General features: G+C 70.8%; 52 protein-coding genes (2 of these 52 only partly in view). 18 read left to right on the plus strand and 34 right to left on the minus strand.

Features of this window, described 5'->3' with window-relative positions:
* Both QQY66_RS20735 and QQY66_RS20740 read left to right on the plus strand, forming a co-directional pair.
* Positions 1-4: the 3' end of an acetate--CoA ligase family protein gene (locus QQY66_RS20735; protein ID WP_301981839.1), read on the plus strand. 2,222 nt of this gene lie to the left of the window's left edge; the window shows 4 of its 2,226 coding nt (coding positions 2,223-2,226); its start codon lies beyond the left edge, outside the window; it ends in the stop codon at positions 2-4.
* Positions 5-65: 61 nt separating this feature from the next.
* A complete protein-coding gene (locus QQY66_RS20740; RefSeq protein ID WP_301981840.1) occupies positions 66-908 on the plus strand; it encodes an enoyl-CoA hydratase/isomerase family protein in 843 nt (280 codons plus the stop codon).
* A gap of 6 nt (positions 909-914) precedes the next feature.
* Here QQY66_RS20740 and QQY66_RS20745 read toward each other — a convergent pair whose 3' ends face one another.
* Positions 915-1,883, minus strand: coding sequence for a hypothetical protein (locus QQY66_RS20745; RefSeq protein WP_301981841.1), 969 nt, complete (start codon positions 1,881-1,883; stop codon positions 915-917).
* A gap of 83 nt (positions 1,884-1,966) precedes the next feature.
* On the opposite strand from QQY66_RS20745, the gene QQY66_RS20750 reads away from it, so the two are divergent.
* Complete coding sequence (locus tag QQY66_RS20750; protein WP_301981842.1) at positions 1,967-2,560, plus strand: flavin reductase family protein; 594 nt, start codon at positions 1,967-1,969, stop codon at positions 2,558-2,560.
* Here the strand turns inward: QQY66_RS20750 and QQY66_RS20755 are convergent.
* On the minus strand, positions 2,557-3,864 hold the full coding sequence (locus tag QQY66_RS20755) for an MFS transporter (protein WP_301981843.1): 1,308 nt from the start codon (positions 3,862-3,864) through the stop codon (positions 2,557-2,559). The two genes, QQY66_RS20750 and QQY66_RS20755, sit on opposite strands and share 4 nt — an antisense overlap.
* 77 nt (positions 3,865-3,941) lie before the next feature.
* Here QQY66_RS20755 and QQY66_RS20760 point away from each other — a divergent pair, with 77 nt between their 5' ends.
* The gene (locus tag QQY66_RS20760; RefSeq protein ID WP_301987434.1) at positions 3,942-5,000 is read left to right on the plus strand and encodes a GlxA family transcriptional regulator; all 1,059 of its coding nucleotides are present in this window, start codon (positions 3,942-3,944) and stop codon (positions 4,998-5,000) included.
* Here the strand turns inward: QQY66_RS20760 and QQY66_RS20765 are convergent.
* The 4 genes from QQY66_RS20765 to QQY66_RS20780 all read right to left on the minus strand — a co-directional run bounded on the left by QQY66_RS20765 (position 4,908) and on the right by QQY66_RS20780 (position 9,473).
* Positions 4,908-6,161, minus strand: a complete 1,254-nt coding sequence (locus QQY66_RS20765) for an MFS transporter (RefSeq protein ID WP_301981844.1) — start codon at positions 6,159-6,161, stop codon at positions 4,908-4,910. The genes QQY66_RS20760 and QQY66_RS20765 overlap by 93 nt on opposite strands.
* A gap of 93 nt (positions 6,162-6,254) precedes the next feature.
* Complete coding sequence (locus QQY66_RS20770; RefSeq protein ID WP_301981845.1) at positions 6,255-7,304, minus strand: Zn-dependent alcohol dehydrogenase; 1,050 nt, start codon at positions 7,302-7,304, stop codon at positions 6,255-6,257.
* Positions 7,304-8,455, minus strand: a complete 1,152-nt coding sequence (locus QQY66_RS20775; RefSeq protein ID WP_301981846.1) for an acyl-CoA dehydrogenase family protein — start codon at positions 8,453-8,455, stop codon at positions 7,304-7,306. Before QQY66_RS20775 ends, QQY66_RS20770 begins: the two co-directional genes overlap by 1 nt.
* Positions 8,456-8,564: 109 nt before the next feature.
* Complete coding sequence (locus QQY66_RS20780) at positions 8,565-9,473, minus strand: SDR family oxidoreductase (RefSeq protein ID WP_301981847.1); 909 nt, start codon at positions 9,471-9,473, stop codon at positions 8,565-8,567.
* 85 nt (positions 9,474-9,558) lie between these two features.
* On the opposite strand from QQY66_RS20780, the gene QQY66_RS20785 reads away from it, so the two are divergent.
* Complete coding sequence (locus QQY66_RS20785; protein ID WP_301981848.1) at positions 9,559-10,485, plus strand: cyclase family protein; 927 nt, start codon at positions 9,559-9,561, stop codon at positions 10,483-10,485.
* Between the two features lie 398 nt (positions 10,486-10,883).
* Here the strand turns inward: QQY66_RS20785 and QQY66_RS20790 are convergent, their stop codons facing one another.
* From QQY66_RS20790 to QQY66_RS20800, 3 genes are all read right to left on the minus strand, one after another.
* Positions 10,884-11,357: an ATP-binding protein gene (locus QQY66_RS20790; RefSeq protein ID WP_301987435.1), complete on the minus strand. Its 474-nt coding sequence runs from the start codon at positions 11,355-11,357 to the stop codon at positions 10,884-10,886.
* A 481-nt stretch (positions 11,358-11,838) separates the two neighbouring features.
* Positions 11,839-12,708, minus strand: a complete 870-nt coding sequence (locus QQY66_RS20795) for an acyl-CoA dehydrogenase family protein (RefSeq protein WP_301981849.1) — start codon at positions 12,706-12,708, stop codon at positions 11,839-11,841.
* An 8-nt stretch (positions 12,709-12,716) separates the two neighbouring features.
* Positions 12,717-13,844: an acyl-CoA dehydrogenase gene (locus tag QQY66_RS20800; protein ID WP_301981850.1), complete on the minus strand. Its 1,128-nt coding sequence runs from the start codon at positions 13,842-13,844 to the stop codon at positions 12,717-12,719.
* A 124-nt stretch (positions 13,845-13,968) separates the two neighbouring features.
* On the opposite strand from QQY66_RS20800, the gene QQY66_RS20805 reads away from it, so the two are divergent.
* Entirely contained in the window at positions 13,969-15,471 is a 1,503-nt protein-coding gene (locus tag QQY66_RS20805; RefSeq protein WP_301981851.1) for a class I adenylate-forming enzyme family protein, read from the plus strand.
* A gap of 2 nt (positions 15,472-15,473) precedes the next feature.
* Here QQY66_RS20805 and QQY66_RS20810 read toward each other — a convergent pair whose 3' ends face one another.
* Together QQY66_RS20810 and QQY66_RS20815 are read right to left on the minus strand one after the other, a co-directional pair.
* Positions 15,474-15,986, minus strand: a complete 513-nt coding sequence (locus QQY66_RS20810) for an EF-hand domain-containing protein (protein WP_301981852.1) — start codon at positions 15,984-15,986, stop codon at positions 15,474-15,476.
* Between the two features lie 177 nt (positions 15,987-16,163).
* Positions 16,164-16,544, minus strand: coding sequence for an STAS domain-containing protein (locus tag QQY66_RS20815; protein ID WP_210582594.1), 381 nt, complete (start codon positions 16,542-16,544; stop codon positions 16,164-16,166).
* Between the two features lie 340 nt (positions 16,545-16,884).
* Between QQY66_RS20815 and QQY66_RS20820 the strand changes: the two genes are divergently transcribed.
* Positions 16,885-17,463, plus strand: coding sequence for a sigma-70 family RNA polymerase sigma factor (locus QQY66_RS20820; protein WP_301981853.1), 579 nt, complete (start codon positions 16,885-16,887; stop codon positions 17,461-17,463).
* A complete protein-coding gene (locus QQY66_RS20825; protein WP_301981854.1) occupies positions 17,460-18,878 on the plus strand; it encodes a maleylpyruvate isomerase N-terminal domain-containing protein in 1,419 nt (472 codons plus the stop codon). Before QQY66_RS20820 ends, QQY66_RS20825 begins: the two co-directional genes overlap by 4 nt.
* A 164-nt stretch (positions 18,879-19,042) precedes the next feature.
* Here the strand turns inward: QQY66_RS20825 and purU are convergent, their stop codons facing one another.
* Positions 19,043-19,924, minus strand: a complete 882-nt coding sequence (gene purU, locus QQY66_RS20830; protein WP_301981855.1) for a formyltetrahydrofolate deformylase — start codon at positions 19,922-19,924, stop codon at positions 19,043-19,045.
* A gap of 46 nt (positions 19,925-19,970) precedes the next feature.
* Positions 19,971-20,471, minus strand: coding sequence for a hypothetical protein (locus QQY66_RS20835; protein ID WP_301981856.1), 501 nt, complete (start codon positions 20,469-20,471; stop codon positions 19,971-19,973).
* A gap of 117 nt (positions 20,472-20,588) precedes the next feature.
* Here QQY66_RS20835 and QQY66_RS20840 point away from each other — a divergent pair, with 117 nt between their 5' ends.
* Positions 20,589-21,896 carry an ABC transporter substrate-binding protein gene (locus tag QQY66_RS20840; protein WP_301981857.1) on the plus strand — a complete coding sequence of 436 codons (1,308 nt, stop codon included), beginning with the start codon at positions 20,589-20,591 and terminating at the stop codon, positions 21,894-21,896.
* A gap of 58 nt (positions 21,897-21,954) precedes the next feature.
* Here QQY66_RS20840 and QQY66_RS20845 read toward each other — a convergent pair whose 3' ends face one another.
* Both QQY66_RS20845 and QQY66_RS20850 read right to left on the minus strand, forming a co-directional pair.
* Positions 21,955-23,967 carry a hypothetical protein gene (locus QQY66_RS20845; RefSeq protein ID WP_301981858.1) on the minus strand — a complete coding sequence of 671 codons (2,013 nt, stop codon included), beginning with the start codon at positions 23,965-23,967 and terminating at the stop codon, positions 21,955-21,957.
* 202 nt (positions 23,968-24,169) lie between these two features.
* On the minus strand, positions 24,170-25,555 hold the full coding sequence (locus tag QQY66_RS20850; protein ID WP_301981859.1) for a transcriptional regulator: 1,386 nt from the start codon (positions 25,553-25,555) through the stop codon (positions 24,170-24,172).
* A 305-nt stretch (positions 25,556-25,860) separates the two neighbouring features.
* Here QQY66_RS20850 and QQY66_RS20855 point away from each other — a divergent pair, with 305 nt between their 5' ends.
* From QQY66_RS20855 to QQY66_RS20865, 3 genes are all read left to right on the plus strand, one after another.
* Entirely contained in the window at positions 25,861-26,523 is a 663-nt protein-coding gene (locus tag QQY66_RS20855; protein ID WP_301981860.1) for a bifunctional DNA primase/polymerase, read from the plus strand.
* Positions 26,524-26,605: 82 nt separating this feature from the next.
* Complete coding sequence (locus QQY66_RS20860) at positions 26,606-27,376, plus strand: ABC transporter ATP-binding protein (RefSeq protein WP_301981861.1); 771 nt, start codon at positions 26,606-26,608, stop codon at positions 27,374-27,376.
* Positions 27,373-28,962 carry a transporter gene (locus tag QQY66_RS20865; protein WP_301981862.1) on the plus strand — a complete coding sequence of 530 codons (1,590 nt, stop codon included), beginning with the start codon at positions 27,373-27,375 and terminating at the stop codon, positions 28,960-28,962. Before QQY66_RS20860 ends, QQY66_RS20865 begins: the two co-directional genes overlap by 4 nt.
* A 122-nt stretch (positions 28,963-29,084) precedes the next feature.
* Here the strand turns inward: QQY66_RS20865 and QQY66_RS20870 are convergent, their stop codons facing one another.
* Together QQY66_RS20870 and QQY66_RS20875 are read right to left on the minus strand one after the other, a co-directional pair.
* Positions 29,085-30,005: an alpha/beta fold hydrolase gene (locus QQY66_RS20870; protein WP_301981863.1), complete on the minus strand. Its 921-nt coding sequence runs from the start codon at positions 30,003-30,005 to the stop codon at positions 29,085-29,087.
* 624 nt (positions 30,006-30,629) lie between these two features.
* Positions 30,630-31,322 (minus strand): metal-dependent transcriptional regulator, encoded by a 693-nt coding sequence (locus QQY66_RS20875; RefSeq protein ID WP_301981864.1) that lies wholly within the window; start codon positions 31,320-31,322, stop codon positions 30,630-30,632.
* Positions 31,323-31,534: 212 nt separating this feature from the next.
* On the opposite strand from QQY66_RS20875, the gene QQY66_RS20880 reads away from it, so the two are divergent.
* The 3 genes from QQY66_RS20880 (at position 31,535) to QQY66_RS20890 (ending at position 33,953) form a co-directional block, all read left to right on the plus strand.
* Entirely contained in the window at positions 31,535-31,933 is a 399-nt protein-coding gene (locus QQY66_RS20880) for a RidA family protein (protein ID WP_301981865.1), read from the plus strand.
* Positions 31,926-32,378 (plus strand): GNAT family N-acetyltransferase, encoded by a 453-nt coding sequence (locus QQY66_RS20885; protein ID WP_301981866.1) that lies wholly within the window; start codon positions 31,926-31,928, stop codon positions 32,376-32,378. Before QQY66_RS20880 ends, QQY66_RS20885 begins: the two co-directional genes overlap by 8 nt.
* Positions 32,379-32,525: 147 nt before the next feature.
* Positions 32,526-33,953: a PAS domain-containing protein gene (locus QQY66_RS20890; protein WP_301981867.1), complete on the plus strand. Its 1,428-nt coding sequence runs from the start codon at positions 32,526-32,528 to the stop codon at positions 33,951-33,953.
* A 22-nt stretch (positions 33,954-33,975) separates the two neighbouring features.
* On the opposite strand, the gene QQY66_RS20895 is transcribed toward QQY66_RS20890, so the two are convergent.
* The 3 genes from QQY66_RS20895 to QQY66_RS20905 all read right to left on the minus strand — a co-directional run bounded on the left by QQY66_RS20895 (position 33,976) and on the right by QQY66_RS20905 (position 37,049).
* A complete protein-coding gene (locus QQY66_RS20895) occupies positions 33,976-34,731 on the minus strand; it encodes an SIS domain-containing protein (RefSeq protein ID WP_301981868.1) in 756 nt (251 codons plus the stop codon).
* Between the two features lie 191 nt (positions 34,732-34,922).
* Positions 34,923-35,300, minus strand: coding sequence for a VOC family protein (locus QQY66_RS20900; RefSeq protein WP_301981869.1), 378 nt, complete (start codon positions 35,298-35,300; stop codon positions 34,923-34,925).
* A gap of 648 nt (positions 35,301-35,948) precedes the next feature.
* Positions 35,949-37,049 (minus strand): citrate synthase 2, encoded by a 1,101-nt coding sequence (locus QQY66_RS20905; protein ID WP_301981870.1) that lies wholly within the window; start codon positions 37,047-37,049, stop codon positions 35,949-35,951.
* Between the two features lie 337 nt (positions 37,050-37,386).
* On the opposite strand from QQY66_RS20905, the gene pdxH reads away from it, so the two are divergent.
* Entirely contained in the window at positions 37,387-38,064 is a 678-nt protein-coding gene (pdxH, locus tag QQY66_RS20910) for a pyridoxamine 5'-phosphate oxidase (RefSeq protein ID WP_301981871.1), read from the plus strand.
* A 12-nt stretch (positions 38,065-38,076) separates the two neighbouring features.
* Here the strand turns inward: pdxH and QQY66_RS20915 are convergent, their stop codons facing one another.
* The 11 genes from QQY66_RS20915 to QQY66_RS20965 form a co-directional block, all read right to left on the minus strand.
* Complete coding sequence (locus tag QQY66_RS20915) at positions 38,077-38,637, minus strand: hypothetical protein (protein ID WP_301981872.1); 561 nt, start codon at positions 38,635-38,637, stop codon at positions 38,077-38,079.
* A 34-nt stretch (positions 38,638-38,671) separates the two neighbouring features.
* On the minus strand, positions 38,672-39,274 hold the full coding sequence (locus QQY66_RS20920; RefSeq protein ID WP_301981873.1) for a TetR/AcrR family transcriptional regulator: 603 nt from the start codon (positions 39,272-39,274) through the stop codon (positions 38,672-38,674).
* The gene (locus tag QQY66_RS20925) at positions 39,262-39,996 is read right to left on the minus strand and encodes an enoyl-CoA hydratase family protein (protein WP_301981874.1); all 735 of its coding nucleotides are present in this window, start codon (positions 39,994-39,996) and stop codon (positions 39,262-39,264) included. Before QQY66_RS20925 ends, QQY66_RS20920 begins: the two co-directional genes overlap by 13 nt.
* Positions 39,993-41,561, minus strand: coding sequence for a 4-coumarate--CoA ligase family protein (locus QQY66_RS20930; RefSeq protein ID WP_301981875.1), 1,569 nt, complete (start codon positions 41,559-41,561; stop codon positions 39,993-39,995). Before QQY66_RS20930 ends, QQY66_RS20925 begins: the two co-directional genes overlap by 4 nt.
* A gap of 17 nt (positions 41,562-41,578) precedes the next feature.
* A complete protein-coding gene (locus QQY66_RS20935) occupies positions 41,579-42,712 on the minus strand; it encodes an acyl-CoA dehydrogenase family protein (protein ID WP_301981876.1) in 1,134 nt (377 codons plus the stop codon).
* Positions 42,713-42,770: 58 nt separating this feature from the next.
* Complete coding sequence (locus QQY66_RS20940; protein WP_301981877.1) at positions 42,771-44,618, minus strand: biotin carboxylase N-terminal domain-containing protein; 1,848 nt, start codon at positions 44,616-44,618, stop codon at positions 42,771-42,773.
* Between the two features lie 8 nt (positions 44,619-44,626).
* Positions 44,627-46,225, minus strand: coding sequence for an acyl-CoA carboxylase subunit beta (locus QQY66_RS20945; RefSeq protein WP_301981878.1), 1,599 nt, complete (start codon positions 46,223-46,225; stop codon positions 44,627-44,629).
* On the minus strand, positions 46,222-47,910 hold the full coding sequence (locus QQY66_RS20950; RefSeq protein ID WP_301981879.1) for an acyclic terpene utilization AtuA family protein: 1,689 nt from the start codon (positions 47,908-47,910) through the stop codon (positions 46,222-46,224). The genes QQY66_RS20945 and QQY66_RS20950 overlap by 4 nt, the downstream gene beginning before the upstream one ends.
* The gene (locus QQY66_RS20955) at positions 47,907-48,701 is read right to left on the minus strand and encodes a TIGR03084 family metal-binding protein (RefSeq protein WP_301981880.1); all 795 of its coding nucleotides are present in this window, start codon (positions 48,699-48,701) and stop codon (positions 47,907-47,909) included. The genes QQY66_RS20950 and QQY66_RS20955 overlap by 4 nt, the downstream gene beginning before the upstream one ends.
* Positions 48,702-48,925: 224 nt before the next feature.
* Positions 48,926-49,285 (minus strand): DUF6247 family protein, encoded by a 360-nt coding sequence (locus tag QQY66_RS20960; protein WP_301981881.1) that lies wholly within the window; start codon positions 49,283-49,285, stop codon positions 48,926-48,928.
* 113 nt (positions 49,286-49,398) lie between these two features.
* Positions 49,399-50,361, minus strand: a complete 963-nt coding sequence (locus tag QQY66_RS20965; protein ID WP_301981882.1) for a DMT family transporter — start codon at positions 50,359-50,361, stop codon at positions 49,399-49,401.
* 235 nt (positions 50,362-50,596) lie between these two features.
* Between QQY66_RS20965 and QQY66_RS20970 the strand changes: the two genes are divergently transcribed.
* Positions 50,597-51,670, plus strand: coding sequence for a hypothetical protein (locus QQY66_RS20970; RefSeq protein ID WP_301981883.1), 1,074 nt, complete (start codon positions 50,597-50,599; stop codon positions 51,668-51,670).
* Positions 51,671-51,692: 22 nt separating this feature from the next.
* Here QQY66_RS20970 and QQY66_RS20975 read toward each other — a convergent pair whose 3' ends face one another.
* Positions 51,693-54,581: an FAD-binding and (Fe-S)-binding domain-containing protein gene (locus tag QQY66_RS20975; protein ID WP_301981884.1), complete on the minus strand. Its 2,889-nt coding sequence runs from the start codon at positions 54,579-54,581 to the stop codon at positions 51,693-51,695.
* Positions 54,582-54,674: 93 nt separating this feature from the next.
* Between QQY66_RS20975 and serC the strand changes: the two genes are divergently transcribed.
* A complete protein-coding gene (gene serC, locus QQY66_RS20980; protein ID WP_301981885.1) occupies positions 54,675-55,793 on the plus strand; it encodes a phosphoserine transaminase in 1,119 nt (372 codons plus the stop codon).
* A 94-nt stretch (positions 55,794-55,887) separates the two neighbouring features.
* Here serC and QQY66_RS20985 read toward each other — a convergent pair whose 3' ends face one another.
* Together QQY66_RS20985 and QQY66_RS20990 are read right to left on the minus strand one after the other, a co-directional pair.
* A complete protein-coding gene (locus QQY66_RS20985) occupies positions 55,888-56,253 on the minus strand; it encodes a hypothetical protein (RefSeq protein WP_301981886.1) in 366 nt (121 codons plus the stop codon).
* A gap of 57 nt (positions 56,254-56,310) precedes the next feature.
* Positions 56,311-56,701 carry the final stretch of an ABC transporter permease gene (locus QQY66_RS20990; protein WP_301981887.1) on the minus strand. 431 nt of this gene lie beyond the right edge of the window, so 391 of the gene's 822 nt are visible here — the last part of the coding sequence; its start codon lies off the right edge, out of view; it ends in the stop codon at positions 56,311-56,313.

Genomic DNA, 56,701 nt, shown 5'->3' on the forward strand with positions numbered 1-56,701 from the left:
CTGACATGAACCCACCCAAGGAACTGAACCCGCCCAGTGAACTGAACCCGCCGAATGAACTGAACATGCCTGATGAACCGAACATCCCCGATTCCCCCCGTGAGTCCGGAAATTCCGCTGAGTCATTGATACGGCACACCACTGACAATCACGTCCGCCGTATCACCCTCGACCGCCCCGAAGCTCTCAACGCCATCACCCCTGACCTGCGAGAACACCTGATCCAAATTCTCTCCGACGCCTCCTCCGACCCCGCCGTGAGAGCCGTCGTCCTCACCGGAACCGGTCGCGGCTTCTGCGCCGGGGCCGACCTGCGGGGCGGAGCGTCGGGCGCACGGGAGCGGGTCGCCGGTGACGTCGCCCGCACCCTCCGGCTCGGCGCTCAGCGGCTGATCAGCGCCGTCCTCGACTGCGAGAAGCCGGTGATCGCCGCCGTGAACGGCACGGCGGCCGGACTCGGTATGCATCTCGCCCTCGCCTGCGACCTCGTACTGGCCGCCGAATCCGCCAAGTTCATCGAGGTGTTCGTACGGCGTGGACTCGTGCCGGACGGCGGCGGCGCCTATCTCCTCCCCCGCCTCATCGGCCCCCAACGCGCCAAAGAGCTGATGTTCTTCGGCGACGCCCTCACCGCCGCGGACGCCGAACGCCTGGGCCTCGTCAACCGCGTCGTCCCGGACGCCGAGCTGGACAAAACAGCCCGCGAGTGGGCCGACCGCCTCGCCACCGGCCCGACCCGGGCGATCGCCTTGACCAAGCAGCTCGTCAACGCCTCGCTCGACACCGACCGCGCCACCGCGTTCGCCGCGGAGGCGGCCGCGCAGGAGATCAACATGACGACGGCGGACGCGAGGGAGGGTGTGGCGAGCTTCGTGGAGCGCAGGAGTCCGGAATACCGAGGGCGGTGAGTGCCGTCAGTCCCGCTTCAGGATCCGCAGGTCACCCGCGTCCGGGTCGCCGAACAGGACGAACAGTTCGGGCTCGTGTGCCGTGCCGCCGATCGTCCAGTACGTCTGCTCCGCGCAGTCGTCATCGAGTCGTACGACGACCCCGTCGCGCTCCTGCGGACCCTGACCGCCCCATCGGTCGTCGCGGCCCTCCGTGTCGAGCCACCAGGTACCCATGCCGTCGCACACCTCGAAGTCCTCGGCGGAATCCGCTCCGAACTCGGGCTCGGCAGGCAGGTCCGTGAGTTGGGCCCGGCCGCCCGGAAGCAGTTTCAGCGCCGCGCCGTCGTCGCCGCGCCAGAGTCCGGCGAGCTGCGCGGCGGACAGCTTCGGGGGCTCGTACTCCTCGATCAGTCCCGTGGCCGTGACCAGCAGCCCGCCCACGAGGGCCAGCCCGCACAGCCCGAAGCAGCCGAGGCCGCCACGCCACCAGACGCCCAGCGCTCCCCACCTCCGCTCGGTGGCCCGGGCGCGGCGGCGGGCGTACGCGACACCGAGTACAGGGAGTGTGCCGAGGGCCGCGAGCACCAAGGCCGTCGCCGTGAACGGCCGACCCCACCAGGCCGCCGGCAGCATCGCCCAACAGGCACCGAGCAGCACGACGTACAGGAGGTGCCAGGCCCACCCGGGCCCGCGGAGCCGGCGAACCGACAGATGAGCCAGCAGCGCAGCCGGGGTGATCTGCGCAACCGTCTGGACCAGGCCCAGAATCGGCAGCACCAGCGGTGCGAAGAGGAGCGCGCACGCCAGGCCCAGGCCCAGGGCCGGGCCGCCGATACCGACGCCGTAGTCGTCCTCCACGGAGCCGCTGAACAGCGACAGCAGCCAGGCCGCCGGAAGCTGCGCCGCGCACACTCCGACGGCAACCGTCCGGTCGTCGTTCGTCCAGCTCAGCCGGGCTCTGCGGAAGCCCCGCCGGATCTTTCCCCACCCCATGGCCCGGAGCGTACGCCGCAGCCTCGGACGGTTCCCCGCACCCCTTCCCATCTGACACCCCGTCAGCTTCAATGGATGGCGTGATGGGACACGCAGGAATGGCGGCAGCAGCCGTCCGTTATCTCAGGTCCGGGCCCGCCCGCCCCGTAGAGGCGCTGCCGCGCCCGGAGTTGCGGTGTGTGGGCGAGGACGAGCGGGCGCCGGTCGACCAGGCCGAGTTCCGGCGGGTGCTCGGGAACTTCGCGACGGGCGTGGCCGTTGTCACCTCACCAGCCACCGATGGCGAATCCGGCCCCGCCGGCTTCGCCTGCCAGTCCTTCTCGTCCCTCTCCCTCGACCCACCCCTCGTCGCCTTCATGGTCGGCCGTACGTCGACGACCTGGCCCTGCATCGCCCGCGCGGGCGCCTTCTGCGTGAACGTGCTCGCCGCCGACCAGGGCGCGTTGTGCCGCGGCTTCGCGGTGAGCGGCGGCGACAAGTTCGCGGGTGTCGCCCACGACGCGGCTCCGGTGTCCGGGTCGCCGCGTCTCGCGGGCGCGCTCGCGTGGATCGACTGCACCATCCATGCCGTCCACACCGGCGGCGACCACCTCATTGTGGTGGGCCGGGTGGACGACCTCGGCACCGCCGACACCCCTGAGGCACCCCTGCTGTTCCACCGGGGCCGGTTCCTCTAAGCGGCCACCGGCCCGTCGGCGGTCGGCTGCCGCCGGATCACCAGCGCCATCAGCGCCGCCGCAGCGCACAGCGCGCCCGACGCGTACCAGACCATGTCGTACGAACCGGAGACATCGCGTACGACGCCGCCGATGAAGGCCACCAGGGCAGCGCCGACCTGGTGGGAGGCGAGGACCCAGCCGAAGACGATCGCGCTGTCGTCGCCGTACTGCTCGCGGCACAGGGCCACGGTGGGCGGGACGGTGGCGACCCAGTCGAGGCCGTAGAAGACGATGAAGAAGATCATCGGCGGATGGACGCTGGGCGCCAGCAGCATCGGCAGGAACAGCAGCGAGATGCCGCGCAGCGCGTAGTAGACGGCGAGCAGCCGGCGTGGTTCGTAGCGGTCGGTGAACCAGCCGGAGGCGATGGTGCCGACCACGTCGAACACGCCGATGACCGCGAGCAACGAGGCCGCCGCCGTAATGGGCATGCCGTGGTCGTGGGAGGCCGGCACGAAGTGGGTCTGGATCAGGCCGTTGGTGGAGGCGCCGCAGATCGCGAAGGTGCCGGCGAGCAGCCAGAAGGGGCCGGTGCGGGCCGCTTTGAAGAGGACGGTCACGGCACGGCGCGCGGCGCCCGGCACCGGCTCCGGCTTCGGTACGAACTCCTTCGCGCCGTACGGATTCAGGCCCACGTCGGCCGGGTGGTCGCGCAGCAGCAGCCATACGAAGGGGACGACCGCGAGGGCCGCGAGGGCGACCGTGACGGCGGCCGGGCGCCAGTGGCCCGCCTCGACCATCAGGGACAGCACGGGCAGGAAGATCAGCTGGCCGGAGGCCGAGGCGGCGGTGAGGATGCCGGTGACCAGGCCGCGCCGCTCGGTGAACCAGCGGTTGGTGACCGTTGCGGCGAAGGCCAGCGCCATCGAACCGGTGCCCAGGCCCACCAACAGGCCCCAGCACAGCAGCAGTTGCCAGGCGGCCGTCATCCACACCGTCAGACCCGAGCCGATCGCGATCACGGTGAGCGCCGCCGCGACCACGCGCCGGATGCCGAAGCGGTCCATCAGGGCGGCGGCGAAGGGTGCGGTCAGTCCGTACAGGGCGAGGTTGATGGAGACGGCGGCGGCGATCGTGCTGCGTGACCAGCCGAACTCCTGGTGCAGCGGGTCGATGAGCAGCCCCGGCAGGGAGCGGAAGGCGGCGGCGCCGAGGATCGTCACGAAGGCGACGGCAACGACGAACCAGGCGCGATGGATGCGGGTACGGCGTGGCTTCTGCGGGGTCCGGTCGACGGCGGTGGCTTCGGTTGTCTGCGTCACGACAACGAGCTTCGGGCCTGCGCGCCCACAGATCCATTGGCCCGAAGGACAGCATTCGTTAGGATCGGGCCATGAGCATGAGTCGGAGTGCCGTGAGCGTGAGTGAGCCGGAACGCCATGAGCGTGAGTCGGAGTTCCGCCCGCACCGCGTCGTCGTCCTCGCCCTCGACGGGCTGCTCCCGTTCGAGCTGGGCATCCCGCACCGGATCTTCGGGCGCCCCAAGGACGCCGAGGGGCGGCATCTGTACGAGGTCGTCACCTGCTCGGTCCGGCCGCCGGGCCCGGTCCAGACCGACGCCGACTTCTCCATCCGCGTCGCACACGGTCCGGAGGCGCTGGCCACCGCCGACACCGTGATCGTCCCGGCGTCGTACGAGCTCGGCCCGGTCTTCGAAGAGGGCGTGCTGACCGACGAGCTGGCCGCCGCGCTCGCCCGGATCCGCCCCGGCACCCGGGTGGCCTCCATCTGCACCGGCGTCTACGTCCTCGCCGCCGCGGGCCTGCTCGACGGCCGCCCGGCCACCACGCACTGGTCCGACGCCGAGCGCTTCCAGCGGCTGTTCCCGAGGATCAAGGTCGACGCGGACGTGCTGTTCATCGACGAGGGCGATGTGCTGACCTCGGCGGGCGTCGCCGCCGGGATCGACCTGTGTCTGCACATGGTCCGCCGCGACCACGGCACGGCGATCGCCAACGACGTGGCCCGCCGCACGGTCGTACCGCCCCACCGCGACGGCGGCCAGGCGCAGTACATCCACCGCCCGGTCCCCGACCCGCAGCAGGCGACCACGACCACCGCCCGTGCCTGGGCCCTGGGCCGCCTCCACGAGCCGATCCAGCTGCGCAACATGGCGGAGCAGGAGGCCATGTCCGTACGGACCTTCACGCGCCGCTTCCGCGAGGAGGTCGGCGTCAGCCCCGGCCAATGGCTCACCCAGCAGCGAGTGGAACGCGCCCGCCACCTCCTGGAGTCCACCGATCTCTCCGTCGACCAGGTCGCCAGGGACGCCGGCTTCGGCACGGCCCAGTCGATGCGGCAGCACCTACAGGCGGCGCTCGGCGTCACACCCACCAGCTATCGGCGCACCTTCCGCGCCGGGAGCAACGCCGACGTCCAGGTCCCCAGCGGCACTTGAGCCGTCCCGACGGGCCTCTCCCCACCAGCCGAGCGCCGTCAGCAGCAGGGTCAGCACCACACCGGCCAGCATGGCCGTGGACGGCGCCACCACCTGGAGCAGGCCGCCGGCGAGGGAACCCGTCGCCGCGTAGCCCGCGCCCGCGGCGGCGTACATCACGGAGTAGCCGGCCGCCAGGGCGCCCGGCGGCATGGCCTCGCGCAGGGACAGGTTGCGGGTGATGAGCGCGCCCGACTGGAGCGTGCCCGCCAGGGTGAGGGCGATCGCGATGCCGGCCGCGCCCGGTATCAGCGCGGTGAGGCTCACGAAGGCCGACATGCCGCACATCAGCACCACACTCCGCGTACGAAGCCGCCCCGGCCACGATCGCAGGCCGTACAGGAACGCCCCGACCCCCGCCCCCACCGCGAGTCCCGCCAGCATCGGGCCGGACCAGCCCACGCCGATGCCGCGCTGCTCCAGCAGGGCGGGCAGGGTGAGTTCGGCCAGGCCGAGCAGGGTGAGACTGGCCGCGCCCGTGACGTACACCGGCCAGGCGCGTATCAGCACGCGGAGCATCCCCCGGCCTGCCTCCCCGTCCTGATCCCCCTTGTCCCAACCCGCCGGCAGCAGCCAGTGGCCCGCTATCGACGACGCCATCAGGGCGGCCCCGAGGAGCAGCGGCACCCGAGGCGCCACCCCTAAGGCGAGGCCGGCCACCGCGACCGGGGAGACGGCCCACACACCGGACATCAGCATCGACTCGGCCGACAGCGCCTGCGTCACGGCGCGCTCCGGGACCAGCGAGGTCAGCAGCGCACGCTGCCCGCCCGCGGCAGCCGCCGGAGCGGCACCGGCCAGGAACGCGAACGCCCCCAGCACGACAGGATGTGCACCGGCCAGCACCCCGAGCCCCGCGAACCCCACCGCCCCGCCCGCGAGCCCCACGGCCAGATGTCGCCGGCCGCGCGCCGGATCCAGCCGCATCCCGAGGACCGGCGCCCCGATGATCTCGCCGATCACATACGCCGCCGCGAGCGCCGCACCCAGCGTGTAGCCGCCGGGCCGCTCCCGCACCAGGAACACCAGCGCCAACGGCGCCATGGCGACCGGCATGCGGGAGCCGACGGCGGTGCAGGCCCAGATCAGGACCTGCTTGGAGGCGACATCTCGGTAGGTCATGAGATGAAGGTAGGCGGCGGCACTGACAACGCGGCAGCCGATTTCCGGGCCTGTGGAAAACTCCGCCAGGACACCGGCCGAGCACCGAGTAATTCAGAACGTGAGGACCCCGCGAGCCACCTTTCCCGCCTCCGCATCCGCCGCCGCCCGCTCGAACTCCTCGACCGGATACGTCTGCGTCACCAACTCGTCCAGCAGCAGCCGCCCGTTCCGGTACAGCTCGGCGTACAGCGCGATGTCCCGCTGCGGGCGCGACGACCCGTACCGGCACCCCAGGATCGACTTGTCCAGATACATCGAGGACACGACGAAGGAGGCCTCGGCGCCGGCCGGCGGCACCCCCAGCAGAATCGCCTGCCCGCGCCGGTCGAGCAGATCGACGGCCGCACGGATCAACTCGACGCGCCCCACGCACTCGAAGGCATGGTCCGCCCCCGTCGGTAGCAGCTCCCGCACGCCTTCCGTCGAGGTCAGGAAGTCGGTCGCCCCGAACTGCCGCGCCACCGCCTCCTTCGCCGGATTGGCATCGACGGCGACGATCCGCAGCGCACCCGCGATCCGCGCCCCCTGAAGGACATTGAGCCCGATGCCCCCCGTACCGATGACGAGCACGCTGTCCCCACGGTCCACCTTCGCCCGGTTGAGCACCGCGCCCACCCCGGTCAGCACCCCGCACCCGATGAGCGCTGCGGAGGGCAGGGGAATGTCCTTCGGGATCCGCACCACCTGCACGGCCTTCACCACGGTCCGCTCGGCGAACGCGGAGTTGGACGCGAACTGGAAGACGGGCCGCCCACCGCGGACGAACGGCTGCCCGGGCCGCCCGATCGCCTGCCGGCACATCGTCGGCCGCCCCCGGTCGCACTCCGCGCAGGTACCGCAGTTGGCCAGCGTGGACAGGGCGACATGGTCACCGGCCGCCACATGCGTGACCCCCGCGCCGACGGCCTCCACCACCCCGGCCCCCTCATGCCCGAGCACCACGGGAACGGGGAACGGAATGGTGCCGTCCACCACGGACAGATCGCTGTGGCACAACCCCGCCGCCGAGATCGACACCAGCACCTCACCCGGCCCCGGATCCCGCACCTCCAGGTCGTTCGCGACCTCGACCCGCTTCCCGTCGAACACCACGCCGCGCATCACACAACCCCCTTGGGTTCCCTCGGCAGCCCGAGCACCCGCTCGGCGATGATCGTGCGCTGAACCTGGTCCGAGCCGCCGTAGATGGTGTCGGCCCGCGAGAACAGGAACAGATGCTGCGCCTCGTCGAGTTCGTACGGCGCCGAGGCCGACCAATCCGCAGGTCCCACGCTCGCCCGCGCCCCCCGCACCTGCATCTCCAGCTCCCCCAGCCGCTGATGCCACCCGGCCCACAGCAGCTTGGCCACACTGGGCGCGCCCGCATCACCCGAACTCCCCAGCGTGCGCAGGGCGTTCCACCGCATCACCCGCAGCTCCGCCCACTGCCGCACAAGCCGATCCCGTACGACCGGATCACCGACCGCCCCCGTCTCCACGGCCGTCCCCACGATCCGCTCCAACTCCCGCGCGAAGCCGATCTGCTGGGCCAGGGTGGAAACACCGCGCTCGAAACCGAGCAGACTCATCGCCACCCGCCAGCCATTGCCCTCACCCCCGACAACGTGCTCCACGCGCGCGTGCGCCCCGTCGAAGAAGACCTCATTGAAGTCGCTGGTGCCGGTCATCTGCCGTATCGGCCGCACATCGATGTGATCCGGCTGATCCATCGGAACAAGCAGAAAGCTCAGTCCCCGGTGACGACGGGAGTTCGCATCCGTCCGCGCCAACACGAAGCACCAGTCCGCCTCATGCGCGAGTGACGTCCAGATCTTCTGCCCAGTGATGCGATACGTCCCCTGCGACTCCCGTGTCGCCACGGTCCGTATCCCGGCCAGATCCGACCCCGCGCCAGGTTCGCTGTACCCCTGACACCACAGTTCCTCACCCGCGGCGACCGCCGGCAGAAAGCGCCCCTTCTGCTCAGCGGTGCCATGAGCAATCAGGGTCGGGGCGAGCAGATTCTCACCGATGTGCCCAGAGCGCGGAGGCGCCCCCGAACGCGCGTATTCCTCGGCCCAGGCGACCTGTTGGGTAAGCGTGGCAGACCGATTGCCGTACCCGGTTTCACCCCAGGAAAGCCCAATCCACCCGGCCTCTCCGAGGATGCGTTCCCAACTACGCCGGTCCTGCGCACCCCCGGCGTGCCCTTCGAGCCACGCCCGAGCCTCCACACGAAACGCTTCATCCTCCGCCGTGAACCCGAAGTCCATTGGGGCCTCCTCAAAATCGCCGGCAACTAGAGCGCCCCTCCAGGGGCGCGGGGAACTGCGCGACCAGCCACTGACAACCCGCAGCCGCCAGACCAGAAAGCCCCCCGAGCTACTGGGCGTTAGGCCGCCCCCCATCCTGCGCGGCCCGCTCCATCGCCTCCACCCGCTCCAACATCGGCATCGGATCCACCCCCACCGCCCCCGGCAAGAACTCCGCAATCCGCTCCGGCGTCCACGAACCCTCCGCATAAGCCGAACGCAGTTCCCTCGGCTGCGCCCACACTGCGATCTTCGGCCCGGCAATCGTGTACACCTGCCCGGTGACCCCCTGAGCCCGATCCGACAACAGGTAGACCACCAGCGCCGCCACATCCTCCGGCTCCCCGATCTCCGCCAGCTCCATCGGCACGTTCGCCGACATCCGCGTACGAGCGACCGGCGCCACCGCATTGGCGCTCACCCCGTACTTGTGCAACCCCAACGCGGCGCTCCGCACCAGCGAGATGATCCCGCCCTTCGCGGCGCTGTAGTTGGCCTGCGACACGGACCCCTGATGGTTGCCGCTGGTGAAGCCGATCAGTGTCCCGGCCCGCTGCTTCCGCATCACCGCCGACGCCGCCCGGAACACCGTGAACGTGCCCTTGAGATGCGTGGCCACGACCGGGTCCCACTCCTCCTCGGTCATGTTGAACAGCATCCGCTCACGCAGAATCCCGGCCACGCACACCACACCGTCGAGACGGCCGTACGATTCCAGCGCCGTGTCGACCACGCGCTGCCCGCCCGCCATCGTGGCGACGTCGTCGGCCACGGCGACCGCGTCGCCGCCCGCCGCCCCGATCTCCTTGACGACCGCTTCGGCGACCTCGCTGGTCGGGGAGGCGCCGTCGATCGCCACGCCGTAGTCGTTGACCACGACCTTCGCTCCCTCGGCAGCCGCCGCGAGCGCGACCGCCCTGCCGATGCCCCGTCCGGCGCCGGTCACGGCGACGACCTTGCCTGCCAAGAAGTTCCCCACGCCCGGCCCCTTCCCGCGGTTTCTGACGGACCGTTAGATTTTAAGTCCCGTCAGACACCTGGAGACAAGCCCCGGGGAGGCTCGCATGTCACTACCGGCCGAGTTCCATGACATCGCCAAGCGGGTCAACAACTGGGGCCGTTGGGGGGCCGACGACGAGATCGGGACCCTCAACCTCATCACCGACGAGGTCGTACGGGAGGCAGCCGCCTGCGTACGGAGCGGGCACCGGATTCCGCTCGCGCTCCCCCTGAGGCAGGACGGCGTCCAGACCGGGATGATCCCGGGGCGCGTCAATCCGCTGCACGCCATGGTGCAGATCAACCAGGAGATCTTCGGTCCCGGAACGGTCGCGTGCAGCGACGACGCGGTGACCATGGGACTGCAGGCCGGCACCCACTGGGACGCGCTCACCCACGTCTCGCACTCGGGCCGGCTCTACAACGGCCGCCCGGCCGGCACCGTCACCCCGCACGGCGGCGCCGAGTTCAGCGGCATCGACAAGGCGCGGCACATCGTCTCGCGCGGAGTGCTGCTCGATGTGGCGAAGGCACACGGCGTCGGACGTCTCGACGGGGGGCATGCCGTGACCCCTCAGGACCTGGACGCAGCCGAGGAGCTCGCGGGCACGCGCGTGCGTGCCGGTGACATCGTGCTCGTACGTACGGGGCAGGTGCAGGTGTATCTGGCCGGGGACAAGCACGCGTACGCCTATCCGTCACCCGGGCTGTCGATCCGCACCCCGGAGTGGTTCCACGCGCGCGATGTCGCCGCCGTCGCGAACGACACCCTCACATTTGAGATATTTCCGCCGGAGATCGAGGATTTGTGGCTGCCCGTGCATGCGCTCGACCTCGTGGAGATGGGGATGCTGCAGGGCCAGAACTGGAATCTCGAAGAGTTGTCCACAGCTTGTGGACAAGTGGGCCGCTACGACTTCCTGCTGTCGGCGATGCCCGAGCCGTTCGTCGGCGCCACGGGAACTCCGGTGGCCCCGGTGGCCGTTCTCTAGTCGCCGGCCACGCTCCCGCCTCCCCGGGCGCGGCCGGCTGGCGACGCGCCGCGCCCGCCCCGAGCACGGTGTCGCGCGCCGCCATCCGGCTTCGGCGCACCCACCCCGGTTCTTCATGGCCCCAAGCAGAACCGACGCCGAATAACGACCCACACTCGCCGAGGGCTCCCGTCACCGAAACCCTCGCCGTCCCCTCACGGCGAATCGCTGACCACCAGCGTGATCAAACGGTCACGTCGCGTCAACACCCGAAAGGGGATTCATCACTTACGCCCCGATTTCGGTGGCCGCGCACAGAAGCACATCCGGGCGCATGCGCCCTGTCGGCCGGAGAAGGGCGGTAAGCGTTTGTCGCCATGTCGGCGACCATGCGCCGGGGGGCACACACCCGCGAGCGGCTATACGGCTTCGTACGCCAGCCCTTCATACCCTTCGTAGGCCGAGGCCCCGCCACCGAACGCCGTCGCCGCCTCGGGCGGCTCCGTACAGCGGTCCAGTTCGCACCAGATGCGCTTACCGGCGCCCTCCGGGCTCCAGCCCCAGCGGTCGGCCAGGCCGTCGACGAGGGCGAGACCGCGCCCGCCCGTCTGCTCGCCGTCCACGCACCGGGGGACGGGGGCCCGGTCGCTGGCGTCGGCCACCTCCAGCCGGACCGGAGCAGCTGACTCCGCCGCCTCTCCGGGCAGCGACAGCCGGAGCACGGCCGGGCAACCGGTGTGCACGACGGCGTTGGTGACAAGTTCGGAGACGAGCAGGATCAGCGTCTCGGCAAGCGGCTCATCGGCCCCTATCCCGGACCCGGCGAGCCGCGAACGGGCCCACCGCCGGGCGCGCCCCACCTCTGCGGGGTCGGGCCGGATCTCCAGCTGCACTTGAAGCACCTGCACCGCTCACACCATCCGAACCGGCGGACACATGACCTCGCGCCACACGAGTGCCACGATCGTAGCCATTCTTTGCATGACCAGAACAATGGTCAGAGCCGGGTTCACAGAACGTGAATCCCTTACGAGACAGCATGGTTGACGTACAGTCACCCCAACAAGCGCTTCGGGCATATTCCAGCGCGAAGGAGTACCCGTGCGGCATACTGTGCGACGCTCGTTGTGGCGAGTCGAACAGGGGCACATCGCCGGATCCGGGGCCACCTCAAGGGCAACACCGGCATGACTCGTGCTCGGACCCGCTCGCATCCCACACAAGGTACCGGAGCGGCACAGCGACTCCAGGCCGTGACGAGTCACCCTTAGGACACAACCCGGTATCAACGCTCCGTAATTCCGGTATGCCACAATCCGCGACATCCATGCCGCCCGCGTGCGCGATACCGCAGCCCAGCGCCCCCTTTGCCGCTCAGGCCACCAAATCCGCCGCGAGCAGTTCCTCACTCTCCGTACTCGCGCCACCACGCCGAGCACGCACCCAGGCCCGCTTCAGATGGAGATGCACCTCGGACTCCCAGGTGAAGCCCATTCCGCCGTGCACCTGAAGGCAGTCACGGGCGCCGCGTACCGCAGCCTCGTCGGCGAGCAGCCGAGCCGCCGCGATGTCCGTCCGGTCGGCGGTGACGGCGGCGGCATACACCGCCGCCCGGGCCACCTCCGCCCGCACCAGCATCCCGGCGCACAGATGCTTGACCGCCTGGAAGGCTCCGATCGGCTGCCCGAACTGCTCACGGGTCCGGGCGTGTTGCACCGCCAGCTCGCACACCCGCCCGGCCGTGCCCAACTGTTCGGCGGCGGTCAGGAGTACGGCGGCGGGGTCCACTGCGGCCCCGCCCTCACCCACCCGGTGCAGCGGAGTCAGCGGATCCACCGACCGCAGCGGTACGGCCCCGGCGGCGTCCCCTCGTACGATGTCCGCCTCGCCCAGCCACTCCACGAGCCCGCTGCCGTCCACGGCGGCGACCACGGTCTCCCCGTCCGCCGCGCCCGCCGCCTCCCCCGCCGCCAGATGTGTGGCGATCAGCGGCCCCGGCAGCAGCGCCCGGCCCGCCTCCTCGAAGGCCAACACCGCTTCGGGCAGCCCGAGTCCGACCCCGCCGTCCGCCTCCGGCAGCCGCAGCGCGAAGAACCCCGCCTCACCGAGCGCCCGCCAGAGGCCACGGTCCAGCGCGGGTGCGTTCACGGCAGCCCGCAGCGCCTCGGCGTCGAAGCGCCGTGCCAGCAGTTGTCGTACGCCGTCACGCAACGCCCGCTGATCCTGGGTGAGTTGGAATTTCATACGCGCAGTCACCGTCCCTTCGGCAGTCCGAGGATGCGCTCGGCCACGATGTTCTGCTGGATCTGCGAGGTGCCGGCGGCGATGGTGTAGGAGAGGGACGACAAGCGGTCCAGCGTCCAGGGCCGGTCGACGTCGAGGGAGTCCGGCCCCAGGACGTCGGCAGCGGTGTCGTACAGCTCCTGCCGCGCCTGCGAATACCTCAGTTTGAAAACCGAACTCCCCACTCCGGGGACCCCGCTCTCCGCCTCGCTCACATTCCACTGGGTCAGCCGCCACAGCGCCCGGAGCTGCGCATTCAGCCTGCCCAGCCTGCGCCGCAGCACGGGATCGTCCCAGCGGCCGTTCTTCCGTGCCTCACCGGCGAGTTCGCGCAGGACGCGGCGGCAGGCGACCACCTCGCCGACGAAGGCCGTGCCGCGCTCGAAGGAGAGGGTCACCATCGTCACGCGCCAGCCGTCGTCCTCGTCACCGACGCGGTTGGCGACCGGGATGCGGACCTCGTCGAGGAACACCTCGGCGAACTCGGCGGATCCGGCGAGCGTGCGCAGCGGACGTACGGTGATGCCCGGGGCGTCCATGGGCATGGCGAGCCAGGTGATGCCGCGGTGCTTGGGCGCGGCGGGGTTGGTGCGGACCAACAGCTCGCACCAGTCGGCCACTTCGGCATGGGAGGTCCAGATCTTGGACCCACTCACTACGTAGTCGTCGCCGTCCCTGCGCGCGCGCGTGCGCAACGCCGCCAGGTCCGATCCGGCGTCCGGTTCGCTGAAGCCCTGGCACCAGACCTCCTCGCCCCGAAGGATCGGCGGCAGCCAGCGCGCCCGCTGCTCCTCGCTCCCCTCGGCGGCGATCGTCGGCCCCGCGTGCAGCAGCCCGACGAAGCCCGCCCCCACGTAGGGCGCGCCCGCCTTCTCGGTCTCCTCCAGGAAGATCAGCCGTACGGTCGGGGAGGCGTCCCAGTGCACGTGCGCGTACCCGGCGTCGTACAGCATGCGCTGCCAGCCGAGGTCGTACGCCCTGCGCGCGGGCCAGTCGTCCGGGGACGGCTTCGGCGGCAGCGTCGGAAGGACCTTCCCCAGCCACTCCCGCAACCGCGCCCGGAACTCGTCCTCTTCGGGCGTGTACGTGAGGTCCATCCACCACCTGCCTGACGATCCGTCAGATTCAGCAGCAGGCTAGCCCCGCACCCCTGGACCGACAAGGCGTCGAGCCCTACGCTCTCCGCACGATCTGACACACCGTCAGCCAGAGGGGGTCGTCGTGAACGACACCGCACACGCCCTGGGTTCCTCGCGCACGCTCTGGGAACTGGTCACACGCCGTGCCGAACTGACCCCCGACCACCCCGTCCTCCTCCAGGACGACCGCACGCTCACCTTCGGTGAGCTGCACGATCGTGCCGAGCGCGTGGCGGCCGGCCTCTACGGCAGGGTTGTACGCGCCGGCACGGTCGTCGCCTGGCAGCTGCCCACCCGCATCGAGACCGCCCTGCTGTCCTGCGCGCTGGCCCGCCTGGGCGCCGTACAGTCGCCGGTCATCCCGTTCTACCGGGACCGCGAAGTCGGTTTCGCCCTACGGGAGTCCAAGGCCGAGTACTTCGCCGTGCCCGGCGAGTGGCGCGGCTTCGACCACACCGCGATGGCGCGCCGGCTCGGCGCGAAGGGGATCTTCGAGGCGTACGACGACCTGCCCGACGGCGATCCCTCCGTACTGCCCGCGCCACCCGCCGACGGCACGGACGTCCGCTGGATCTACTGGACCTCGGGAACCACCTCCGACCCCAAGGGCGTTCTCCACACGGACCGCTCGCTCATCGCGGGCGGCGCCTGCCTCGCCCACGCGCTGCGCCCCACCTCCGCCGACGTCGGCTCGATCGCCTTCCCGTACGCCCATATCGGCGGCCCCGACTACATGGTGATGCTGCTGCTGTACGGCTTCCCGGCAGTGCTGTTCGAGCAGTTCGCGCTGCCGGACGCGCTGGAGGGGTATCGCAAGCACGGGGTGACGATGGCGGGCGGGTCGACGGCCTTCTACTCGATGTTCCTCGCCGAGCAGCGCAAGCGGCCCAAGGAGAAGCTCATTCCGAGCCTGCGGCTGCTCGCCGGCGGCGGGGCGCCGAAGCCGCCGGAGGTCTATCACGCCGTCGTGCGCGAGATGGGCGTGCAGCTCACCCATGGGTACGGCATGACCGAGGTGCCGATGATCACGATGGGGGCGCCGGACGACACGGTCGAGAACCTGGCGACGACCGAGGGGCGGCCACCGGAGGGCATGGAGATTCGGATCGTGGACGGGGAGGTGCGGCTGCGCGGGGAGGCGGTGTGCCGGGGGTATCTGGATCCGGCGCAGACGGCGGAGGCGTTCGACGGGGAGGGGTTCCTGAGGACCGGTGACCTCGGGCGGCTGGCCGACAGCGGGCATCTGGTGCTGACGGGGCGGCTGAAGGACGTGATCATCCGCAAGGGCGAGAACATCTCCGCCAAGGAGATCGAGGATCTGCTGCACCGGCACCCGGACGTCGGGGACGTGGCCGTGATCGGGCTGCCGGACGCCGAGCGCGGGGAGCGGGTGTGCGCGGTGGTGGAACAGCCGCCGGAGGCCGGGGAGTTGACTCTGGAAGCGGTGTCGTCGTACCTGCGCGCGGAAGGGCTGTCGGTGCACAAGCTGCCGGAGCGGCTCGAGGTGGTGGACGCCCTTCCGCGCAACGAGACCTTGCGGAAGGTGCTCAAGTACAAGCTGCGCGAGCGCTATTCAGACAGGTGACGTCATTCGGGCACGGTGAAGTAGCGGGCGAAGGACGAGACGATCTCCGCCTCGCCGATCTTGCCGTCGCCGTCGGTGTCGAGGGTGGCGGCGGCCGTCGCGGCCACGTCCTGGCTCACGCCGAGAGCGGTGAGCACGCGCGCGGTGTCACCGACGGTGGCCGCTCCGTCGCCGTCCCGGTCGGCGAGGTCGAGCGCGGCATGCAGGAAGGGGCGGGCGATCTCGGCGAACCGGTCCGGGTTGTCGCGCAGGCGCTTGACCGCGCCGCCGACGAACTCGTCCCGGGTGATCCGCTGGTCGCCGTCCCGGTCCGCTATGCCGGCCATCCCCTGCCAGAACGCCTCGGCGCCGATGTACAGGGCCTGTCCCTTGTCGGAGCGGGCCGCCGTACCGAACTCCGCGAGCAGCCTCTTGGCCGCCGCGCTGAAGTCCTCACGGTCGATGTAGCCGTTGCCGTCCTGGTCGAAGGTGGCGAACCGGGCGGCGATCCTGCGCTCGTACTCGCTGCTGACCATGTCTCTTCGTGCCGCCTTACGTCACGTGGGGTGCGTACAGGCACGGAGCGTACGACGCCCGGGGCGGCCTTGGCGCGGAAAACGTCGCTTGTGCCAAGACCGGGCTAATTTTGCGACAACGACGTGGCGGAGCAGCGGTGTGACGTGCACCGAGTGCAGGGATCCGATAGCGGCGCGTCACGCCGAGAGCGGTTCGGCCCCCTCGTCGACCGCCGCCGCCACGTCCGGGTACACCTCGAACAGACGGCGTACGCCGAGGGCGCCGAGCACCCTGTTGACGTGGGAGCCGTCCACGGCCCCCTGGGCGGGCAGTATCAGGCGCAGGCTGCCCTGGCAGGAGCGGATGAGGCGGCGGGAGCCGATGAGCACGCCGACGCCGCTGGAATCGCAGAACAGCACCTCGGAGAGGTCGAGGACGAGACTGTGCCGGCCCTCGGCCACCACGTCGTGCACCCGCTGACGCAGCACGGGCGACGTCACCAGGTCCAGCTCGCCCGACACTTGGAGCACGGCCCACTCGCCCTGCTTGTCGCCGGTCACGTAGAACGCCACCACCAGGCCCTTCGTTCGCCGGAAACGGAAGCCTTACCTACGCTTCCTTGCAGCGCGGCTGCCCAGCGGCAGTTCCCCGAAACCAGGTACTGGAAACGGAAACCAATCAGAACAGGCTTGTTCCAGTCGTATTCGATCCTGTTCGATCGAGTCTGATCGCCCCGGGAGTGGGTAGGCGCGCGATGGCACAGGGGCCGGAACCGGGCCTGGAAGGTCCACTACCACCTGCGCCTCTTCGGAGAGCGCCCATTGCCACAAAGGGGCGTGCGTTGTCAGAGGTGCCGACTACATTCGAGATGACGGTGGACGCAGGCCGTACCGGAGAAGAGCAGGGTGAGGGGGCCGTATGGCGAAGAAGGACGCGCCGCCCCGCTGGGACCGCAAGATGCAGCAGCGGCTCGCACGCGGAGAGGCGGCGGCCCTCGGTGAGCTGTACGACCGCTTCGCTTCGCTGGTGCACGGCCTCGCCCACCGCGTCCTCGGCGACGAGCGCGCAGCCGACGGCATCACCAGGGAAGTCTTCGCCCATGTCTGGCAGCATCCGGAGGCGTACGACCCCAAGCAGGGCCCGCTGCGCTCCTGGGTCGCCACGCTGACCCATCGCCTGGCCGTGCAGCGGCTGCGCGCCACCGAGACCGCCGCCCTCACCCGGGGTGGCGGCTCCACCGAGGACCTGGAGCGCAAGGTCCGCCAGGCCTCCGTCGCCGCCCGCGCCGACTACATCGTCCAGGCCATGCCCGTCCCCCTGCGCACCGCCCTGGAGCTGGCCTACTTCCAACGCCGCGACTACCGCCAGACCGCCGCCGACCTCGGCGTCACCGAGGACGAGGCCCGCCGCCGCCTCCGCCTCGGCCTGCAACTCCTGTCCACCGCCCATGACGCCGGCGCCCCCGGGGCGCCGCCGGGATACGGGGGTGCCGTGTGACCGGGCCGGAGCGGTTCGAGGCGTTCGACGAACACGAGGGATACGGCGACGCCGGGTACGACGGCTACGACGGCCCCGGCAACGAGAAGGAGCAGCACGGAGTCCCGGACGACGAGGGCCGCCCGGAGGTGACCGAGCCCGGCGGCCCGGGCAACGCGGACGGATCCGACGGCCCGGGCAACGGCGGCGGAGAGGACCCCGGCCGTGGGCAAGGCCCCGGTCACCCGCCCCGCATACCCCTGCCGCGCTCCTCCGTCGAGGACAACGGACGGCCGCTGCCGTCGCTGGAGGAACTGGGCGACCTGGCGCCGCGGCCCGCCCCGCTGACGCTGGAGCACCACGTCCTCAAGGCGCTGCTCGGCGCGTGGGCGCTGGCCGCCTGTTCGCCGGAGGAGGCGGCGGCCGTCGAGGACCACCTCGGCAGCTGCGGCACCTGCGCCGACGAGGCGCTGCGGCTGCGGGAGGCGGTCGGGCTGCTGCACCCCGCGGAGAGCCTCGACCTCGACCCGGGCCTGCGCACCCGCGTCCTGGCGGTCTCCTTCGACCGGCGGCCACCCCGCATCCCGGTGCCCGAGTGGGCCGGTCCCTACGACGCCGAGACCGCCCGTCTCGACGCCCTGCTGCAGGACATAGGGGACGCCGAGTGGCACGCGCCCGTGCGGCTGCGGTGGTTCGAGGCCGACAAGGAGACGACCCGGCGTACGACCGTCGCCGGGGTCATCGCGCACCTGCTCACCGTCGACGGCCTCGTCGCGCTCGCCCTCGGACTGGACGACCCCCTGGGCGACATCCCGTCCGCGGCACCCACCCCCGCCGAGCGCACGGAGGCGTACTGGGCGGCCTCCCACTTCCCGCCCACCCGGTCCGTGCGGGGTCCCTGGCGGGAGCAGAGCCATGACCTCGTGCGGACCGTGTCCTTCACCGGCAGCAGCTCCGGCTCGCTACCGGTGTCGTACGGCACCTTCGAGCTGCCGCTGCGGGACGCGATGCTGGACCGGGCGTTCGAGTGCTGGGTCCACGCGGAGGACATCGCCGAGGCGGTCGACTACCCGTACGAGCCGCCCGCGCCGCGTCATCTGCACGGCATGATCGACCTCGCGGCGCGGATGCTGCCGCAGGTTCTGGCCGCCCGTCGCCGTGATGGCCGCCGGCATCTGGTTCCGGTGGGCGAGCCCGGCCGCAGCCTGCGGCTGGAGATCGAGGGGCTGGGCGGCGGAGAGTGGCTGATTCCCCTGGATTCACCGGGGGTGGGCTCCGCCGAGTACGAGGTCGCCCATGTTGCGCTGGACGGCGTGGAGTTCTGCCGGTTGGCGGCAGGACATGTGCCTCCGGCGGAGGCGGCGGCTGGGCAGATCGGTGACCGGGAGGCGATCAGAGATGTGCTGTTCGCGGCGGCGAGCTTGAGCCGGATGTAGGGGCGGGTTGCGGTCTCGGAGGCGGGTGCGGGTGCGTGGGGGTTGTTCGCGCAGTTCCCCGCGCCCCTGAAGCACGTGCAGTGGACGCCCCCTTAGGGGCGCGGGGAACTGCGCGACCAGCCCACGACTACCCGCACCCGCCCGCACGAGAACCCCCCGACCCCCTAGGCGAACACAACCGTCCGTCGCCCATTGAGCAGAATCCTCCGCTCCGCATGCCACTTCACCGCCCGCGCCAGCGCCTGGCACTCCACATCACGCCCCACCGCGACCAGCTGATCCGGCGTGACGTCATGCCCCACCCGCTCGACCTCCTGCTCGATGATCGGCCCCTCGTCGAGATCCGCGGTGACGTAGTGCGCGGTCGCCCCGATCAGCTTCACGCCCCTCGCATGGGCCTGGTGATACGGCTTCGCGCCCTTGAAGCTCGGCAGGAAGGAGTGGTGGATGTTGATGATGCGGCCGCTGAGCGCCTTGCAGAGGTCGTCGGAGAGGACCTGCATATAGCGGGCCAGCACCACCAGCTCGACGTTCTCCTCGCGCACCAGCTCCAGCAGCTGCGCCTCGGCCTGCGGCTTGTTGTCCTTCGTCACCGGAATGTGGTGGAAGGGAATGTCGTACGAGCCCACCAGCTCGGCGAAGTCGGTGTGGTTGGACACCACCGCGGCGATCTCCACCGGCAGCGCCCCGATCCGGGCCCGGAACAGCAGGTCGTTCAGGCAGTGGCCGAACTTGCTGACCATCAGGACGACGCGCGTCTTCTCGTCGGCCCGGTTGATCTGCCACTCCATGTGGAAGGAGTCACCGATCGCCGCGAAGCTCGCCCGCAGCTTGTCCACGGTCACCGGCGCCTCCGCCGAGAAGTGGACGCGCATGAAGAACAGTCCCGTGTCGTGGTCGCCGAACTGCTGGCTGTCCTCGATGTTGCAGCCGGTCATGAAGAGGTAGCTCGACACGGCGTGCACGATGCCCTGCTTGTCGGGGCAGGACAGGGTGAGGACGTACTGGTCGGGCGCGACCGCGGGTCGGTTGGACTGCTCGTTCATGCAGGACAGGGTCCCATATCGGCCCAGCCTCGGCGGACCCCGTCCGCTACGCGGACCTCGTCATGATCTGCAGCACCTCGAGACTCCGGGGAGGCGCATCAGGGTCGTCCCCGTCACTCGCCGAGAGGCGCACATGCGCGTCCCGGGCCGCCCGTACCGCCTCCGGCCACGCCTGGTTCTCCAGATAGGCGGAGACCGGGGCGTCCGGCCCGACCTGGTGCATGATCCGCAGCACGCGCAGGACGGCGGTGTCGACGAGCGCCGCCTCCTGGGAGTCCCGGAAGATCGTGCCCACGTATTTCTCGGCGGACCAGTTGTCCAGCCAGGTGTCTTCGACCAGGCGGTACACGGCGTCGGTGACGTCTCCGTACCCGTCGACTCCGGCGAGCCAGACCTCTCGCTGGAACACCGGATCGGAGAGCATGTGCAGCGCGGAGCGCACATTGCTGCGCCAGCGCCACCACGGCATGTCGTTCAGTGGCATGCCGCCCATGGTGGAGGAGCGACGGCCGCGACGGGAAGAGTTCTCCGAACCTTGCACGGTCACCGATCGTACGTTCTTTCTCATACGACTCTCAGGGGCCCTCGTAATTCACCTTCACGTCACCTAACGTTGACCGAAGGTCACTCCCGGGTTAGTGATGTGGCGGAATCGTGCGTGCCCATGACCGGCAGGCGCCACCATCGCAAGACCCATCTCCCCACATTCACCCGACCCGTCAGAACCACCGTGCGCAGAGCGGCGGCCCTGGTCGCGTGTGCGTCGCTCGCCGTCGGTTGCGGGGTCGTCCCCGGTGTCTCGGGGGGCGCCGGGGACAACTACGTCACCGTCATGACCTGGGCACCGAGCGAGACGGGCGCCACGAACAAGCCCGGCATGCCCGCGCTCGCCCTCGCCTACGCGCGCTGGGTCAACGCAGGCGGCGGCATCAACGGCCACAAGCTCAGGGTCCTGATCTGCAACGACCACAACGACACCGTGGACGCGGCCAACTGCGGCCGACGCGCGGTCAAGGAGAACGTCGTCGCGGTCGTCGGCTCCTACAGCCAGTACTCCGACTCGTTCTTTCCGCCCCTGGAGGGCGCGGGCATCCCGTACATCGGCGGCTACGGCCTCACCGAGTCCGAGTTCACCAGCCCGCTGTCCTACCCGGTCAACGGCGGCCAGCCCGCTCTGCTGGCCGGCCTCGGGCAGGCGCTCGCCAAGGACTGCGGGCGCGTCTCCCTGGTCCGGCCCGACACCATCGCGGGTGACGAGCTGCCCGCGATGTTCAACTCCGGCCTGAAGGCGGGCGGACACGCGCCGGCCGGCAATCAGCTGGCCAAGGACGACGCCACCGAGTACTCGGCCCCGGCCGAGCGGGCCCTCGAGTACGCCACCGCCGACTCGACGGAAACCGGCTGTGTGGTACCTGCCCTCGGCGACCGCACCAGCACCTTCATGGACTCCTTCCGGCGCGCCCGCGCGGACTACCCCGACGTACGAGCGGGCACCGTGCTCGGCAACGTCGACCAGTCGGTGATCAACCAGAGCGGCGGTGCTTCGTCGCCGTACGAGGGGTCGTTCACCACGGGCTGGTACCCGGTCTCCACCGACAAGCGGTGGGCCCAGATGAAACAGGTCATCAACAAGCACGCGTTCGGCGACAACCGCATCGACGCCGGGGATGTCGGCGTGCAGACCACATGGATCGCCTACACCGTGTTCAAGGCGGTCGTGGAGTCACTCGGCGACGGCGAGGTGAGCGCCGACTCCGTGCGCAAGGCCCTCGACGGCGGCCTCAAGGTCTCCACGGACGGGCTCACACCGACCCTGCGCTGGCAGTTCCAGGACAAGCTCGCCTCCATCGGCCTCCCGCGCATGGTGAACGCCGATGTGACCCTCCAGGTCGTACGCGATGGCCAGCTCGTCGCGGCACGCAAGGGCTTCACCGACATGACGGACACGCTGAAGCAGGCGGATGTGAGCTGACCGGTGGAGCCGGCCGGCTCGTGTGCACCACTCCCACACGGCCGGTCGGCTCCGGCCGTCACAGCTGGGTCGGCTGGCGCTGGGTCAGGCCGTACGTCTTGGCGATCGCGTTCCACAGCTGGGCCGCCTTGGCCTTCTGCGCGGTCGCGGTGCCGCTCGCGCGATTGCCGGCGGCGGTCTGGCCGGTGGTGCGGGCCTGGCCCTTCTTGCAGAGATTGCCCTTCTTGGCCGCGACCTGGTCGGCCCACGCCGCGTAGTGGTTGTCGGCCGACGCCGACGCCTGCCATGCGCTGTTGAGGGCCGAGGTCAGCGCGGCATGGTTCGGGAGCTTGTCGACGGACAGCTTCGACAGGCTCGTGACCAGGCCGGTGCGCTGCTTGGCCGCGTCGCGCAGGTCAGCCGCCGCCTGCCCCATGTTCTTGCACGTCTTCACATCGGCGACCGCGTTGATCACGGTGGCCCGGCTGTCGCCGCTGTCGGCCAGCAGCTTGTCCAGCGCGATGGCCTGCTGCTCGGCCACGTCGGCGGACGGCGATGCGGAACCCTCGGTCGCCGGGGCAGTGGCGGACACCGGCTGGTTCTTGTCGTCGCTCTGGTCGTCGCCGCCACCGCCCGCGAGCAGCGCGCCCGCGCCGACACCGAGGACGGCGATGCCGACCCCGACGGCCGCGATGAGCGGCACCCGCGAGCCGCTACGACCACCGCGGCCACCGCGCCCGCGGTGGTCGTCGGCGCCGGGCGGGACGTAGGCGGGCTGGGGGTGCGCCGGTGCCTGCGGCGGCTCGAAGCGGGGCAGCTGCTGGGTGGCCGCGGCGGGATGCTCCGCCCGCGGCTCGCTGCGGAAGAGGCTGTCGAACTCGGCGAGCGGCTGCCGGTCCTGCCCGGCCGCCACGGGCGGGATGTACTGCGTCGCCTCGGCATCGGGATTGGCCGGCGGCAACGGTCCCGGGTTCTGCTGCGCCCGCCCCAGGTAGCGGGTCTCCTCACCGGCCGCCCCGGCAGGCACCTCGGGCGGCAGCGCACCGGGCCCCACCGGCGGGATGTACTGCGTCGCACCCTCATCGCCGGGGCCGGAAGGCGCCGCGGCGACGGGCGGTATGTACTGCGTCGCCCCGTCCGGCAAGGCATGCGCGGGCGCACCCCCACCAGCAACCGGCGGTATGTACTGGGTCGCCCCGTCCGGCAAGGCATGCGCGGGCGCACCCCCACCGGCAACCGGCGGTATGTACTGGGTCGCGCCGTCGTCGGCGGGCGGCAACGGCGCGCCGAAGCTCCCGGATCCGGCAGGCGGCAGAGGCGCGGCGGCACCGGAGCCGTACGCGCCGGGGGCCGGGCCGCCGTAGCCATCGGCTGCGGTCGGGGGCTGGGGCTGGGCAGCCGCTGGAGGGCCGTAGCCGGGCGTGGGCGGCTGGACCGACCCGGAAGGGGAGGCGGCCCCGTATCCGCCGGCCTCCGCGGGCGGCAGAGCGCCACCTGCCGCATGCCGGCCCTGACTGCCGCTCGGGGACTGGCCGTTCGGCGCGTGAGAGGTGTACGACGACTCGGCGGACGGGGCCTGCGAGGTGTACGACGGCTGCTGCGCGCCCGGCATCTGGGGTGCCTGCGCGTGTGACGTGTACGACTGCTGAGGTGCCGGCTCCTGCGGCGCATACGTCGGCTGCGCACCCGGTCCCGGCAGCGCCTCACCGCCGTATGCCGCCTCCTGCCTCGGCTGCGGCTGGGCCGGGATGGCGTTGGCCTGGTCCGGTGTGCCCCAGGCGGCCGGTGCCTGCTGCTGGTACGGCTCCGGGGAGCCCCATGGCTCGGTGGGGCCGGAGTCCCAGCCCTGGCCCTGCGGTGGGGGCGGGGGCTGGTGCTGGTCGGGGCCCCAGGGGGTGCCCCAGGCCTGGCCCTCGGGCGGCGCCGCCGCCGGAGCCGGGGCGGGGGTCGGCGGGACGGGGCGGCCGTACTGCGGACCGCCCTGTCCGTTCGTCATGCCCGGCAGCAGGGGCTCGCCACCGTCCGATGGCAGCACGATGCCTTCGCGCGCTTGCCGCGGCGAGGGCTCCTCGCCCTGTCCACTCTGCGTCACCGGGACTCCTACGAATGGGGGACCTTCGGAATCGTCGGCTCACGCTACCGGGTCCCCGGAGCCCGGTGCCATGCAGCACAGGACGTGACCTCCTTCCCTGTGACCGCCGTAACAAAACCGGGCTCTCATCCGCTATATATGCCCCTCCTTCACCACCAGCGCCTTTGTTTCCCACACGTTCACGCGGGCGTATCCGCGTCTTTCATGCCGCCGCCTGCAACTCCAGCCGCGCCCCGAACTCCCTTACCACCGGCTCGTCCCGGAACGGCTCCAGCCGCTGCTGGAAGTCCTCCAGGTACTCGGCGCCCCGGTTGGAGCGCAGGGTCTCCAGCAGTGCCACGGCCTTCAGTCCCGTGTGCACGGCCTGTTCGACCTCGCGCTGCTGGACCTGTGCGGTGGCCAGCAGGACGTAGCCGATCGCCCGGCGCCGCGCCCGCGACTCGGGCAGCCCGGACAGGCACTCCTCCGCCCGCCGTGCCGCCGCCTCGGCCTGCCCCAGGTCACGGTGGCAGTGCGCCAACTCGTCGGCCAGATAGGCCTCGTCGAAGTGCGCGATCCACGCCGGGTCGTCGCCGGAGGACGGGTCGGCCGACTCCAGCGCGCTCACCGCACGCCCCGACGCCGCGTGGGCGGCCCGCGCGTCCCCCATCAACGCGTGCCCCCGGGCCTCGGCCGCGTAGAACATGGCCTCCGCGCGCGGGGTGACGCGACCCCGCGCCCCCTCCTGCGCCGCCCGCGCCAACTGCGCGATCTCCCGCGGATTTCCGAGCTGCGCGGCGAGATGGCTCATGGACGCGGCGAGCACATACCCGCCGTACGCCCGGTCGCCCGCCGCCTGCGCGAGCCTCAGCGCCTGGATGTAGTAGCGCTGGGCCAGGCCCGGTTGCCCGGTGTCGATGGCCATATAGCCCGCAAGCTCCGTCAAACGGGCCACCGCTGCGAAGAGTTCACGCCCCACGGCCTCCCGGTACGACCCCGCCAGCAGGCCGGAGACCACGCTGTTCAGGTAGTGCACGACCACCGGGCGCACATGCCCGCTGCCGTACTGGTGGTCCAGGTCGACCAGCGCCTGGGTCATGGCCTTCACGGCCGCCACGTCGGACTCCCCCACCCGCGGGCCCGCCGAGCGCGCCACCTGCGAGTCGGGCGAGGAGATCAGCCAGTCCCGGCTCGGCTCCACGAGCGCGGACGCGGCGACGGAGGAGCCGGAGAGGAAGTCCCGCCGGCCGACGTCACTGCGCCACAGCTCACAGACCTGCTCGATGGCGCCCAGTACCGTCGGCGAGAACTGGAGGCCGACGCCCGAGGCGAGGTTCTTGCCGTTGGCCATGCCGATCTCGTCGATCGTGACCGTACGGCCCAGCTTGCGCCCCAGCGCCTCGGCGATGATCGCCGGAGCGCGTCCGCGTGGCTGCTGTCCGCGCAGCCAGCGGGCGACGGACGTCTTGTCGTAGCGCAGGTCGAGGCCGTGTTCGGCACCGCACATGTTCACTCGGCGGGCCAGCCCGGCGTTGGAACAACCCGCTTCTTGAATGAGCGCCTGCAGCCGTTCGTTCGGCTGCCGCGCGACGAGAGGCCTTGCGGCCATGGCGTACCCCCTGTGGCTGCGGTGCCTGCCCACGCACCGAGTTGATGTGTCTTCCCTGACCCGGCGCCTTCCGGTGAGCGAAAGGATCCGGCCGTGAAGATCAATGCCCCGCCGACATGACGAAAATGCGAGGCTTGCGAGGATTGCCGGGGTAAAGGCCGAAGCCGACCCCACTCGTGGCTACCCAGCTGAGGCCACAGATCCTCCTGCGCGCCCCCACACATGCACCCATGCGCCCCAGTTGCGGAATCAGTGCTCCTCCCCAGCGCGCGCTACAGCCGTAACCGGAGGTGGGCGCGGGAGTTGTGATGAGCGTGGAAGAGACGATCGCGAGCACCGAAGCCGCCCAGATTCCGAAGCAGCGTGGGGAATCGCTGCTGGACACCGCCGTTCGCTACGCCGAGGAGCGCCACTGGGACGTCTTCCCGGGGGCCTGGCTGGAAGCCGTCGACGGGGTGCAGCGCTGCTCGTGCGGCGATGTCGCGTGCGCCGCGCCCGGCGCGCATCCGACGCGGCCGGACTGGGCGACGCAGGCGACGGGCAGTGCGACCGTTGCGCGCCGGATGTGGCAGAAGCAGCCGACGGCGTCGATCCTGCTGCCGACGGGGCGTACGTTCGACGCGATTTCCGTTCCGGAGACGGCGGGGTTTCTGGCGCTGGCCCGGATGGAGCGGATGGAGCTCACGCTGGGGCCGGTGACGCTGACTCCGGATCGGCGGATGGAGTTCTTCGTGCTGCCGGGGGCCGCGGCGAAGGTTCCCGACCTGGTGCGCAAGCTGGGGTGGGCGGTCGCTTCGCTGGATCTCGTGGCGCTCGGGGAGGGTGCGTGGGTGGCTGCGCCTCCTACGCGGTTCGGGTCTCGGGGGGCTGTGCAGTGGGCTTGTCGGCCTACGCCGGCGAATCGGTGGTTGCCGGATGCGGAGGAATTGATCTCGCCGCTTGCCTATGCGTGTGGGCGGGATCGGTAGGTCGGCGGCTGCGGGTCGTCTGTGGCTGGTCGCGCAGTTCCCCGCGCCCCTTCTCGGCGTTGCCCCACCGTAGGGTTCAGGCATGACGTCTGCTGTTGTGGTGCGTGGGCTCTGGAAGCGGTTCGGGCAGCAGGTTGCCGTTGCCGGGGTTGATCTTGAGTTGCCTGCCGGGAAGTTCATCGGGCTCGTCGGCCCGAACGGTGCCGGGAAGACCACCACCCTCTCCATGGTCACCGGGCTGCTCCGGCCCGATCAGGGGTCCGTCGAGGTCGTCGGGCATGACGTGTGGCGGGATCCGGTCGAGGTGAAGGCGCGGATCGGGGTGCTGCCTGAGGGACTGCGGCTGTTCGAGCGGCTGTCGGGACGGGAACTGCTCGGCTACACCGGTCGGTTGCGAGGGCTGCCCGGTGCCGAGGTGGACAAGCGGGCGACGCAGTTGCTGGATGTGCTGGATCTTGCCGGGGCCCAGCACAAGCTGGTCGTCGACTACTCGACCGGGATGCGGAAGAAGATCGGGCTCGCGACGGCGCTGCTGCACAATCCCGAAGTGCTGTTCCTGGACGAGCCGTTCGAGGGCGTCGACCCGGTGTCCGCGCAGACCATCCGGGGTGTGCTGGAGCGGTACACCGGCTCCGGGGCGACCGTCGTCTTCTCCTCGCATGTGATGGAGCTCGTGGAGTCGCTGTGCGACTGGGTGGCCGTGATGGCCGCCGGGCGTATCCGGGCGCACGGGCCGCTGGCCGAGGTGCGGGGCGACGCCGCCTCGCTCCAGCAGGCGTTTCTGGAGCTCGTGGGGGCGAACGGGCGGAACGCCGGGTCCGATCTCGACTGGCTGGGCGGCGGGGCACGATGACCGCCGACATCACCCCGGTCGTCGTACGGCTGAAGCTGTCGCTGCTGCGCAACGGGCTACGGCAGTCCGGTGGGCGCAAAGCCGCCTACATCGCGTCCGCCGTCGTCGCGCTGCTCTTCGCCGCACTGCAACTGCTGGGGCTGATCCTGCTGCGCGGCAACGAGCATGCGACGTCGGTGGTCGTGCTCCTCGTCGCGGTGCTGGCGCTGGGCTGGGCGGTGATGCCGCTGTTCTTCCCCAGCGGCGACGAGACCCTCGACCCCACCCGCCTGGTGATGCTGCCGCTGCGTCCCGGGCCGCTCGTGCGGGCGCTGCTGGTGGCCTCGCTGGTGGGCATCGGGCCGCTGTTCACGGTGTGCATGCTCGCCGGTTCCGTCGTCGCGGTGGCGCACGGGGGTGTGGCGTACGTCGTCGGAGTCGTCGGTGTGGTGCTGGCGCTGCTGGTGTGCGTGGCCCTCGCGCGGGCCGTCGCCGCCGCCAACATCCGGTTGCTGACCAGCCGCAGGGGCCGTGATCTCGCGGTGCTCAGTGGTCTGGTGATCGCCGTCGGGGCGCAGCTCGTCAACTTCGGGGCGCAGCGGCTGGGTTCGGCCGGGCTGGGGCAGCTCGACCCCTTCGCCGACGTGCTGAAGTGGGTGCCGCCCGCGTCGGCGATCGGGGCGGCGGACTCGGCGAGCGACGGCTCGTACGGGATCGCTGTTCTGCAACTCGCCCTGAGCGCCCTGGCGTTGTGGCTGCTGCTGCGGCAGTGGTCGGGGCATCTGAACCGGCTGATGACCGCGCCCGACGGGTCCACCCTCCAGAGCGCCGAGGGCGTCGCCCGCGAGCGGACCTCGACCGGACTGTCGCGTTTCCTGCCGGTCGGCCGGACCGGCACGGTCATGGAGCGCAGCCTGCGCTATGTGTGGCGCGACCCCAAGACCAAGGCCGCCTGGGTGACTTCGCTCGCCATCGGTCTGATCGTGCCGCTGTTCAACGCCTTGCAGGGCACCGGCTCGATCTACTTCGCCTGCTTCGCCGCGGGGATGCTCGGCATCCAGATGTACAACCAGTTCGGGCAGGACACCTCCGCGTTCTGGATGGTCGCGATGACGATCTCGTCCACGAAGGATGCGTACGTCGAACTGCGCGCGCGTGCCCTCGCGTTGCTGGTGATCACGCTGCCGTACGCCGCGCTGGTCACCGTGCTGACGACGGCGCTGCTCGGCGACTGGGCCAAGCTGCCCGAGGTGCTGGGGCTGTCCTTCGCGCTGCTCGGCGCGATGCTGGCGACCGGGGCGTGGACGTCGGCACGCTTCCCGTACTCCATCCCGCAGGAGGGCTACAAGAACGTCGCCCCCGGACAGGCCGGACTCGCCTGGATCGCCATCTTCGGCGGCATGGTCGCAGCGGCGCTGCTGTGCGCCCCGGTCATCGGCGTCACGATCTGGCTGAACGTGAGCGCGGACGGCGGCGACTGGACGTGGGTGCTGCTGCCGGTGGGTGTCGCGTACGGGGCCGCTGTCACTTGGCTGGGCCTGAGGCTGGCGGCCCCTCGGACGGCGGAACGACTGCCGGAGATCCTTACGGCGGTTAGCAAGGGCTGACGGAGACTTTTTACTCAGGGCCCTGCGACGCCGTTAAGGGGCGCGGGGAACTGTGCGACAAGCCACGGACTACCCGCACCCGCCAACGAACAGCCCCCGGCAGACGAGAACGCGCCCCAAACTCACAGCTCATTCAAAAACGGCTCAATCGCCGCGCGCCACGCTTCCGGCTGGTCATAGTGGACAAGATGCCCGGCGTCGGCCACCTCCGCGTACTCGCCGAGAGGCAACACGCGCACCATCTCCTGGGCCTCGGCCCGCCCCAACTCCCCATCAAGCCCGCGGACGACCAGGGCCGGGCACTGCACCTGGGCCAGCTCCTCCCAGTGCGCGTCGTACACCCACGTCTCCCGGGACTTGAGCATCTGGTCGGGTTCGAAGACGGGCCGCCAGCCGTCGGACGACTCGTGCATCACCTCGGCGTAGAACTCGCCGCGGGACGGAATGGGCCGCTCCACCCAAGGGTCGTCCTCACCGAACCACTTGCGGACATCGGCGAGGGTGGCGAACGGAACGGGCCAGGACTTGAACCACTGGGCCCACTCCCGCTGCGAGGCCGCGCCGAGTGCGGAGGCCCGCATATCGCAGATGATCACTCCGCGGACCAGATCGGGGCGCCTGGCGGCGAGTTGCCAGGCGGTCAGGGCGCCCATCGCATGGCCGATGAGGACGGCCGGGCCGAGGCCGAGCTGTTCGAGGGCGGCCTCGGCGTCCTCGACATAGGCCTCGCGGGTGAAGGAGGCCTGCGGGGGCTTGTCGCTCTGGCCGTGGCCGCGCTGGTCGAGCGCGACGGCGCGATGGCGTCCGGAGAGCCAGCGGGCGGTGGAGGCCCAGTGCGAGGCGCGGCCCATCAGGCCGTGGAGTAACAGCACGCCGGAGAAGCGGTCCTGTTCGCCGGTGCCGGGCGGCTGGTCCGGGGCCTGGTCCGGGGCCTGGTCCGTGTGCCCTGTTGCGTGCGCCGGGTCGGGCTTGGGAGGGTCGCCGAACTCCCAGGCCGCCAGGCGTACGCCGCCCGCCCCGGTCACGTCGATGCGCCGCGCCATGGATCCTGGCACCCCCCTAGCTCCGCTCGGACCGCTCGCTCCCGCTCGAGCCGACCGGTCCTGTGAACCGTGTCCTGCCTGCCGTGGTACCACTCTCTGCCGGGGCCGGTCGGGGCCCTCGCTCATCTGCCGACATGCCGCGCCTACTGGTGAAGCGCAGGTTCCGCATGCCGTGTCACCCTCAGACTATCGAATACACATTCGAAGATGCCGGGTCTGCCGGTAACACCCCTCGTACGAGTGACCTCGGTCAGGGATTGACCGCCCGCGGCGAGGGGAGATCTTCTGCGGGAGGCGGACCGCTCGGGGAAAACGGTCCGAGGGGAATGACCCTGGGAGCTCGGGGCTCCGGGTCAACACAGGGGAGGACAGGCCCCGGCGCCACACGGCGCCGGGGCCCTCTCCACTTCTACGGCACATCCTCCCCGCCCCCTCCCCGGCCGGACGACATCGCTGTCGCACCACTGCCAAGAATCCCTCAGGTCATATGCCTCACGCGACAGCCTCGCACGTGAACCGTCCGAGCGCTGCAATTCGACGCAGTGAATCCTGGAAACGGCAAGATCACCACGGTGCCGCTGACCGCTTCTCCGCCCTCGGACGCCAACAGCTCCCGGCGCTCGGTCAGCGCTTGGCGACGAACACGTGGGAGGCCACGTCCGACTCCAGCTCGGCCGCCTCGCCGCCACTGCCCACCAGCACCCCGCCGGCCGACTCCGTCACGCTCACCACCGAGCCGGGCTGCACGCCCGCGCGGCGCAGCGTGTACATCAACTGTGCGTCCGTCTGGATCGGCTCGCCGATACGGCGCACCACGACCGTCTTGCCCTCCGTCCCCGGGTCCAGGTCGGCCAGCGACACCATGCCCTCGTCCAGGAACGGATCGGCGCCGTCCTTCTCGCCCAGCTCCTCCAGGCCCGGGATCGGATTGCCGTACGGCGACTCGGTGGGGTGGCGCAGCAGCTCGAGCACGCGCCGCTCCACGGCCTCACTCATCACGTGCTCCCAGCGACACGCCTCGGCGTGCACCTGCTCCCACTCCAGCCCGATCACGTCGACGAGCAGGCACTCCGCCAGGCGGTGCTTGCGCATCACGCGCGTCGCCAGCCGGCGGCCCTCGTCCGTGAACTCCAGGTGCCGGTCGCTGGCGACGGACACCAGTCCGTCCCGCTCCATCCGTGCCACGGTCTGGCTGACCGTCGGCCCGCTCTGGTCCAGCCGCTCGGCGATCCGGGCGCGCATGGGGACCACACCTTCCTCCTCCAGCTCGAGGATGGTGCGGAGATACATCTCCGTGGTGTCGATCAGTCCGGACATACGTGCCCCTCGTGAGATCTGCCGGAAGCACGACAGCTTCCCGGCGCGTGCGCTGGCCCTGGCTTCAATTCTGCCGGATACCACTGACAAGCGTGCCGTGCCGGTGAAACCGGGGGTTGCGGCGGCGCGGAACGGGAGTGTGATGCGCGTGGCGGGGGGGCGGCGATCTTGGTACTCGACGTGGTGGGACCCGGTCGCCTAGCGTTCCGTACATGACAGCGCGGCGAGCGATACTCAGCGGTTCGGTGTTCGAGGAGCAGATCGGGTATGCCCGGGCCGTGGTCGACGGGGACTGGGTGCATGTGTCCGGGACGACCGGCTACGACTACGCCACCATGACGATCTCCGACGACGTGGTCGAACAGGCCGAGCAGTGTCTGCGCAACGTGGGCGCGGCACTGGCCGAGGCGGGGTGCTCGTTCGCCGATGTCGTCCGGGTGCGGTACCTGCTGCCGGAGCGGGACGACTTCGAACCCTGCTGGCCGGTACTGCGCCGCCACTTCGGCGAGGTCCTGCCGGCGGCGACCATGATGGTGTGCGGGCTGGCCGACCCCCGGATGAAGTTCGAGATCGAGGTCTACGCGCGACGCACGGGCGGCGACGGTGCCTGACCTCCGCCTGGAGCCGGTGACCGGCGACGCCATGCTCGAACAGTGGCGGCACGTGCACAACGCGATCGTGCCGCCCGCCGCCATGGATCTCGACGAAGTGCGGGAGCGCAGTGGCCGCTACCGGCTGGAGAACGCGTATCTCGGCGACGAACTCGTGGGGTGCTCCACCGTGCGGCCGCCCGAGGGCGAGAACGCCATCGCGACGGTGATCGCGCGCGTGCTGCCCCGGTATCGGCGGCGGGGACTCGGGAACGCTCTGTATGAGAAAGGGCTCGCCCACGCGCGCGTGCTGGGCGCCGATGTGATCGAGACCTGCGTGCCGGCCGCCAACGAGGACGGGGTGCGGTTTGCCGAGACACGCGGATTCGTGGAGGTCGAGAGGTATGTGCTGCCGGGTGCGAACGACCTGTGGATCGACCTCCGCCTCGCCACCTCCGGACGGTAAGAAGGGGTTCACGCCGAGTTTCCGGCATGCAACGATTCTCTCAATCTTGCGGGAACTCGATGTGTGCTGCGTCACGTTCGAGTTGAATGATTGTTAGTGAGCGAACCGACGTGCCGTACGTACGGACGCAGCCTGCAGGGGGTCCAGGTGAGTGCTTCCCGGCGTAGTGGGACCACCGACGAGCTGGGGCCGGACGAGCCCGAACGGGACGGTCCGGAGGGCTCGGGCGGTTCCGATCTGCTGGCTGCGCTGCTGGACGGCATGGACGCGGCCCTGTGCGCCTTCGACGCCGACGGTGTCGTCACGCACTGGAATCGTGAGGCCGAGCGGATTCTCGGGTGGACCGCGAGTGAGGCCGTGGGCCGGCACGGGTTCGCCGGGTGGGCCGTACGGCCGGCCGACGCCGAAGAGGTCGAGTCCCGGCTGATGGCCGCCATGCACGCGCCGGGACGCCAGGTCCATGAGTTCGCGCTGCTCACCAAGGACGGCGGCCGGGTCCTCGTACGGACCCAGTCCGCGGCCGTCCGCGGCCCCGACGGAAAGCCCGCCGGTCTGTACTGCGCCTTCAGCGAGGTGCACACGCAGATCGACCTCGAACGGTCCATCGCACTGAGCGAGGCCCTCTTCGACGACGCGAGCTGGGGCGTCGTCCTCGTCGACGCCGACCTGCGGCCCGCCGTCGTGAACGCGCACGCGGCCCGCGCGCTGGGCATCGGGCGTACGTCCGTGCTCGGCAGACCGCTCGGTGAACTGCTCTCCCAAGGCGTCGAGGAACTCGAGAGCGCCCTCACCCATGTGCTCGCCGAGGGCGCGCCCCCCGCGCCCGCCGAGATCTGGGTCGGCGTACGCACACCGGAGGGCGAGAAGCGGCGCTGCTGGCGCTGCGGCTTCGTACGGCTGGCCTCCCCGCTCGCCGAGGAACCGGTACCGCTCGGCGTCGGCTGGCTGTTCAACGACGTCACGGAGGCCAAGCAGGCCGAGCAGGAGGCGTCGTTGCTGCGGTTCCGCAGCAATCAGCTCCACCGTGCCGCACGGGCCGCCGCCGAGTGCGAGGACCCGGCCGAGGCCGCCACCGTCCACCTCGACTTCGCGCTCGCGGGGTTCGCCGACCACGCCCTGATCGACCGCGCGGCGGGCGGCGCGATCACCGACGCGGAGACCGCCGGGCCCGTACGACTGGTACGCATCGCCGCCACACCCGCGGGCGCGCCCGGACCGAGCCTGGTCACCGGTCAGGCCGGCCTGCCCATCCGCTACGGCGAGGGGCACCCCGCCTTGCAGTGCGTCCAGCGAGGCGGCTCCGTGCGGGCCAGCGTCGGCACCGTACCGGCCGAACAGGCACGCGCCTGGGCACTGGCCCGGCAGTGGCCACCGGACGCCGTGCACGCGCTGTGCGCGGTGCTGCGCAGCCGGGGGCGGACGCTGGGCGTCGTGACGTTTCTGCGCGGGGCCGGACGCAGCGCGTTCGAACGGCCCGACGCGGCGTACGCGGAGGATGTCGCCGTACGCATCGCGGGGGCGCTGGATCTGGCGGGGGCGGTGCGCGGGGACTGGCCGCCGGAGGGTTCGGGGTAAAGGCTGGGCCGGGCGCTTCCGGCTAACGGCGATAGAAGATCCGGTCCCCGTACTCCTCCATCACCCGCCCGTTCCAGTCATGGCCCCCGTCGACGTTGCCGGAGCGCAGCAGTGGAGGTTCGATGCCGCGGGCGGCCAGCGCGGTGGCCGTTTCGGCCATGACCGCCTGGAGCAGGGCCGACGTGACGACCGTGGAGGCCGGGGCGAAGGGCGCCGGGACGGTGTCGAGGGTGAGTTCCGCGTCACCGACGGCGATCTTCGAGTCGAGGACGATGTCGCAGTGGTCCTTCAGATACGTCCCCGAGGAGTGCCGGGACTTCGTCTCCGACGCGTACGCCACCGAGGTCACGCCGATCACCTTCACGCCCAGGGCACGGGCGTTCATGGCCATCTCCACGGGCAGCGCGTTGCGGCCGGACAGCGAGACGATCACCAGGGCGTCGCCCTCGCGAACCGGAGACGTGTCGAGCACGGCACTCGCGAGACCGTCGACCCGTTCCAGCGCGGAGCCGAGGGTGGCCGGGACGACATCGACTCCTACGACGCCGGGGACGGCCAGCAGATTCATCAGCGCCAGGCCACCCGCGCGGTAGACGACGTCCTGCGCGGCCAGCGAGGAGTGCCCGGCGCCGAAGGCGAACAGACGGCCACCGGCGACGACCGTGTCCGCGAGGAGCGACCCGGCCGCCGTGATCGTCTCGCCCTCCTCGTCCCGCACGCGTCGCAGCAGCCCGATCGCGGCATCGAAGAACTGACCGGACGGCTGGCTGTCGCTCATGCGGGGTCCCTTCGGGGCGGGCGTGGCGGCGTACGGCGGCGTGCTGCGGCGATGTGTTGCGGATCACGGTGCGGTCTGGACCAGTGCGGTGTCAATACGGCCGTTGCCGCGTGACGTCGGGTAGCGCGCCAGCGGCACAACTGCCCCCAACGGGCGTGACCCCATACGAGGAGCGGTCTGAGAAGCGGTCTTCAGTGACGGACCAGGCAGAACGGATGCCCAGCCGGATCGGCATAGATACGCCAGCTCCGCCCCTCCGCACCGTCGTCCAAGACCGTCGCCCCGCGGGCCAGCACCTGCTGCTGGGCTTGGTCCAGGTCTGCGACACCGAAGTCCAGATGGAACTGCTGGGGCCGGGCAGGGTCGGGCCACACCGGCGGCAGGTAGTCCGCCGCCCGTTGGAACGCAAGGACGAGCCCGGACGGCGTGTGCAGTGTCGCCCAGCCGTCGTCGAGCGCCCACCGCTTGTCCTGCTGATTGACGCTCCCGCCCAGCAGGGAGTTGTAGAACGCGGCGAGTTCCGCAGGGTCGGAGCAGTCCAGGACCACGCACTGGAGGTCGGCGATCATGGGCAGATCGTAGGCGGCCGACAGGGTGGGCCCGGCCCTCGCTGCGCGAGGTGGCGGAGACAGGGCCTAGCGGCAGATCTTGGTCGGTAGCGTTGTTGGCACCCGGACGCGCGAGGTCACTGGCTCCCCGGCTGGAAAGCCTGTCGAGTGACCAGCCCCAGTCATCATGATCCGAAAGATCAGCGAGGTGCCCTTGATGACTGCGTTTCCTGGATTTCCACGCCTGCGGCGAGGTGCCACGGGACGGCACAGCGTCACGACGCCGATGGGCCGGATCGACGTGTTCCACCGGAATCTGCGACTCCTGCAGAGCGGCGACGGATACGGCTATGCCTTCCGGCCAGAACCGTGTTCGTCAACATCCCGAAAAAACCTGTTGAGCGACGACTGACCGCTCCTTAGGGTGTGAGGCACACGAGAAGGGAGGTGGTTCGGCAGATGTATGAATACCGGACGCGTGAGGTGACTGCGGGCTAGCGGCCCGCCACCACACCCAGTGCGGTGCCGGACCAGCGTGCGTGAGAAGCACGCAGCCGGCCCAATCCCAGCAGTCACCCGACCCGCGAGCTCGCCGGTACGTCCGGCCGGCTCCCCCGCCGAGAGGCGGAGGGACCAGAGCTCGCGGGTCGTCTGCGTTCCCGGCGGGGATCAGCGCGCGATGTCCCCGTACCCCTCGATCTCCCGTGGGTTGCGAGTGCCCGGCCCGACATACCGGGCAGAGGGCCGGACCAGGCGGCCCGTCCGCTTCTGCTCCAGGATGTGGGCGGACCAGCCGGCCGTGCGGGCGCAGGTGAACATGGAGGTGAACATGTGGGCCGGGACCTCGGCGAAGTCCAGGACGATGGCGGCCCAGAATTCGACGTTGGTGGCGAGGATGCGGTCGGGGCGGCGGCTGTGCAGCTCCGCCAGGGCCGCCTTCTCCAGGGCTTCGGCGACCTCGAAGCGGGGGGCGCCCAGTTCGCGGGCGGTGCGGCGCAGCACTCGTGCGCGGGGGTCCTCGGCGCGGTAGACGCGGTGGCCGAAGCCCATGAGGCGTTCGCCCTGGTCGAGGGCTTGTTTGACGTAGGCCTCGGCGTCGCCGGTGCGCTCGATCTCCTCGATCATGCCGAGGACGCGGGAGGGGGCGCCGCCGTGCAGGGGGCCGGACATGGCTCCTACGGCGCCGGAGAGGGCGGCGGGGACGTCGGCGCCGGTGGAGGCGATGACGCGGGCGGTGAAGGTGGACGCGTTCATGCCGTGTTCGGCCGCGCTGGTCCAGTACGCGTCGACGGCGGCCACGTGCTTGGGGTCGGGCTCGCCGCGCCAGCGGATCATGAAGCGTTCGGTGATGGAGTTAGCCTTGTCGATCTCGCGCTGCGGGACCATGGGCCGGCCCTGGCCGCGGGCGGACTGGGCGACGTAGGACAGGGCCATGACGGCGGCGCGGGCGAGGTCTTCGCGGGCCTGGGCGGAGTCGATGTCGAGCAGTGGTTTCAGGCCCCAGACGGGGGCGAGCATGGCGAGTGCCGACTGGACGTCGACGCGGATGTCGCCGGAGTGCACGGGGATCGGGAACGGTTCGGCGGGCGGCAGACCGGGGTTGAAGGCGCCGTCGACGAGCAGGCCCCAGACGTTGCCGAACGAGACGTGGCCGACCAGGTCCTCGATGTCGACGCCCCGGTACCGGAGTGCGCCGCCCTCCTTATCCGGTTCGGCGATCTCCGTCTCGAAAGCGACGACTCCCTCGAGTCCGGGTACGAAGTCGGACATCAGGCGGCTCCTCGTGATGTGTGCGACGGGTGATGTGTGTGGTGTGGCTTGCGGGGATGGTGTTGCGAGAGTTCTTTGGTGGGTGGGGCTGCTGCCGTGTTTCGTTGGTTCGTGATGTGTTCCGCCCGGTGGATCCGCGGTCGGTGCGCTGCGGAGACTCGCGGTCCTGGGCGTCATCCCTGTGATGCCCCGTGCGGCCGACGGTCACCCCAACCGGCACGGCATCTGAACGATATCTCCGAGTGTCACCCTTGGGGAGAGTTCGCGGCACTCAGTGCCACCCAGTGATGAAGGACACCGTGGCGAACGGCGCGTGCGGATACGGCAAGATGACCGCGTGAACGATCGTGACGCCGTGTCCGCCGTCCCCTTTGATCCCGCGTTGATGCGCAAGCAGTACCGGGCCGAGGGCCTGGCCGAGTCCGATCTGGCCGGCACGCCGGTGGCGCAGTTCGCGCGCTGGTTCAGGCAGGCCGCGACGCAGGCCCATCTGTTCGAGCCGAATGCGATGGTCGTGTCGACGGCGGACGGTGAGGGGCGGCCCAGTTCTCGTACGGTGCTGCTGAAGCAGTTCGACGAGCAGGGTTTTGTCTTCTACACCAATTACGACTCCCGCAAGGGCCGTGATCTGTCCGAGAACCCGTATGTGTCGCTGCTGTTCCCATGGCATCCGATGGCCCGGCAGGTGATCGTGTCCGGGGTGGCGCGGCGTACCGGCCGTGATGAGACGGCCGCCTATTTCCGTACCCGGCCGCATGGTTCGCAGCTCGGGGCGTGGGCGAGCGCCCAGTCTTCGGTGATCGCCACACGTGCCGATCTCGACGCCTCGTACGCCGAGTTGGCGGCCCGCTATCCGGAGGGCGAGCAGGTGCCGGTGCCGCCGCACTGGGGTGGTTTCCGGGTGGCTCCGCAGTCGGTGGAGTTCTGGCAGGGGCGCGAGAACCGGCTGCATGACCGGTTGCGGTATGTGGCGGAGCCGGACGGGAGCTGGCGGGTGGAGCGGCTCAGTCCCTGAGGACGGTCGCGGTCAGACCTTGCCCTGGAGGTACGCCGTGCTGTGCCCGTCGAGGAACTGGGCTATGCGTGCGCGGAAGTCCTCGGAGAGTGCGGGCCAGTTCCAGAACTGGAAGCCGAGATGGACGAAGGCCAAGGAGTTGTCGGTCCACCTCCATGCGGAGAGGGGGACGGAGTCGGCGCAGGCGGGGCAGTCGACGTCGGCGGTGCCCGTCTCGTGCCAGGCGCCGGCGGCGGTGCTGAAGCGGGACGAGACATCACCTTCCACAGCGGTGGTTTTCCCGCAGCGCGGGCACGTCACCGCGTCCGGGCCGCGTTGGCCAAGGCTGTAGAAGATGTGGTGTCCGGTGTGCAGGGCGAGGCCCTCCGGGGCGCCCCAGCGGCCGTCGGCGACGGCCTTCGGCCAGTTCGGGCCGGGCGGGTGGGCCGGATGGTCTCCCAGGGCCCAGCCCGGTTCCGCCGGGGCGAGCACGATGCCCTCGGCCACGAGCCAGTCGACCACGGGCTCCGCCAGGCGTGCCGCGTCCTGCGGGCTCGCGTCCAGGTCGACGATCGTCTGGAATGTGTCTCCCATGCCCGAACCGTAAGCCGTGCCACTGACAACGGGGTCAGCCCAGCGTCTCGTCCAGCAGCGCCGCCCACTGTGCCACCACCCGTTCGCGGCGGGGTTCGTCGTCGGTGAGGAGGTTGGCGAGGCCGAGGCCGCGGGCCATGTCGAGGAGGCCTTGGACGGTTTCGCGGACGCCGGGGTGGGATTCGTCGGCGCCGAGGAGGTCGACGGCGATGTGGTGGGTCTCGCGGCCGACGCGGGCTTCGAGTTCGGTGACGCGGGGGCGTAGCTGCGCTTCGTTGGAGGCGGCGACCCACAGGTGGAGGGCGGCGCGGAACAGCGGGCCGGTGTAGAGGTCGACCAGGGCTGCGACGACCGCGCGCCGGTCGCCCGCCGCGCCCTGCGGGAACAACGCCCGCAGCGCCGTGGAGCGCTCCTCGGCGACGTATTCGACGGCCGCGGTGAAGAGGTCCTCGCGGGTCGGGAAGTGGTGCTGGGCGGCGCCGCGGGAGACGCCGGCGCGTTCGGCGACGACGGAGACGGTGGAGCCTGCCCAGCCGTGTTCGGCGAGGCAGGCCACGGCGGCTTCGAGGAGCCGTTGCCGGGTGGCCCGGCTGCGGTCCTGTTTGGGTGCACGGTCGACCGTGCTCACAGCACCCATGGCGGTTCCCGTCGTTCTAGGAAGGCCGTCATGCCCTCGCGGGCGTCGGCGGAGGCGAACAGCCGGGCCGAGAGCGCGGTGAGGTCGGCCGCGTCCCGGTCGAAGGCATCCAGCACCCTAGCTGTGAGCAGCTGTTTCGTCTCGGCCAGGGCCTGCGGGGAGGCGCGGCGCAGTCCGTCGAGGACGGGTTCCAGTACGGCGTCGGCGTCGTCGCCGGAAGCGGTCAGCAGGCCGATGCGGGCCGCCTCGGCGGCGTCGAAGCGTTCGCCGGTGAGGTAGTAGCGGGCGAGGGCGCGGGGGTCAGTGCGGGGCAGCAACGGCAGGGAGATCACCGCCGGGGCGACCCCGATCCGTACCTCGGTGAAGGCGAAGGTCGCCTCGTTCGAGGCGGCGGCGATGTCGCAGGCGCCGAGCAGTCCGAGACCGCCCGCGCGGACGTGGCCGGTGACACGGGCGACGACGGGTCGGGGCAGTTCGACGATCTGCCGGAGCAGGCCGACGAGTGCGTCCGGGGGCGGTGGGTCGCGCAGGTCGGCGCCCGCGCTGAAGGTGTTGCCGGTGTGAGTGAGGACGACCGCGCGGATGTCGCCGTCCTTGCCGCAGTCGGTGAGCGTGTCCGCGAGTTCGCCGACGAGGGCCGCCGACAGGGCGTTGCGGTTGTGCGGGGAGTCGAGGCTGAGCGTTTCGATGCCACGCGCGCGTGTACGGCTGATCAACGTCACGTGCGCTCCCTGAGTTCCCGGCGCAGGATCTTGCCGGAGGCGGCGCGCGGTACGCCGTCGATGAAGGTGACGTGACGGACGCGTTTGTAGGGGGCGACGCGTTCGGCGACGTACATCATGACCTCTCCTTCGGAGAGGTCGGTGGCGGTGGGCCGGCGGACCACGTAGGCGTGGGGGACTTCGTTGCCCTCGTCGTTGTAGGCGCCGATGACGGCGGCGTCGGCGATGCCGGGGTGGGTGAGGAGGAGGGCTTCGAGTTCGGCGGGGGCGACCTGGAAGCCCTTGTACTTGATGAGTTCCTTGACGCGGTCGACGACGAACAGCCAGCCGTCGGCGTCGGCATGGCCGACGTCTCCGGTGTGCAGCCAGCCGTCGGTGTCGATCATCGCGGCGGTGTCGTCGGGGCGGCCCAGGTAGCCCTTCATGATCTGGGGTCCGCGGATGAGGATCTCGCCGGGTTCGCCGACGCCGACGTCCTTGTCGGGGTCGTCGAGGGAGACGATGCGCATCTCGGTGCCGGCGATGAGTTTGCCGACGGTGCCGGGGGGCGCGTCGTGCATGGCGTTCAGGGGGACGACGTGGGTGCCGGGCGACAGTTCCGTCATGCCGTACGCCTGGCCGACCGGCGGCAGGTTCAGGCGCCGGGAGCAGGCCGCGGCGAGGTGGGCGTCGAGCGGTGCGGCGGCGCTGATGAGGTACTTCAGGGACGACAGGTCGTACTCGGCGACAAGTGGGTGCTTGGCGAGGGCGAGGACGATCGGCGGGGCGACGTACAGGCCGGTGATGCGGTGGTTCTGGATGGCGGCGAGGAAGGTTTCCAGGTCGAAGCGGGGCAGGACGACGACGGTGGCGCCCAGTCGCAGGGGTGCGTTCATCAGCGCGGTGAGCCCGTAGATGTGGAAGAAGGGCAGGACGGCGAGGATGCGGTCACCGGGGCCTGCGCCCATGACGGGTTCGAGCTGGGCGAGGTTGGTGGCGATCTGGCGGTGCGTGAGCATCACGCCTTTGGGGATGCCGGTGGTGCCCGAGGAGTACGGGAGGGCCGCGACGTCCGCCACGGGGTCGATGTGGATCTGTGGTTCGGGGGCGGTGGAGGCGAGCATGTCGATGAGGGAGCGGTGTCCTGGCGCGCTGTCGCAGACGAAGATCTCCTCGACGCCGCCCGCGAGTTCGGCGGCCCTGCGGGCGGTCTCCAGCAGTGGGGAGACGGTGATGATCCAGCCGGCGGCCGAGTCGCGCAGCTGCTTGGCGAACTCCTCGGCGGTGGACAGCGGGTGCACGGTCGTGACGGACGCCCCCGCGCGCGTGGCGGCGTAGAACGCGGTCGGGAAGGCGACGGTGTTCGGGCTGTGCAGGGCGAGCACGTCGCCCTTGCGGACGCCCGCCTCGGCCAGCGCGGCGGCGACGCGCCGGTGGAACTGGTCCACCTGCGCATACGTGAGCGTCATGCCGTTGGTGCCGTCGATCAGCGCGGGCGTGTCGCCGAACTCGGCGGCCCGGCCCAGTACGGCTTCGTGGATGGGGAGTTCGACGGGCGGGACGTCTGCGTACTCGCTGCGGAACATCGTTCCTCCAAGACGGCCTAGTACGACTTGGGCAGGCCCAGGGTCTGGTGGGAGACGTAGTTGAGAATCATCTCCCGGCTCACTGGGGCAATACGAGACACGCGGGCGGCCGTTATCAGCGAGGCGAGGCCGAATTCCCGGGTGAGGCCGTTTCCGCCGAGGGTGTGCACGGCCTGGTCGACGGCTTTCACGCATGCCTCTCCGGCCGCGTATTTGGCCATGTTGGCGGCTTCTCCCGCGCCGGTGTCGTCTCCGGCGTCGTACAGGTGGGCAGCCTTCTGCATCATCAGGCGGGCGAGTTCGAGTTCGATGTGCGACTGGGCGAGGGGGTGCGCGATCGCCTGGTGGGCGCCGATGGGAGCCTTCCAGACGGTGCGTTCGCGTGCGTAGGTGACGGCTTGGGCGAGGGCGTAGCGTCCCATGCCGATCGCGAAGGCGGCGGTCATGATGCGTTCGGGGTTGAGGCCGGCGAAGAGCTGGAGGAGGCCTGCGTCCTCGTCGCCGACCAGGGCGTCGGCGGGGAGTCGTACGTCGTCGAGGGTGAGCTCGAACTGCTTCTCGGCGGCGTTGAGTTCCATGTCGATCTGTCGCCGTTGGAAGCCGTCGGCGTCTCTCGGGACGATGAAGAGGCAGGGTTTGAGGTTGCCGGTGCGGGCGTCTTCGGTGCGGCCGACGATGAGGGTCGCTTCGGCGATGTCCACGCCGGAGATGAAGACTTTGCGGCCGGTGAGCAGCCAGTCAGTGCCGTCTTTTCGTGCCGTCGTCGTGATGCGGTGGCTGTTGGAGCCGGCGTCGGGTTCGGTGATGCCGAAGGCCATGGTGCGTTTGCCTTCGGCGAGGGCGGGGAGCCATTCGCGCTTCTGTTGTTCGGTGCCGAAGCGGGCGATGACTGTGCCGCAGATGGCCGGGGAGACGATCATCATGAGCAGGGGGCAGCCTGCGGCGCCGAGTTCTTCGAGCACGATGGAGAGTTCGGCGATGCCGCCTCCCCCGCCTCCGTATTCCTCGGGGAGATTCACGCCGAGGTAGCCGAGTTTGCCTGCCTCGGACCAGAGGTCTTCTCGGTTGTAGGTAAGGCCGTGGCGGGTTCCCAGGGCGGCGACTGCGGATCGTAGGGCCTTGTGTTCTTCGGATTCGAGAGTGGGAGGCATGAGGACTCCTTCCGGGTGCGGGTTGGTTGTGGCTGGTCGCGCAGTTCCCCGCGCCCCTTTAGGCCTGCTGCACAACCGCCAGCAATGTGTTGACCTCTACCTGTTGGCCAAGCTCGGCCTGCAAAGCTGTGAGCGTCCCTGTGACCGGCGCTGTGATCTTGTGTTCCATCTTCATCGCCTCCAGCCACACAAGGGGCTCTCCGGCCCGTACAGCCACTCCTACGGCCAGCCCGTCCGCCACGCGGACCACCGTTCCCGGCATGGGGGCCAGGAGCGAGCCCGGTGCGTGCTGGGTCGCCGGGTCGGGGAAGCGGGGCAGAGCCTTGAGGGCGGTGGTGTCGACGAAGATCTCGTCGCCGTATCGCGCCACCTCTAACTTGCGCTGTACGCCGTCCATTTCGAGTACGACCAGACACGCGTCGGCGTGGACGACCCGCACTCCGTCCGCCTCCAGGCCCGCCCGCGTGTGCCGGTAGTGGACCTCGTGTTCCTCGCCCGCCATCTCGTAGCGCTTGGTGTGGGGCTGGGAGGGGACGTTGCGGAAGCCGCCGAAGCGGGAGCGGATGGGGGAGTGAGCGTCGGCCAGGGCTGCGGCGAGGGGGGCGTGGGGGTCGGGGGTGGGGGCGGTGACTTCGGGGAGGTGGCGGTCGTAGAAGCCGGTGTCCATGCGGGCGGTGGTGAACTCCTTGTGCCGCAGGGAGCGGACGAGGAGGTCGCGGTTGGTGGGTGGGCCGTGGACGGCGGCGCGTTCGAGGGCGCCGGCGAGTTTGCGGATGGCCTCCGCGCGCGTGGGAGCGTGGGCGACGGCCTTGGCGAGCATGGGGTCGTAGTGGACGCCGATCGTGTCGCCGTCGGTGTAGCCGGTGTCCAGGCGGATGCCGTCGGGGACGGCGAGGCGGTGCAGGGTGCCGGTCTGCGGGGCCCAGTCGCGGGCCGGGTCCTCGGCGTAGAGCCGGGCCTCGATCGCGTGCCCACGCGCGCGTGGGGGCTCGCGATCGAGGGGCTGCCCTTCCGCGATGCTCAGTTGGAGGGCGACCAGATCGACGCCGAAGACCGCTTCCGTGACGGGGTGTTCGACCTGGAGGCGGGTGTTCATCTCCAGGAAGTGCGGTGTGTCGGCGGCGACGAGGAATTCGACGGTGCCGGCGCCTGCGTAGTCGACGGCACGGGCGGCGCGTACGGCCATCTCGTACAAGGAGTTGGTCAGTTCGGGTTTCAAACCCGGTGCCGGGGCCTCCTCGACGACCTTCTGGTGGCGTCGCTGGAGGGAGCAGTCGCGGGTGCCGAGCGCCCACACGGTGCCGTGTGTGTCGGCGAGGATCTGCACCTCGACGTGCCGGCCGTCCTCCACGTAGGGCTCGATGAAGACTTCGCCGTCGCCGAAGGCGCTGTGGGCCTCGGCGCGGGCGCCTTCCAACTGCGCGGGCAGGTCCTCGAGGCGGCGGACCACACGCATCCCGCGGCCCCCGCCGCCCGCCGCCGCCTTCACCAGCACCGGCAGGTCCGCCTCGGTGACCTCGGGCAGGGGCTCGATGCCCATCAGCTCCTTGGCGCGCGTCTTGGACGCCATGGCCTCGATCGCTTCCGGGGGCGGGCCGATCCAGGTGAGGCCCGCGTCGATGACCGCGCGGGCGAAGCCGGCGTTCTCGGAGAGGAAGCCGTAGCCCGGGTGCACGGCGTCCGCGCCGGCCGCGAGTGCCGCCTTCACGATCAGGTCGCCGCGCAGGTACGTGTCGGAGGGCGCCGCCCCCGGCAGCCGTACCGCCGCGTCGGCCACGCGCGCGTGGAGGGCGTTTTCGTCGGCGTCCGAGTGCACGGCGACGGTCCGGATTCCCAACTCACGGCAGGTGCGGAAGACCCGGCAGGCGATCTCGCCCCGGTTGGCGACGAGCACAGTCGCTATCACGTGATCCCTCACATCCGGAAGACGCCGAAGCCACCGCGCGCGCCCTCGTAGGGGGCGGTGTGGACGGCCGACAGGCACAGGCCGAGGACGGTGCGGGTGTCGCGCGGGTCGATGACGCCGTCGTCGTACAGCCGCCCGGACAGGAACTTCGGCAGGGACTCGGACTCGATCTGCTGCTCCACCATCGCCCGCAGCGCCGCGTCGCCCTCTTCGTCGTACGGCTGTCCCTTCGCGGCGGCCGACTGGCGGGCGACGATCGACAGCACGCCGGCGAGCTGCTGCGGGCCCATGACGGCGGACTTGGCGCTGGGCCAGGCGAAGAGGAAGCGGGGGTCGTAGGCGCGGCCGCACATGCCGTAGTGCCCGGCGCCGTACGACGCGCCCATGAGCACGGACAGGTGGGGCACCGTCGAGTTGCTGACGGCGTTGATCATCATCGCGCCGTGCTTGATGATGCCGCCCTGCTCGTACTCCTTGCCGACCATGTAGCCGGTGGTGTTGTGCAGGAAGAGCAGCGGGATGTCGCGCTGGTTGGCCAGCTGGATGAACTGGGCGGCTTTCTGGGACTCCTCGCTGAAGAGGACCCCTTGGGCGTTCGCCAGCACCCCTATGGGGTAGCCGTGGAGCGTCGCCCAGCCGGTGACCAGGCTGGTCCCGTACAGCGGCTTGAACTCGTCGAAGTCGGAGGCGTCGACGATCCGGGCGATCACCTCGCGCGGATCGAAGGGGGTGCGCAGGTCGCCGGGGACGACGCCGAGCAGCTCCTCGGCGTCGTACTTGGGGGGCTCGGCGGGCCCCGGATCCTCGTACGCCTTGCGGTGGTTGAGCCGTGCGACGACCCGCCGCGCCTGTCGCAGCGCGTCCCGCTCGTCCACGGCGAAGTAGTCCGCGAGACCCGACACGCGCGCGTGCATCTCGGCACCGCCCAGCGACTCGTCGTCGCTGTCCTCGCCGGTGGCCATCTTCACCAGGGGCGGCCCGCCGAGGAACACCTTCGCGCGCTCCTTGACCATGATCACGTGGTCGGACATGCCGGGGATGTACGCGCCGCCCGCGGTCGAGTTCCCGAAGACGACAGCGAGCGTCGGGATTCCGGCGGCGGAGAGCCGGGTGAGGTCGCGGAAGATGGCGCCGCCCGGGATGAAGATCTCCTTCTGGGACGGGAGATCGGCGCCGCCGGACTCGACCAGGTTGATGCACGGCAGCCGGTTGGCGAGCGCGATGTCGTTCGCCCGCAGGGCCTTCTTCAGGCTCCAGGGGTTGCTGGCGCCCCCGCGCACGGTGGGGTCGTTGGCGGTGATCAGGCACTCCACGCCCTCGACGACCCCGATGCCGGTGACGAGGGAGGCGCCGACCGTGCAGTCACTGCCCCAGGCGGCCAGCGGCGACAGCTCCAGGAAGGGCGTGTTGGGGTCGAGGAGCAGCTCGATGCGTTCGCGGGCGAGGAGTTTGCCGCGTTTGCGATGCCGCTCGACATATTTCGGGCCGCCCCCGGCGAGCGCCTTCGCGTGCTCGGCGTCCAGGTCGGCGAGCTTGGCGAGCATGGCCTCACGGTTCGCCCGGTAGTCCGCGCCGTCGAGGTCGAGGGCCGTGCTGAGAACCGTCACAGGAGGGCCTCCGGGATGTCCAGGTGGCGGGAGCGCAGCCATTCGCCGAGAGCTTTGGCCTGCGGGTCGAAACGGTGCTGGGCGGCGACGCCTTCGCCGAGGATTCCCTCGACGACGAAGTTGAGGGCGCGGAGGTTGGGCAGCAGGTGCCGGGCGACGGTCAGCTGCCGGCTTTCAGGGATCAGCTGCTGAAACCTGTCCACCGTCAGCTCGTGCGCCAGCCACCGCCAGGCATCGTCCGTACGCACCCACACCCCGACGTTCGCGTTTCCGCCCTTGTCCCCGCTGCGTGCGCCTGCGACGAGGCCGAGGGGGGCGCGACGCCTGGGACCGTCCAGTAGCGGCTCGGGCAGGGGTGGCTCCGCGACAGGCCCGTCGTCGTCGAGTACGGCGGTGTCGTGGGCCGGAGGCACAGGGATCCGGCGCCCGTCATGGAGGACGGCCGTATGTGGGACGGCGCCATGGGAGACGTACACATCCTCGAAGACCCCATAAGGCGCTCCCTTTCCAGGTGGCGCGAGCACATGGAAGCCGGGGTAACTGGCGAGCGCCAGCTCCACGGCGGCACTGGTGAGCGCCCGTCCGACGGTTTCCTCGTCGGGGTCGCGTACGACGAGCCGGAGCAGGGCGCTCGCGGTCTCCTCGGTCGGGGCGTCGGGCCGGTCGGTGCGGACGAGGTCCCAACGGACGTCGGTGGGCCGGGACTTGGCGAGCGCGTCCGTCATCTGCTCCCGTACGAGGTCGGCCTTGGCGTCGATGTCGAGTCCGGTGAGGACGAAGGCGACCTCGTTGCGGAAGCCGCCGAGCCGGTTGAGGCCGACCTTGAGGGTCGAGGGCGGGGCCTCGCCGCGTACGCCGTCGATACGGACGCGGTCGGTGCCGTCCTGGGTCAGCCGTACGGTGTCCAGGCGGGCGGTGACGTCGGGTCCGGCGTACCGGGCGCCGCCGGTCTCGTACAGCAGCTGGGCGGTGACCGTCCCGACGTCGACGATGCCGCCGGTGCCGGGGTGTTTGGTGATGACGCAGCTGCCGTCGGCGTGGAGTTCGGCCAGAGGAAAGCCGGGACGGCGCAGGTCGGGGCCGCCGTCGCGGAAGAACGCGTAGTTGCCGCCGGTGGCCTGCGCCCCGCACTCCAGTACATGCCCGGCGACGACGGCGCCCGCGAGCCGGTCGTACTCCCCCGGCTGCCAGCCGAAGTGGGCTGCGGCGGGCCCCATGACCAGGGCCGCGTCCGTCACCCGCCCGGTCACCACGATGTCGGCGCCCTCCCGCAGACAGGCGGCGATGCCGAAGCCGCCGAGGTAGGCATGGGCGGCGAGGCTGCCGGGGTGCTGGGCGGTGAGGTCGTCGCCCTCGACGTGCGCGACGCGGAGGGGGATGCCGAGCCGGTCCGCCAACTTCCTTACGGCATCGGCGAGTCCGGCGGGGTTGAGCCCGCCGGCGTTGGTGACGATCCTGACGCCGCGCTCGTGGGCGAGGCCGAGGCACTCCTCCAGCTGGCGCAGGAAGGTGCGGGCGTAACCGGCGGTCGGGTCCTTCAGCCGGTCCCTTCCCAGGATGAGCATGGTGAGTTCGGCGAGGTAGTCGCCGGTGAGGACGTCGAGTTCGCCGCCGGTGAGCATCTCGCGCATGGCGTCGAAGCGGTCGCCGTAGAAACCGGAGGCGTTGCCGATACGGAGGGTCACGCCCCGGATCCCTTCGGCGGGCGTCCGGTGCCGGGCGGGCCCGCGAAGGCCTGGGCGATGTCCAGCCAGCGATCGGCGTCGGGACCCTCGGCCCGTACGGCGAGGTCGGCGCGGTGGGCGCGCCGGGTGACCAGGAGGCAGAAGTCGAGCGCGGGCCCGGTGACACGTTGCGCCGCGTCTTCGGGGCCGTAGGCCCACAGGTCTCCTGAGGGGGCGATGACTTCCACCCGGAACGCGTCGGCGGGTGCGGTCAGCCCGTGCACCATGAAGGCATAGTCCCGAGCCCGCACCCCGATGCGGACCACATGCCGGAGCCGGTCCGTGGGTGGGCGGACCACACCCAGGGTGTCGGCGATGTCCTGGCCGTGGGCCCAGGTCTCCATGAGTCGGCCGGTTGCCATAGAGGCAGCCGACATGGGTGGGCCGTACCAGGGAAAGCGCGTCCCTGTGTCGGCGGCGCACAGCGTGCGGTCGAGTGCCTCGCGCCCGGCCCGCCAGTCGGCGAGCAGCTCGGCGGGAGGCTTGGCCGCGCCTTCCTGCGCGCCGTCGTCGACGAAGACGTCCATCGCTGCGAGCGCCTTCTCCATCTCACCCCTGAAGGCGTCCGGGTCCGTCATGGCGAGCAGCGCACTGCGGTCGGTCCAGGCGAGGTGCGCGATCTGATGGGCCACGGTCCAGCCGACGGCGGGGGTGGCGAGCGCCCACTGCTCCTCGCTCAACTCCCCCACCAGACAGTCGAGTTCCTCGCTCTCCTCACGCAGGTCGTCGATCACAGGCATCGGATCGGACACGGAGCGCTCCCCTCGGGCACGGCGGTGTGCGGGGTGGTGCGCTTCGGAGCATGGCAGCGACGCCAAAAACAAGCAAGCGTGCTTGCATTGATTTGAATACGTGGGCGCTGACCTGCTGAGGTCACAGAGGGTCGGGCGTGACCTGCCAGATGGTGACGAGTTCCGAGCGTGGCGTGATCATGTAGACGAAGAATCCGTTGGCCACGTAGGCGTGCTTCGCGCAGTCACTCCGTGTGCACCGCCTTGGCAGCATCGCGGTAGACGCCGCCGGCGGTGGCCAGGTGCTCGCGTGCTTCGTCCGGTGCGATCGCAAGGTGGGCCAGGTACTCGGCGCGGTGGTATGCCCTCGCCGTTTCCGGATGGCGCTCGATCTCGATCAGAGCAGCCCAGTGCTCGAGGTAGGCATGGACCGGCTTGAGAGAACCGTGCTCCACCGCCTCCGCCAGAACCTGGTCCTTGGCCTGGTCATAGGCAGTCAGAAGCTGGGGCGCGACGACAGCGCAGGCAGCACGCAAGGCTCCTGGGGTGCGCTCCGGGCGGGGAATCAGCGGTCCGTCGCCCACGGCGGTGTGTTGCGGACTCATGCTGCCGTTCCCTTCGTGTCCTCTGGGGACGGACCGGCCACGCGCCGGGTGCCGATGGTCCAGGGCACGAATCCGACTCTAGCCCCGCTCCGCCTCACCACGACGCAGAACGGTCAGGAACCAGCGCCCAGCCCCTTCGCCTTCCCCCGCCCCACCTGCGTCCGTACCGCCCCCATGCTCGCGGCGATGACCAGGGCGATCGCGGCGGCCTCGGTGGCGGAGAGGGCCTGGTTGAGGACGAGGAAGCCGGCAGCCGCGGCGACGGCGGGTTCGAGGCTCATCAGGATGGCGAAGGTGGAGGCGGGCAGGCGGCGCAGGGCGAGGAGTTCGAGGGTGTAGGGCAGGACGGAGGAGAGGATCGCGACCGCCGAGCCCAGGGCGATGGTCGTGGGGTCGAGGAGCTTCGAGCCCGATTCGGCGATGCCCAGCGGCAGGAACAGGACCGCCGCGACCACCATCGCGAGGGCGAGCCCGTCGGCCTGCGGGAAGCGTCGCCCCGTACGGGCGCTGAAAACGATATAGGCCGCCCACATGACGCCGGCACCCAGGGCAAAAGCCACACCTATGGGGTCCAGGCTGCTGAATCCGCCACCGCCGAGCAGGAAGACACCGGCGATGGCGAGTCCGGCCCAGATGAGGTTGACGGCCCGGCGGGAGGCGAGGACCGAGAGGGCGAGCGGGCCGAGCACCTCGAGGGTGACGGCGGGGCCGAGGGGGATGCGGGCGACGGCCTGGTAGAAGAGGCCGTTCATCGCGGCCATGGTGATACCGAAGACGACGACCGTGCCCCAGTCGGTGCGCGAGTGGCCGCGCACGCGCGGGCGGCAGATCAGCAGCAGCACGAGCGCCGCCGCCAGTAGCCGAAGGGTCACCACACCGAGCGCCCCCGCCCTCGGCATCAGACTCACCGCCAGCGCACCGCCGAACTGCACCGAGACACCCCCGGCCAGCACCAGGCCCACCGGCCCGAGGGAGCCCCAGCGGCGCGGGGCACCCGCCGGAGCGGGCCCATGATCCGTCACGGGAGCGGCAACCGAGGTCGGGTCGGACGGGACGGCAGCGCTGGGGGTGCTCACGGGGCCTTCCAGAGGATCAGCTCGGGGTTCGTTCATCATGATGCACTGCTCGGTCCAGGGTAGTGGACTCCGTCAGGCGTGTGAACTCGTTATGCCACTGTCTTTCATCCCGAGACGGGCGTCCCCCATGCCCTCCGTGTCCATCGGAGAGCGGAAGTGGAAACACCGGATTGACGCGCTCGGGGCCTCTGGTGAAAGTCCTGACCCGTACGGAGCGGGCTGAGACCGTGAGCCGGTGACCCAGCCCCCGAAGCAGTCCCTCCTGTCCCGCCGCGCCGTGCTCCGTGGAGGAGCCGCCGCAGTGGCCGGTGTTGCCCTCGCCGCCGGCGTCGGTCAGCCCGCGTTCGCCACACCGCCCGGTCACCGTCGGCGGCTGCGGGTGCTGATCGCCACCAACGAGCCCTGGGGCACGTACCACGTCCAACCGCTGCTCGCCGAGACCCGGCGGCGGCGCTGGTCGGTGACCCAGTTGGTGCCGGACCTGTCGCGCATCACGCCCGGGGAACCGGTGCCGGTGGCGACGCCGGACACGGCGCCCGCGGCGGACCTGCTGGTGGTGACCGGTGCCGGGGACTGGCCGCTCGAGTGTGCGGAACGGTTCGCGCGGTTGCCGTCGGCCGCGAGTTCGCTGGCGTATCTGGGGCCTCAGGAGGCGCCCGGCGCACGGCAGTTGCGGCATCGGCTGCGTACGATCACCTCCTCGTCGCCCGCCGAAGCGCGGGCCTTCGCCGGATATCTGGGCACGCGGCGGCGGATCCGCGTGGTCGGCTCACCCCAGACCGACACGCTGCCGGAGCACCGGCCCGAGCCGGGCCTCGTCCTGGTGCTCACCAGCGTCACCCACCCCGACGACACGGGCGGCTCCGCGCCCGGCACGGAGTTGCTGCTCGCCGCCACGGCACAGCTCGCGGCGTCCGGCCGGCGCATCCTGGTCGGCCTCCACCCCCGCGAGAACCCGGCCTTCTGGGACCGCTACGAGATCAGCAAGGTGCCCTCGATACAGGCCGCGGCCCGGGCGGAAGCGGCGATCGGCATCCCCGGCACGGTCTTCCCGCTGGTCGCGGCGGTCGGCGTCCCGCTCGTCGGCTGCACCGACCCCGCGCTGACCGTGCCCGAGTACCTGCTGTCGGTGTGCTCGTCGACGATCGACGACCCGGCCGAGGCGGTCAGGGCAGTGACCGGTGCCCGGCTGCCCTCCCCCGACGTCCTGGCGGACGCCGTCGGCCCCATCGGCGGCTCCGCGGCCCGCCTGCTCGACGTGTGGGCCGCAACGGCGGCCGACTGCCACGCCCCCTCAGCCGCGGCCTGAGACGACACCAGCCCCGCCTTCCCTACAGATCAGTCGCCGACGGCACGGTCCCCAACCCGTCCCGCACTCCCTCCGCCAACACCTCCGCCACATGCCTCCCCCGCACCCCCGCGACCTCACCCAACTGAGTCCGGCAGGAGAACCCGTCCGCCAGCACCACCGCCCCCTCGCCCGCGTCCCGCACCGCCGGCACCAACTGCTCCTCCGCACACGCCACCGACACCCCGAAGTGCCCCTTTTCGAAGCCGAAGTTGCCCGCGAGACCGCAGCAGCCTCCGCTCAACTCACCGTCCAGACCGGCCAATTGACGCAACCGCCGATCAGCGGCATCACCCAGCACCGCGTGCTGGTGGCAATGGGTCTGCCCGACCACCGGACGGTCCACGCGAGGCGGCGTCCAGTCAGGCGCCAGCTGCTCCAGCGCCTCCGCGAAGGTCAGGACGCGGTCGGCCAGGCGGCGGGCACGGGGATCGTCGGGGAGGAGTTCCGGCACATCGGAGCGCAGGGCCGCCGCGCAGCTGGGTTCCAGGACGATGACCGGTACCGGCCGATCCAGCAAGGGCTCCAAAAGGTCGAGCGTACGGCCCAACACCCGCCGCGCCCGGTCGAGTTGGCCCGTCGACACATACGTCAGTCCGCAGCAGACCCGCCCCCGGCGCCCCGCCATCGTCCTCGTCGGCGGCAGCACCGCCGAGATCCCCGCCGCCTCCAGGACCCGTACGGCCGCCTGCCCCACCGTCGGCGACAGATGCTCGGTGAAGGTGTCCGGCCAGAGCAGGGCAACCGTGTGGAGGCCGTCGCCGAAGGAGGCGTCCCCTTCCCGTACGGGCCTCAGGATCCGTCCGGCCCGCTCCTCGACGCGCCGCCCCCACCACCTGCTGAACGTCTCCGTCGCCACCCGCGGAATCTCCCGTTCGGGCGCGATCCCGCCCAGCCGTTTCGCGACCCGGGCCAACGGCCGTAGGCAAGCAAGGGCGTTGACCAGCCGTGCCGTGCGCGTAAGCGCCACCGCCCGCAACCACACCGGCAGCCACCCCATGCTGTAGTGCGCGGCCGGGCGACGCCGCCCGGCGTAGTGGTGGTGCAGGAACTCCGCCTTGTACGTGGCCATGTCCACCTCGACCGGGCAGTCCGACCGGCACCCCTTGCAGGCCAGGCACAGATCCAGCGCGTCCCGGACCTCCTTCGAGCGCCAGCCATCGGTCACCAGCTCGCCCGCCAGCATCTCGTGCAGCAGCCGGGCACGCCCGCGCGTGGAGTGCTGCTCCTCGCCGGTCGCGCGGAAGGACGGGCACATGACGGAAGGCCCGGACACCGATGTCGTACGGCATTTCGCGACCCCCACGCACCGCCGCACCGCCGCCGAGAAGTCACCGCCGTCGGACGGGTAGCCGAAAGCCACGTCCACCGGCTCGCGCGGCAGGACGGAGAAGCGGAGGTTGGCGTCCAGTGCCGCCGGCCGGACCAGCATTCCCGGGTTGAGCAGGTCGTCCGGGTCCCAGACCCCTTTCGCCCGTTCGAAGAGCCCCACCATCTCCTCCCCGTACATCTTCGGCAGCAGCTCCGCCCGCGCCTGCCCGTCCCCGTGCTCCCCCGACAGCGAGCCGCCGTGCGCCACGACGACCTCGGCCAGCTCCTCCGAGAAGCGCCGGAAGCGGCCGATCCCCGCGTCGGAGAGGAGGTCGAAGTCGATCCGGACGTGGATACAGCCGTCCCCGAAGTGCCCATACGGCGTCCCGCGCAGCCCGTGAGCGTTCAGCAGCCCTCTGAAGTCCCGCAGATACGCGCCCAGCCGCTCGGGCGGCACCGCGCAGTCCTCCCAGCCCGGCCAGGCCTCACTGCCGTCCGGCATCCGGGTGGCCGTACCGCTCGCGTCCTCCCGGATGCGCCACAGCGCCCGCTGCCCGGCCGGATCGGTCATCACCAGCGCGTCCACGACATCGGCGGCCCGCACGATCGCCTCCGCACGCGCGCGTGCCTCCGCCGCATCCGACCCGCCCGTCTCCACGAACAGCCAGGCCCCGCCCCGGGGCAGCGCAGTCGCCGACGGCACCAGGTCGGCGGCCATGCCCTCCACCGTGAGCGGCCCGTACGGCAGCAGTCCGGCCGCCGCCTCCGCAGCCGCGCTCTCGTCGGCGTACGCCAGCACGGCCAGCGCACGCGCGCGTGGCGCCTCCACGAGCCGTACGACCGCCTCGGTGAGGACGCCCAAGGTGCCCTCGCTGCCGCAGAAGGAACGGGCGACATCGGCGCCCTTCTCGGGCAGCAGCGCGTCCAGCGCGTATCCGGAGATGCGGCGGGGCAGCTCCGGGAATCCGGTCCGCAGCCGCGCCAACTCGCCCTCCACCAGGGCCCGTAGCCCCTCCGGCGCCCCGGACCAGCCTTGCCCGAGCCGCAGTCGGTCGCCGCGCGCGGTGAGCACGGACAGTTCCCGCACGCTGTCCGCGGTGGTCCCCCAGGCCACCGAATGCGAGCCGCAGGAGTTGTTGCCGATCATTCCGCCGAGCGTGCACCGGCTGTGGGTGGAGGGGTCGGGCCCGAAACGCAGGCCGTGCGGGGCGGCGGCGTCCTGGAGGCGGTCGAGGACGAGGCCGGGCTGGACGACGGCGGTACGGGTCTCGGGGTCGAGGGACACGAGCCGATGCATGTGGCGGGTGAAGTCCAGCACGATGCCGGTGCCGGTGGCCTGTCCGGCGATGGAGGTACCTCCACCACGGGCCACCACCGGCACCATGTGGTCCCGGCACACCTCCAGCACGGCGGCGACGTCATCGGCGTCATGTGGTGCGACCACACCCAGGGGGACACGCCGGTAGTTGGACGCGTCCATGGTCGTCAATGCCCGGGAGCTGACGTCGAACCCGACCTCGCCCCGGACGGCGGAACGCAGCGCAGCCTCTAGATCCCTCATGCCTCCAGCAAACCAGCCGACGTCCGCCGAAACGCCGTCTCATCCGACGGACGAGGTTTCACCCAGGTTTCCCGAAACGGCTACGCTCCCACCGTGGCTGAGATCCAGATTCCCGCTGACATCAAGCCCGCCGACGGACGTTTCGGCGCGGGCCCCTCCAAGGTGCGGACGGAAGCGCTGGACGCGCTGGCCGCCACCGGCGCCTCTCTCATGGGCACCTCCCACCGCCAGGCCCCGGTGAAAAACCTGGTCGGCAAGGTTCGCGAGGGCGTCCGCGACCTGTTCCAACTGCCCGACGGCTACGAAGTCGTCCTCGGCAACGGCGGCTCGACCGCGTTCTGGGACATCGCGACCCACGGCCTGATCGAGAACAAGTCCCAGCACCTCACCTTCGGCGAGTTCTCCTCCAAGTTCGCCAAGGCCGCCAAGCTCGCCCCCTGGCTCGCCGAGCCGGACGTCATCTCCACCGACCCGGGCACGCACCCCGAGCCGGTCGCAGAGGCGGGCGTCGACGTCTACGCCTTCACCCACAACGAGACCTCCACCGGTGTCGCCATGCCGATCAAGCGGGTGGCCGGTGCCGACGAGGGCGCCCTCGTCCTGGTCGACGCCACCTCCGGCGCCGGCGGCCTCCCGGTGGACGTGTCCGAGACCGACGTCTACTACTTCGCCCCGCAGAAGTCCTTCGCCTCCGACGGCGGCCTGTGGATCGGCGTCTTCTCCCCGGCCGCGATCGAGCGCGCCGAGCGCATCCACGCGTCCGGCCGCCACATCCCGGAGTTCTTCTCGCTCCCCACGGCGATCGACAACTCCCGCAAGAACCAGACGTACAACACCCCCGCCCTCGCCACTCTCTTCCTCCTCAACGACCAGCTGGAGTGGATCAACGGCCAGGGTGGCCTGGACTGGGCGGTCCGCCGCACCGCCACCTCCGCCCGCACGCTGTACGGCTGGGCCGAGGACATCAAGTACGCCAACCCGTTCGTCACCGACCCGGCCAAGCGCTCGGCGGTCATCGGCACGATCGACTTCACGGACGAGATCGACGCCGCCGCCGTCGCCAAGGTCCTGCGCGCCAACGGCATCGTCGACACCGAGCCCTACCGCAAGCTCGGCCGCAACCAGCTGCGCGTCGCGATGTTCCCGGCGATCGACCCGGCCGACATCGAGGCGCTGACCAAGTGCATCGACTACGTGATCGAGAAGCTCTGATCTCAGGCATACGACGATGAGGGGCGCCCGGAGCCACGCGGCGGTAGCCGCATATCGGCGAGGCCCGGGCGCCCCTCGTCGTCGTACGGCGTGGTCACCCCATCTGCGAGGTCACATGGTCGATGACCTGATCGAACTCGGCCGTCGGCGAGAAGTCGATGTACTCGCAGTCCTCCAGCGCCAGCGGAACGTGACCGGGTGCCCAGTAGAACGCCTGCCCCGGCTCATAGGTCTCCTCGCCCTCGGGGGTCCGCATCTGCAGACGACCCGAGAACATGTACCCCCAGTGGGGGCACTGGCACATGTCATCGGGCATGCCCTTCAGGGCGGGCCCCATGTCCGTGCCCTTCGGCAGCCGGACGAACGCGACGCTCATCTCTCCGCCGATCGTGGTCTTTCGCAGCTCCACGCCCTCGCCCTCCAGGGCGACCGCGGTACCTTCCTTCGTCACCGCTGTCATGATTCCTCCAAGTTCGTCCACCTTCAGTCTCCCGCCGGAGGACGAGGGATGCCCACCTCAGCGGCTGAGCTTCTGGAACCGCCGCACCGCGAGCGGCAGGAAGATCAGCGTGAGGATCACCGGCCAGACTCCCGCCATGAGCAGCGCGTGCTGCTCGATCCAGGAGTCGCCGGTCGCGCCCGGCGAGCCGAAGAGGTCGCGGGTGGCCGCCGCCGTGGAGGAGATGGGGTTCCAGGCCGCGACCCAGCCGAGCCAGTCCGGCATCAGCTGCGGGGCGACGAAGATGCTGGAGATCATCGTCAGCGGGAAGGCGACCGCGAACAGTCCGCCGGCCGCCTCGGGGTTGGGTACGAGCAGGCCCAGCCACACGCCGATCCAGATCAGCGCGAAGCGCAGCCACAGCAGCAGCCCGAAGGCCGCGAGGAAGCCGAAGCCGCCGTCCGGCCGC

The sequence above is a fragment of the Streptomyces sp. DG2A-72 genome, assembly GCF_030499575.1.
GTDB lineage: Bacteria > Actinomycetota > Actinomycetes > Streptomycetales > Streptomycetaceae > Streptomyces.

Bases quoted from the DNA above. Each gene is read 5' to 3' on its own strand.
- QQY66_RS20865 (WP_301981862.1), top strand. From the start codon at position 27,373: ATGACCGCCGACATCACCCCGGTCGTCGTACGGCTGAAGCTGTCGCTG.
- QQY66_RS20745 (WP_301981841.1), bottom strand. From the start codon at position 1,883: ATGGGGTGGGGAAAGATCCGGCGGGGCTTCCGCAGAGCCCGGCTGAGC.
- QQY66_RS20895 (WP_301981868.1), bottom strand. From the start codon at position 34,731: ATGAGCGACAGCCAGCCGTCCGGTCAGTTCTTCGATGCCGCGATCGGG.
- QQY66_RS20960 (WP_301981881.1), bottom strand. From the start codon at position 49,285: ATGAGTCCGCAACACACCGCCGTGGGCGACGGACCGCTGATTCCCCGC.
- QQY66_RS20770 (WP_301981845.1), bottom strand. From the start codon at position 7,304: ATGCGCGGCGTGGTGTTCGACGGGAAGCGGGTCGAGGTCGCGAACGAC.
- QQY66_RS20775 (WP_301981846.1), bottom strand. From the start codon at position 8,455: ATGGACTTCGGGTTCACGGCGGAGGATGAAGCGTTTCGTGTGGAGGCT.
- purU (WP_301981855.1), bottom strand. From the start codon at position 19,924: ATGAACGAGCAGTCCAACCGACCCGCGGTCGCGCCCGACCAGTACGTC.
- QQY66_RS20785 (WP_301981848.1), top strand. From the start codon at position 9,559: ATGTCACTACCGGCCGAGTTCCATGACATCGCCAAGCGGGTCAACAAC.
- QQY66_RS20760 (WP_301987434.1), top strand. From the start codon at position 3,942: ATGAGTCGGAGTGCCGTGAGCGTGAGTGAGCCGGAACGCCATGAGCGT.
- QQY66_RS20820 (WP_301981853.1), top strand. From the start codon at position 16,885: ATGGCGAAGAAGGACGCGCCGCCCCGCTGGGACCGCAAGATGCAGCAG.
- QQY66_RS20900 (WP_301981869.1), bottom strand. From the start codon at position 35,300: ATGATCGCCGACCTCCAGTGCGTGGTCCTGGACTGCTCCGACCCTGCG.
- QQY66_RS20880 (WP_301981865.1), top strand. From the start codon at position 31,535: ATGACAGCGCGGCGAGCGATACTCAGCGGTTCGGTGTTCGAGGAGCAG.
- QQY66_RS20905 (WP_301981870.1), bottom strand. From the start codon at position 37,049: ATGTCCGACTTCGTACCCGGACTCGAGGGAGTCGTCGCTTTCGAGACG.
- QQY66_RS20985 (WP_301981886.1), bottom strand. From the start codon at position 56,253: ATGACAGCGGTGACGAAGGAAGGTACCGCGGTCGCCCTGGAGGGCGAG.
- QQY66_RS20915 (WP_301981872.1), bottom strand. From the start codon at position 38,637: ATGGGAGACACATTCCAGACGATCGTCGACCTGGACGCGAGCCCGCAG.
- QQY66_RS20870 (WP_301981863.1), bottom strand. From the start codon at position 30,005: ATGGCGCGGCGCATCGACGTGACCGGGGCGGGCGGCGTACGCCTGGCG.
- QQY66_RS20800 (WP_301981850.1), bottom strand. From the start codon at position 13,844: ATGGACCTCACGTACACGCCCGAAGAGGACGAGTTCCGGGCGCGGTTG.
- QQY66_RS20975 (WP_301981884.1), bottom strand. From the start codon at position 54,581: ATGAGGGATCTAGAGGCTGCGCTGCGTTCCGCCGTCCGGGGCGAGGTC.
- QQY66_RS20765 (WP_301981844.1), bottom strand. From the start codon at position 6,161: ATGACCTACCGAGATGTCGCCTCCAAGCAGGTCCTGATCTGGGCCTGC.
- QQY66_RS20860 (WP_301981861.1), top strand. From the start codon at position 26,606: ATGACGTCTGCTGTTGTGGTGCGTGGGCTCTGGAAGCGGTTCGGGCAG.
- QQY66_RS20840 (WP_301981857.1), top strand. From the start codon at position 20,589: ATGACCGGCAGGCGCCACCATCGCAAGACCCATCTCCCCACATTCACC.
- QQY66_RS20930 (WP_301981875.1), bottom strand. From the start codon at position 41,561: ATGTTCCGCAGCGAGTACGCAGACGTCCCGCCCGTCGAACTCCCCATC.
- QQY66_RS20935 (WP_301981876.1), bottom strand. From the start codon at position 42,712: ATGCCTCCCACTCTCGAATCCGAAGAACACAAGGCCCTACGATCCGCA.
- QQY66_RS20810 (WP_301981852.1), bottom strand. From the start codon at position 15,986: ATGGTCAGCAGCGAGTACGAGCGCAGGATCGCCGCCCGGTTCGCCACC.
- QQY66_RS20740 (WP_301981840.1), top strand. From the start codon at position 66: ATGCCTGATGAACCGAACATCCCCGATTCCCCCCGTGAGTCCGGAAAT.
- QQY66_RS20795 (WP_301981849.1), bottom strand. From the start codon at position 12,708: ATGAAATTCCAACTCACCCAGGATCAGCGGGCGTTGCGTGACGGCGTA.
- QQY66_RS20750 (WP_301981842.1), top strand. From the start codon at position 1,967: ATGGGACACGCAGGAATGGCGGCAGCAGCCGTCCGTTATCTCAGGTCC.
- QQY66_RS20875 (WP_301981864.1), bottom strand. From the start codon at position 31,322: ATGTCCGGACTGATCGACACCACGGAGATGTATCTCCGCACCATCCTC.
- QQY66_RS20920 (WP_301981873.1), bottom strand. From the start codon at position 39,274: ATGGGTGCTGTGAGCACGGTCGACCGTGCACCCAAACAGGACCGCAGC.
- QQY66_RS20850 (WP_301981859.1), bottom strand. From the start codon at position 25,555: ATGGCCGCAAGGCCTCTCGTCGCGCGGCAGCCGAACGAACGGCTGCAG.